The organism is Kitasatospora griseola (genome assembly GCF_044999035.1).
GTDB lineage: Bacteria > Actinomycetota > Actinomycetes > Streptomycetales > Streptomycetaceae > Kitasatospora > Kitasatospora griseola.
The window spans coordinates 4,946,539-5,001,716 of sequence record NZ_CP173360.1; the positions used below are offsets into that span (position 1 = coordinate 4,946,539).

Consider the following 55,178-nt stretch of genomic DNA (forward strand, 5'->3'; position numbering starts at 1 on the left):
CGAGGTGCAGGTGCTCGACTTCGAGGTCGGCGACTCGGTCACCGTCACCGACGGTCCGTTCGCCACCCTGCAGGCGACCATCAACGAGATCAACCCCGACTCGAAGAAGGTCAAGGGCCTGGTGGAGATCTTCGGCCGGGAGACCCCGGTCGAGCTCTCCTTCGACCAGATCCAGAAGAACTGACCCACAGGTCTCCGGTGCCGGGGCGGGGCGAGAGCCTCCGCCCCGGCACCGTTTTGGTCCAGCGCCGCCTCAGCGGTTAGCCTGGTCCGATGTGTGTCCTGGCACTCGGGTTTCGCCCCGGGGCCGGGTACCACCAGCACTCACCTCTCGGAAGGACCCGGAGAGACATGCCTCCCAAGAAGAAGAAGGTCACGGGGCTTATCAAGCTCCAGATCAACGCCGGTGCGGCCAACCCGGCCCCGCCGGTCGGCCCCGCGCTCGGCCAGCACGGCGTCAACATCATGGAATTCTGCAAGGCGTACAACGCGGCCACCGAGTCGCAGCGCGGCATGATCGTGCCGGTGGAGATCACGGTCTACGACGACCGTTCCTTCACCTTCGTCACGAAGACCCCGCCGGCTGCGCGCCTCATCCTGAAGGCCGCGGGCATCGACAAGGGCTCCAAGGAGCCGCACAAGACCAAGGTCGCCAAGCTGACCTCGGCCCAGGTGCGCGAGATCGCCACCACCAAGATGCCCGACCTGAACGCCAACGACCTGGACGCCGCGGAGAAGATCATCGCCGGCACCGCCCGGTCGATGGGCATCACCGTCGAGGGCTGAACAGCCCGTACGTCCACCGTGGTAGGGCCAGCGCGGCCCGTGACTACCACGAACTCCATTAGTTACTAGGAGCAGCAGTGAAGCGCAGCAAGGCTCTCAAGGCCGCGGACGCCCAGGTCGACCGCACCCGGATCTACGCCCCGCTCGAGGCGGTCCGCCTCGCCAAGGCGACCTCCACCACCAAGTTCGACGGCACCGTCGAGGTCGCCATGCGTCTGGGTGTCGACCCGCGCAAGGCCGACCAGATGGTCCGCAGCACCGTCATCCTCCCGCACGGCACCGGTAAGACCGCCCGGGTCCTGGTCTTCGCGAACGGTGAGCGTGCCGAGGCCGCGCGTGCCGCGGGTGCCGACATCGTCGGCTCGGACGAGCTGATCGACGAGGTCGCCAAGGGTCGTCTGGACTTCGACGCCGTCGTCGCCACCCCGGACCTGATGGGCAAGGTCGGCCGCCTGGGCCGCGTGCTCGGTCCCCGTGGCCTGATGCCGAACCCGAAGACCGGCACCGTGACCCCGGACGTCGCCAAGGCCGTCAACGAGATCAAGGGCGGCAAGATCGAGTTCCGCGTCGACAAGCACTCGAACCTGCACCTGATCATCGGCAAGTCCTCGTTCTCGGACGAGCAGCTGGTCGAGAACTACGCCGCGGCGCTGGACGAGGTCCTCCGGGCCAAGCCGTCCGCCGCCAAGGGCCGTTACATCAAGAAGATCGCGTTCTCGACCACCATGGGCCCCGGCATCCAGGTGGACCCGAACCGCACCCGCAACCTCCTCGTCGAGGAGGACCCGGCGGCGGTCTGACCCCAGGTCAGTTCCCCACGCGGTCAACTCACCGGGCCATCGGATAGAGTCCGAAAGTCTGTCGACATGTGAATCGCACAATAGGGGGACTCTCGTGCGCGCACTGCGTACCGTTGCCGTGGCCTGCCTGGTCACAGGACTGCTGACCGCCTGCGGCAGCTCCGGATCGGGGAGCACCGCCGCCGACGCCAAGCCGGGCGCGAGCGCCCCAGCGGGGAGCGGCGGCGGCCAGGGCGGCTCGAAGCTCGGCGCCAAGGAGGCGCTGCTCGCCTCCGCCGCGGTGATGGAGAAGGCCGGCAGCGCCAAGCTGTCCGTCAGCGGCGGCACCGAGGGCACCGGCGAGTTCGTCTGGAAGAGCCCGAAGTCCTTCCTGCTCACCACCAAGAGCGAGGGCAAGGAGAGCAAGATCCTGTTCGTCGGCGACGTGATGTACGTCGGGGCCGGTGCCGACGCGGCCGGGAAGGCCGGCGGCAAGACCTGGATGAAGATCGACCCGAAGGCCACCGCCCCGGGCGCCGGCAGCGCCGGCGGCTTCGCCTCCACCATGGAGCTGATGGACCCGGCCGTGCAGCTGGCCGTCGCCGCGCCGACCGCCACCCAGGCCGGCACCGAGACGGTGGCCGGCCAGGGCACCACCCACTACCGCAGCGACGTGCCGGTGGAGGAGCTGGTCGCCAAGATGCAGCTGGCTCCGGAGCTGAAGAGCCAGGTGCTGACCGAGCTGAAGAAGAAGGGCTCGACCATCACCACCGAGTTCTGGATCAACGCCAAGGGCGAGGTCGTCCAGCAGGCCAGCAACGGCCTGGCGACCGGCTCCGCGAAGATCCTCTACAGCGGCCTCGGCACCGTCCAGCCGACCAAGGCCCCGGCCGACTCCGAGGTCTTCTCGCTGGCCGATCTGCTGAAGCAGTGATCCCGGTCCCGTCCGGCCCGGGGTCGCCGCCGGGCCGGCCGGGACGCGTGACAAGGTGGGGGAACGGAACGGACGGCCGGAAGGAGGGACCGATGGCGGCACGCGCTCGTACGGCCGCGGCCCTGCTGGCGGCCGCCCTGCTGCTGGCCGCGGCGAGCGGCTGCACCGGCTCCGGGTCGGGCGGCGGCACCGAACGGCCGACCACCCCGTCCCCGTCCACCGTGCAGGCCACGCCCACCGACCGCTCCCCGCACGGGGTGCTGCTCTCCGCCCAGCTGGCGCTGCACGAGGCCCGGCGGTCCGAGTACCGGGCCACCCTGGGGGAGGACCGGGGCAAGGGCGCGCTGTTCTGGGCGCCCAAGGCGGTGCTGCAGTACCGGGGGGAGGCGGACACCCGGAAGCTGATGGTGCTGGACACCTCCGCGTACGTGGGCGGCGACCCGCAGACCGCCGCCCGGCTCGGCGGCCCGCACTGGGAGAAGTACACCGGCGGCCGCAACCCCTACGCCGCGCTGATCGACCGGATCAACCCGGTGGTCGCCACCAACGCCGCGGCCGCCGCCGACGACCCGGTGCTGGTCGGTGAGGAGAAGCTGCTGGACACCAGCGTCGAGCACTACCGGGTCACGCTGACCGCTGCCCAGTACGCCGCCGCGCAGACCCAGCTCGACCAGGGCCGGCGGCAGGCCCTGGAACACGCGCTCGGCCCCGGCGACGTGGTGCTCGACCTGTGGCTCAACGACCGCGACCAGCTGGTCCAGCTCCGCCGGGCCGCCGCCGAGGTGGACACCATCGGGTACAGCGAGTTCGGCAGCTCCGCGCTCTCGGTGCAGGCCCCCGCCGAGGCGGACATCGCCCCGGAGTCGGGCACCACGGCGCCGCCGTTCCCGTAAACCTCCGCGGTCGGGCCGATTTGGACAAATCCGCTGGGACCGTTAGGCTGGCCGAGCCAAAGACCGCTGGTTGTTGCCGCCCGCCCGAGAGGGGGGACGGTGCCGAAGGATCTGCTTCGTGCAGATCGCCCGCGCAGGTTGTGGAGCAGACAAGATCTCCGGGCCGTTTCACGGTTCGTCGAGGTCATGGCAAGCCCCGTGCGCCTGCGCGCCGGGGCTTTTTCGCTTCCCGGGGTCCGCGGCGTTGAATGGTCGACTTCTCGAAGGTCGGCCCGACTTCGACATCACGGAAGGAGGCGTAAGCCTATGGCCAGGCCCGACAAGGCTGCCGACGTCGCCGAGATCACGGACAAGTTCCGTGCTTCCAGCGCCGCCGTTCTGACCGAGTACCGCGGTCTCACGGTGAAGCAGCTCAAGACGCTGCGTCGCTCGCTCACCGGCAACGCCGATTACGCCGTGGTGAAGAACACGCTGACCAAGATCGCGGCCAATGAGGCCGGGATCTCCGAGCTGGACGACCTGTTCGCCGGCCCGACGGCTGTCGCCTTCGTCACCGGTGACCCGGTGGAGTCGGCGAAGGCTCTGCGTGACTTCGCCAAGGAGAACCCTGCTCTCATCATCAAGGGCGGTGTCCTTGACGGTAAGGCGCTGACCGCCGATGAGATCAAGAAGCTCGCGGACCTCGAGTCCCGCGAGGTGCTGCTCGCCAAGCTGGCGGGTGCGATGAAGGCCAAGCAGTCCCAGGCTGCCGCCGTCTTCCAGGCGCTCCCGTCCAAGCTCGTTCGCACCGTGGAAGCGCTGCGCGAGAAGGCCGAGCAGGGCGGTGCCGGTACTCCGGCTCCCGCCGAGGACGCGGAGTAACCACTTCCGTCCCAGCGGGCCCGTAAGCACGCCCGCCAATCCGTACATCCGGCACCTGCCGAATTAGTGGAAGGACGCCATCATGGCGAAGCTCAGCACCGAGGACCTGCTCGCGCAGTTCGAGGACATGACCCTGATCGACCTCGCTGCCTTCGTGAAGGCCTTCGAGGACAAGTTCGACGTCACCGCTGCCGCCCCGGTCGCCGTTGCCGCCGCCGGTGGCCCGGCCGCCGCCACCGAGGCTGTCGAGGAGCAGGACGAGTTCGACGTCATCCTCGACGGTGCCGGCGACAAGAAGATCCAGGTCATCAAGGAGGTGCGCGCCCTGACCTCCCTCGGCCTGAAGGAGGCCAAGGACCTCGTTGACACCGCTGGTGCCAAGGTCCTGGAGAAGGTTGCCAAGGACGTCGCCGAGAAGGCGAAGGCTCAGCTCGAGGGCGCTGGCGCCAAGGTCACCGTCAAGTGACTTTCTCCTCTCTCTGAGAGGTGCTCTTCCGGCCGGGCCGGCCACCCTTCGGGGTGGCCGGCCCGGCCTGCTTTCGTTCTGCTTCGTTCGGTTCCGTCCGGTCCACGGCGGACTCGGATCCTGTCGGTCGCCGGGGGTAGGGTGATCGCTGTCGTCGCCACCCCGTCACGGGGCGTGTGTAACGCCCGGAGCGGCTGCGACGATGGGCAGTACGAGGTCCGCACCCTGGTGGGGGCCTTGACGAACAGCACGCGGCGCGCGATTCTCGAGGCGCGTGCCCAAGCGGAACCGCCTCCGATGCATATTCGGCGGTGGCGCTGGGAAGGTTCCCGGTGACGCAGGAGTGGGTGCGACGGCCCGGCCGGTGAGGGATCACTGCCCGGGTTGTCGGTTGTACGGGAGGAGCGTCCGATTCGGTCTCCGAATCAGGGCTTGCTAGCAGTGTCGCCATTGGCTACACTGTCCCTTTGCGCTGCCTATTAGCTGCTCCGTGACTCGTCGCCCGGAGTGGCCCCTGTCCTGACCTGGGGTTTTCCGCCTCGGCCAAGGCCCGGACGGTATGCGCGTAGTGAGCTCCGAGCCCTCGGAAGGACCCCCCTCTTGGCCGCGCCGCGCAACGCCTCGAACAATTCCGCATCCACCGCCCCGCTCCGCGTCTCGTTCGCGAAGATCAAGGAGCCCCTCGAGGTCCCGAACCTCCTCGCCCTGCAGACCGAGAGCTTTGACTGGCTGCTCGGCAACGCGGCCTGGAAGTCCCGGGTCGAGGCAGCCCTGGAGAGCGGTCAGGACGTCCCCACCAAGTCCGGTCTGGAGGAGATCTTCGAAGAGATCTCCCCGATCGAGGACTTCAGCGGGTCGATGTCCCTGACCTTCCGGGACCACCGTTTCGAGCCGCCGAAGAACTCCATCGACGAGTGCAAGGACCGCGACTTCACCTTCGCGGCCCCGCTCTTCGTCACCGCGGAGTTCACCAACAACGAGACCGGTGAGATCAAGTCCCAGACCGTGTTCATGGGCGATTTCCCGCTCATGACCAACAAGGGCACGTTCATCATCAACGGCACCGAGCGTGTCGTCGTGTCCCAGCTGGTGCGCTCCCCGGGTGTGTACTTCGACTCCACCCTGGACAAGGTGTCCGACAAGGACATCTTCTCCGCGAAGATCATCCCCTCCCGCGGTGCCTGGCTGGAGATGGAGATCGACAAGCGTGACATGGTCGGTGTCCGCATCGACCGCAAGCGCAAGCAGTCGGTCACCGTGCTGCTGAAGGCCCTCGGCTGGACCAACGAGATGATTCTCGAGGAGTTCGGCGAGTACGAGTCGATGCGCGCCACCCTGGAGAAGGACCACACCCAGGGCCAGGACGACGCGCTCCTCGACATCTACCGCAAGCTGCGCCCGGGCGAGCCGCCCACGCGTGAGGCCGCGCAGACGCTGCTGGAGAACCTGTACTTCAACCCGAAGCGCTACGACCTGGCGAAGGTCGGCCGCTACAAGGTGAACCGCAAGCTCGGCAACGCCGAGTCGCTGGACTCCGGTGTGCTCACCGAGCCCGACATCATCAACACGATCAAGTACCTGGTCAAGCTGCACGCCGGCGAGACCGAGTGGCGTGATGACGAGGGCCGCGACATTGTCATCGAGGTCGACGACATCGACCACTTCGGCAACCGTCGCCTGCGCAACGTCGGCGAGCTGATCCAGAACCAGGTCCGCACCGGCCTCGCCCGCATGGAGCGAGTGGTCCGCGAGCGCATGACCACCCAGGACGTCGAGGCGATCACGCCGCAGACCCTGATCAACATCCGGCCGGTCGTCGCCTCCATCAAGGAGTTCTTCGGCACCAGCCAGCTGTCGCAGTTCATGGACCAGACGAACCCGCTGTCGGGCCTGACCCACAAGCGTCGTCTGTCCGCGCTCGGCCCCGGTGGTCTGTCCCGTGAGCGGGCCGGCTTCGAGGTCCGAGACGTGCACCCCTCGCACTACGGCCGCATGTGTCCGATCGAGACCCCCGAAGGCCCGAACATCGGTCTGATCGGCTCGCTGGCTTCGTACGGCCGGGTCAACGCGTTCGGTTTCATCGAGACCCCGTACCGCAAGGTCGTCGACGGTGTCGTCACCGAGGCCGTGGACTACCTGACCGCCGACGAGGAGGACCGCTTCGTCATCGCGCAGGCCAACGCCCCGCTGACCGCGGAGCTGACCTTCGCCGAGCCGCGTGTCCTGGTCCGCCGCCGTGGCGGCGAGATCGACTACATCCCCGGCACCGAGATCGACTACATGGACGTCTCGCCGCGCCAGATGGTGTCGGTCGCGACCGCCATGATCCCGTTCCTCGAGCACGACGACGCCAACCGCGCGCTCATGGGCTCGAACATGATGCGCCAGGCCGTCCCGCTGCTCCGCAGCGAGGCGCCGCTGGTCGGCACCGGCATGGAGTACCGCTGCGCCGTCGACGCCGCGGACGTCATCACCGCCGACAAGGCCGGTGTGGTGCAGGAGGTCTCGGCCGACTACGTCACCGTGGCCAACGACGACGGCACGTACAACACGTACCGCGCCGCCAAGTTCACCCGCTCCAACCAGGGCACCGCCTTCAACCAGAAGGTGCTCGTGGACGAGGGCGCCCGCGTCGAGGCCGGCCAGGTGCTGGCCGACGGCCCGTGCACCGACGAGGGCGAGATGGCCCTCGGCAAGAACCTCCTCGTGGCGTTCATGTCGTGGGAGGGCCACAACTACGAGGACGCGATCATCCTGTCGCAGCGCCTCGTGCAGGACGACGTCCTCTCCTCGATCCACATCGAGGAGCACGAGGTCGACGCCCGTGACACCAAGCTGGGCCCCGAGGAGATCACCCGGGACATCCCGAACGTCTCCGAGGAGGTCCTCGCCGACCTCGACGAGCGCGGCATCATCCGGATCGGTGCCGACGTCGTCACCGGCGACATCCTGGTCGGCAAGGTCACCCCGAAGGGTGAGACCGAGCTGACCCCGGAGGAGCGCCTGCTCCGCGCGATCTTCGGTGAGAAGGCCCGTGAGGTCCGCGACACCTCGCTGAAGGTGCCGCACGGTGAGTCCGGCAAGGTCATCGGCGTCCGCGTCTTCGACCGCGAGGAGGGCGACGAGCTGCCCCCCGGCGTGAACCAGCTGGTCCGCGTCTACGTCGCGCAGAAGCGCAAGATCACCAACGGTGACAAGCTGGCCGGCCGTCACGGCAACAAGGGTGTCATCTCCAAGATCCTGCCGGTCGAGGACATGCCGTTCCTGGAGGACGGCACCCCGGTCGACATCATCCTGAACCCGCTGGGCGTCCCGTCCCGAATGAACCCGGGACAGGTCCTGGAGATCCACCTCGGCTGGCTCGCCAAGCAGGGCTGGGACGTCTCCGGCCTCGCCGACGAGTGGGCCAAGCGCCTGCAGGCGATCGGCGCGGACACCGTCGAGGGCGGCACCAACCTCGCCACCCCGGTGTTCGACGGCGCCCGCGAGGACGAGATCACCGGCCTGCTGGACAACACCACCCTCACCCGTGACGGTGAGCGCCTGGTGAACTCCACCGGCAAGGCCCGGCTGTTCGACGGCCGCTCCGGCGAGCCGTTCCCGATGCCGGTCTCGGTCGGCTACATGTACATCCTCAAGCTGCACCACCTGGTCGACGACAAGCTGCACGCCCGTTCGACCGGTCCGTACTCGATGATCACCCAGCAGCCGCTCGGTGGTAAGGCGCAGTTCGGTGGTCAGCGCTTCGGTGAGATGGAGGTGTGGGCCCTTGAGGCATACGGCGCCGCTTACGCGCTGCAGGAGCTGCTCACCATCAAGTCCGACGACGTCCTCGGCCGTGTGAAGGTCTACGAGGCCATCGTCAAGGGCGAGAACATCCCCGAGCCCGGCATTCCCGAGTCCTTCAAGGTCCTCATCAAGGAAATGCAGTCGCTCTGCCTCAACGTGGAGGTGCTGTCCTCGGACGGCCAGTCCATCGAGATGCGGGACAGCGACGAGGACGTGTTCCGCGCCGCCGAGGAGCTCGGCATTGACCTGTCCCGGCGCGAGCCGAGCAGCGTCGAAGAGGTCTGACGGAGGTCGGGCCGGCTGCCCCTCACCGGGCAGCCGGTCCGCCCCCAGGCCCCCCTCAGACCAACAGACAGACTCTCGAATCACGAAAGAGGGCTTGACGACCAGTGCTTGACGTCAACTTCTTCGACGAGCTCCGCATCGGACTGGCCACCGCCGACGACATCCGCCAGTGGTCGCACGGCGAGGTGAAGAAGCCGGAGACCATCAACTACCGCACGCTGAAGCCGGAAAAGGACGGCCTTTTCTGCGAGAAGATCTTCGGTCCCACCCGGGACTGGGAGTGCTACTGCGGTAAGTACAAGCGCGTCCGCTTCAAGGGCATCATCTGTGAGCGCTGCGGCGTCGAGGTGACCCGCGCCAAGGTGCGCCGTGAGCGGATGGGCCACATCGAGCTGGCCGCCCCGGTCACCCACATCTGGTACTTCAAGGGCGTCCCGTCGCGCCTGGGCTACCTGCTCGACCTCGCGCCGAAGGACCTCGAGAAGGTCATCTACTTCGCCGCCTACATGATCACCTGGGTGGACGACGAGCGCCGTCAGCGCGACCTCCCCTCCCTGGAGGCGCACGTCTCGGTCGAGCGTCAGCAGATCGAGAACCGCCGCGACGCCGACCTCGAGGCCCGGGCCAAGAAGGCCGAGTCCGACCTGGCGGAGCTGGAGGCCGAGGGCGCCAAGGCCGACGTCCGCCGCAAGGTCCGCGAGGGCGCCGAGCGCGAGATGAAGCAGCTCCGCGACCGCACCCAGCGCGAGATCGACCGCCTGGACGAGGTGTGGGCCCGCTTCAAGAACCTCAAGGTCCAGGACCTCGAGGGCGACGAGCTGCTCTACCGCGAGCTGCGCGACCGCTTCGGCACCTACTTCTCCGGCTCGATGGGCGCGGCGGCCCTCAAGGACCGCCTGGAGTCCTTCGACCTGGGCGAGGAGGCCGAGCGCCTCCGCGAGATCATCCGCACCGGCAAGGGCCAGAAGAAGACCCGTGCGCTCAAGCGCCTCAAGGTCGTCTCCGCCTTCCTGCAGACCAGCAACAAGCCCAAGGGCATGGTGCTGGACTGCGTCCCGGTGATCCCGCCGGACCTGCGTCCGATGGTCCAGCTCGACGGTGGCCGGTTCGCCACCTCCGACCTGAACGACCTGTACCGCCGCGTCATCAACCGCAACAACCGCCTGAAGCGGCTTCTCGACCTCGGCGCGCCCGAGATCATCGTGAACAACGAGAAGCGCATGCTGCAGGAGGCCGTCGACGCGCTGTTCGACAACGGCCGTCGCGGCCGTCCGGTCACCGGCCCGGGCAACCGCCCGCTGAAGTCCCTCAGCGACATGCTGAAGGGCAAGCAGGGTCGTTTCCGTCAGAACCTGCTCGGCAAGCGAGTCGACTACTCGGCCCGTTCGGTCATCGTCGTCGGCCCGCAGCTCAAGCTGCACCAGTGCGGTCTGCCGAAGGCCATGGCGCTGGAGCTCTTCAAGCCGTTCGTGATGAAGCGCCTGGTCGACCTGAACCACGCGCAGAACATCAAGTCGGCGAAGCGCATGGTCGAGCGCGCCCGCCCCGTGGTGTGGGACGTCCTCGAAGAGGTCATCGCCGAGCACCCGGTGCTGCTGAACCGTGCGCCCACCCTGCACCGCCTCGGCATCCAGGCCTTCGAGCCGCAGCTGGTCGAGGGCAAGGCCATCCAGATCCACCCGCTCGTCTGCACCGCGTTCAACGCGGACTTCGACGGCGACCAGATGGCCGTGCACCTGCCGCTGTCCGCGGAGGCGCAGGCCGAGGCCCGCATCCTGATGCTGTCCTCGAACAACATCCTGAAGCCGGCCGACGGTCGCCCCGTCACCATGCCGACCCAGGACATGGTGCTGGGCCTGTTCTTCCTCACCTCGGACCGCGAGGAGGTCAAGGGCAAGGGTCGTTCCTTCTCCTCGACCGCCGAGGCGATCATGGCCTTCGACGCCCGCGACCTGGACGTCCAGGCCCCGATCGACCTGCGCATGCCGGCCGGCACCGTGCCGCCGCGCGGCTGGGCCGCTCCGGTGGACGAGGAGGGCCAGCCGACCTGGACCGAGGGTGAGCCGTTCCGGATCACCACCACCCTGGGTCGCGCGCTCTTCAACGAGCTGCTGCCCGAGGACTACCCGTTCGTCGACTACGAGGTCGGCAAGAAGCAGCTGTCGGCGATCGTCAACGACCTCGCCGAGCGCTACCCGAAGGTCGTCGTCGCCGCGACGCTCGACAACCTGAAGGCGGCCGGCTTCCACTGGTCGACCCGTTCCGGTGTCACCGTCTCGATCTCGGACGTCATCGTCCCGCCGAGCAAGCCCGCCATTCTGGAGGGCTACGAGGCGCAGGCGGAGAAGGTCCAGAAGCAGTACGAGCGCGGTCTGATCACCGACAACGAGCGCAAGTCCGAGCTGGTCGGCATCTGGACCCGGGCGACCAACGAGGTCGCCGACGCGATGGCCGCGAACTTCCCGAAGACGAACCCCATCTTCATGATGGTCGACTCGGGTGCTCGAGGAAACATGATGCAGATGCGTCAGATCGCCGGTATGCGTGGTCTGGTGTCGAACGCGAAGAACGAGACCATCGCGCGTCCCATCAAGGCCTCGTTCCGTGAGGGCCTGTCCGTGCTGGAGTACTTCATCTCCACCCACGGTGCCCGTAAGGGTCTGGCCGACACCGCGCTGCGTACCGCCGACTCGGGTTACCTGACCCGTCGTCTGGTGGACGTCTCGCAGGACGTGATCATCCGCGAGGAGGACTGCGGCACCGAGCGCGGCCTCAAGCTGGAGATCGGCCAGATCGGTGCGGACGGTGTGCTGCGCAAGGCCGACGACGTCGAGACCAGCGTGTACGCCCGCATGCTCGCCGAGGACATCACTGTCGACGGCAAGCTGATCGCGACCGCCAACACCGACCTCGGCGACGTCCTGATGGACGAGCTGATCCGGCACGGCGTCAGCGCGGTCAAGGTCCGCTCGATCCTGACCTGTGAGTCCGCGGTCGGCACCTGTGCCTTCTGCTACGGCCGTTCGCTGGCCACCGGCAAGCTGGTCGACATCGGTGAGGCGGTCGGCATCATCGCCGCCCAGTCCATCGGTGAGCCCGGTACCCAGCTGACCATGCGTACCTTCCACACCGGTGGTGTGGCCGGTGACGACATCACCCAGGGTCTGCCGCGTGTCGTCGAGCTCTTCGAGGCGCGCACCCCGAAGGGTGTCGCCCCGATCTCGGAGGCGCAGGGTCGGGTCCGGATCGAGGACACCGAGAAGACCCGCAAGGTCGTCGTCACGCCGGACGACGGCACCGACGAGATCGCGTACCCGGTCTCCAAGCGCGTCAAGCTGCTGGTCAGCGAGGGCGAGGCGGTCGAGGTCGGCCAGAAGCTGACCGTCGGCGCCACCAACCCGCACGACGTGCTGCGGATCATGGGCCAGCGTGCCGTCCAGATCCACCTGGTCGCCGAAGTCCAGAAGGTCTACAACTCGCAGGGTGTGTCGATCCACGACAAGCACATCGAGATCATCATCCGGCAGATGCTCCGCCGCGTGACGATCATCGAGTCGGGCGACGCCGAGCTGCTGCCGGGCGAGCTGGTCGAGCGCGGCCGCTTCGAGCAGGAGAACCGCCGCGTGGTGTCCGAGGGCGGCCACCCCGCCTCCGGCCGTCCGCAGCTGATGGGTATCACCAAGGCCTCGCTGGCCACCGAGTCCTGGCTGTCGGCCGCCTCCTTCCAGGAGACGACCCGGGTGCTCACCGACGCGGCGATCCACGCCAAGTCGGACCCGCTGCTGGGCCTCAAGGAGAACGTCATCCTCGGCAAGCTCATCCCGGCCGGTACGGGTCTGCCCCGCTACCGCAACATCCGGGTCGAGCCGACCGAAGAGGCCAAGGCCGCGATGTACTCGGCCGTCGGCTACGACGACTACGACCTGTCGCCGTTCGGCGCGGGCTCCGGTCAGGCCGTCCCGCTGGACGACTACGACTACGGTCCGTACACCGGCTGATCCTTCGGCTGAACCGCAGGGCGGTCACCCCACTCGGGGTGGCCGCCCTGCGGCGTCTGCGCCCCGCGTGTCACCTAGGGGATCCCCCTGGGGACGGAGGCGGCCGAACCACTCCGTGGAGGGAGGCGCCGCGGCCCCGGGGAGCGGGAGACTTGGGGACGTCGAAAGGAGGCCGCGGTGAAGCGGATCATGGGGGCGGCGGCGGTCGTGGGACTGCTGGTGGTCGGGGCGGTGGGCTGCGGGCCGTGGGACCAGCAGCGCAAGACGGTGTCGTACGAGGTGCCCGGGCAGGTCGACGAGCTGGTGGTCGACGGGACCAGCGGGGGGATCGACGTCCGGGTCGGCGACGGCCCGGTGCGGGTGGTGGAGAAGCGGGCCTGGAACGACGAGGAGCCGCAGGGCACCCACGAGCTCAAGGACGGGGTGCTGAAGCTGACCTACTCCTGCGACAACTGCGGGATCGGCTACGAGGTGCACGTCCCGGCCGGCACCAGGCTGAAGCTGTCGCAGACCAGCGGCGGCATCCAGTTGCACGACGTGGCGGGCGACGTGGACGCCAAGGTGACCTCCGGCGGGATCGAGGCGACCGGGCTGAAGTCCCGCAACGTGAAGATGTCGGTGACCTCCGGCGGGGTGAACGCCCGGTTCGTCGAGGCGCCGACCCGGGCGGAGCTGTCCACCGACTCCGGCGGCGTGCAGGTGCGGGTGCCGTCGGGGCAGCAGTACCAGGTGGAGGCGCACTCCGACAGCGGCGGCACCGAGGTGAAGGTGCCCTCCGTCGCCGGGGCGCCGCACATCCTGATCGCCCGGGCCACCAGCGGCGGTGTGCAGGTGGACAACAGCTGACCGGCCGCCGCAACTGTCGGTGGCAGGGCCTAGATTGAGGTGTGTCGGCAGGCGGCGAGGGCCCCGCCGACACCCCCCGAACCCTGTGCCCGAAAGGGGCGTCGGCCATGTCTGCCACCGTTTCCGCAGACCCGCAGGTGACCTACCTGGAACTCTCCGAGGACCAGGGCAGTGCCCACAAGTTCTACGAAGTCACCGTCACGGGCGCGGAGTTGACGATCCGGTACGGGCGGATCGGCGAGCCGGGCACGACGAAGACCACCGTCTGCGCCAGCGCGGAGAAGGCCGCCTCGGCGGCCGCCAAGAAGATCGGCGAGAAGGTCCGCAAGGGCTACGCCCCGGCGGTCCGGGGGGTGCGCCAGCGCCGGTCGGTGACGCGTCGACAGATCACCTCGACCCGCTCCAGCGCCCGCCAGGCGCCGCTGCTGTGGCGCTTCCGCTCCGGCTCGCCCGCGTTCGGGGTGTACGTCGGCGAGGAGCACGCCTGGGTCGGCAACGAGAGCGGCGACGTCTACACGCTGACCCGGGACGGCGAGGTCACCGGCCGGTTCGGTCTGCCCGACGGCGTCAAGTGCATCGTCGCCGACGACTGGTGGATCTACGCCGGCTGCGACGACGGCAAGGTGTACGACCTGGGCGGCAAGGTGCCGCGGGTGGCGTACGAGATCGCCCAGGACGTCGACATCTACTGGCTCGACATCCACGACGGCGTGCTCGGCGTCGCCGACGAGCGCGGCGGCCTGACCACCGTCGACCACGAGGACGAGTTCCAGTGGCGGCGCAACGCGCAGGGCTCGTCCGGCTGGATGGTGCGCTGCGACGCCGACTCCGTCTACCACGGCTACTCGGCGGGCGTCACCCGGTACGCGAAGCGCGGCGGCGACCAGCAGTGGCACACCCGCACCAAGGGCCAGGTGCTGTTCGGCTGGCAGGAGCGGGACGAGGTGTTCGCCGGTACCTCGCAGGGCTGGGTGCACCGGCTGCGCAAGTCCGACGGCGCCGAGGTCGTCGCGTACAAGTGCGACGCCTCGGTGTTCTCCTGCGCGGCCTCCCCGGACGGCGAGTACGTGTTCGCGGGCGACAACCACTCCTCGGTGTACTGCTTCGCCGCCGACGGCACCCGGCTGTGGAAGCTCAGCACCGGCTGCGGCTCCGCGTACAGCATGCAGTACCGCGACGGGCGGCTGTACGTCGTCACCACCGACGGCTCGCTGGCCTGCCTGGACGCCTCGCCGGGCGCCGTGCAGGCCGCCGAGCAGGGCACCCTGCCGACCACCGCCGAGGTCACCGGCCGCGACATCGCCCGGGTGGAGCCGTCCGCGGAGCTGGAGACCGTCAGCGTCACCGCGGCGGCCGGCACCGGGGTCGAGGTGGAGTGCGTCGCCGACGGCAGCCGGCTGCGGGTCCGGGTGGTCTCGCCGGGCTTCGACCCCGGCTGGCGGGTGCAGTTCCCCAAGGACGTCCGGGTGGCCGGCGCGCGCTACCTGGTGGCGGAGGTGCGGGAGTCCGCGTCCGGCGGGTTCTACCGGGCGCGCGGAGAGATCAAGCGGCTGCTGTGACGCCCCGGCATTGACGCATCGTCAGGGCGCTCCCGGTCGGGGGCGCCCTTCGGCGTTCCCGGGGAGGGACGCGGCGGCCGTCCGACGATGCGAGAGGATGCCCGGATGGGGAAGTGGACGGAAGGCCTGCTGGCCTGGGGGAGGGCCCGGCCGTGGGCGGTGGACGCGCCGCTGGTGGCGCTCGCCGTCTGGGTCTCGGTGTGGGGGGTGTACACCGACCCGCACGGCGCGGGCGGGAGGTGGTGGGCGTACACGCTGGCGATCGCCGGGTCGCTGCCGCTGTGGTGGCGGCGCCGCGCCCCGTGGGCGGTGATGGGGGCGTGCGGAGTGCCCACCGTGGCGCTGTCCGCGCTGGCGCACTCCGCGATGCCGCAGATCCAGGTCGCCATGGCGGTCGCCATCTACACCGTCGCCGACCGCGGCAAGGACTGGCAGCGCGCCGTGCTGCTGGCGATCTGCGTGGTCGGCAACGTGATCGGCACCCGCTCCTTCGACGGCATGCTGTTCAGCCTGCTGGTGTCCGTCGGCAGCTTCGTCGTCGGCTCCCTGGTCCGCGAACTGCGCCGACTGGCCGGCGTCGAGGCCGAACGCGCCCGGCAGGTCGGCCTGCGCGCCGCCAGCGACGCCGCCCGGGCCGTCGCCGAGGAACGCGGCCGGATCGCCCGCGAGATGCACGACATCCTGGCCCACGCCGTCTCCCTGATGGTCGTCCAGGCCGAGGCCGGGCCGCTGGTGGTGCACAGCAACCCTGACCGGGCGATCCGCGCCTTCGACGCCATCGCCGACTCCGGACGCGACGCGATGGTCCAACTCCGACGGGTGCTCGGCGTCCTCAAGGAGGACGGCGCCGCGCCCGCGCTCGCCCCGCAACCCCGACTGGCCGAGCTCGGCGGCGTCCTCGACCGGGTCCGCGAATCGGGCGTCGCCGTCGACGCCCGCATCGAGGAGGCCGGGCCCGCCGAAGTCCAGGCCGCGGCCTACCGGATCGTCCAGGAAGCCCTCACCAACGTGGTCAAGCACGCCCGGGCCGACCGGGTCGTGGTGCGGGTCGCCGTCCGCGGTGGCGCCGACCTGACCGTCTCGGTCGCCGACGACGGGACCGGGCCTGCGGCTCCGGCCGGCGCCGGCATCGACGGACGCTCCGGCGGACGCGGCCTGCTCTCCATCCGGGAACGGGCGGCCGCCTGCGGCGGCAGCGCCGAAACCGGCCCCCGAACCGACGGCCCGGGCTACCTGGTGGCTGCCGTGCTGCCGCTCAACGCCTGAGGAAGGAACCCGAGTTGACCGTACGAGTGGTGATCGCCGACGACCAGGAACTGGTCCGCGCCGGCTTCGGCATGATTCTCGACGCCCAACCCGACATCGAGGTCGTCGCCGAAGTCGGCGACGGGCAGCAGGCCATTGATGCCGTGCGCAGCTTCGATCCCGACGTGCTGCTGCTGGACGTCCGGATGCCCGTGATGGACGGGCTGGAGGCGGCGCGTCGGGTCTGCGCCGAGTTCCCGCGCTGCAAGGTGATCATGCTGACCACCTTCGACGTCGACGACTACGTCTTCGACGCGCTGTACGCCGGGGCGAGCGGCTTCCTGCTCAAGGACGTCCGCCGGGACGACCTCGCCCACGCCGTCCGTGTCGTCAACTCCGGCGAGGCCCTCCTCGCCCCCTCCGTGACCCGCCGCGTCATCGGCGAGGTCACCGCCCGCAAGGCCGGCGGGACGCTGGCCGTCTCCCGACCGCTGGGCCTCCTCCTGGGCTCCCTCACCGCCCGCGAGCTGGAGACCCTGCGACTGGTTGCCCGGGGCATGTCGAACGCCGAGATCGCCGCGGAGCTGGTGGTCAGCGAGCACACGGTCAAGACGCACGTCAGCAACCTGCTCCAGAAGCTGGGGCTGCGGGACCGGGTGCACGCGGTGGTCTTCGCGTACGAGGCGGGAGCCGTGACAGCAGGCGAATGAGATGGCAGGGGCGCGGGGAACTGCGCGCAGCGGAAGGCGCCCGTCCGCAAGATCGCGACGCAGGGCAATGACCTGCACTTGATCGCGACCTTGCGGACGGGCCGTGCGCTTGTCGCGCAGTTCTCCCCCAGCCCTGGCGGGCCGGGAGGTACCCCCACGCGCCCCCGGTGTCCCTCTGGCGGGGGGAGTCCCGCGTTTCACCGTCGCGGGGGAGTCGCGCCGCAGGCCGTCGCGGCAGGGTTGGGGGTGTCGAAAAGGGCACTCACGCAAAGGGGTTGGGCGATGGTCACGGGGCGTCGGGCGTTGGGATGGGCGGCGGGGCTGCTGGCGGTGTACGGGGCGGTGCGGCTGGTGCCGGGCTCGCGCGGGGTGGGGCCGGGGTGGACGATCGGGCACGTCGCGCTGTTCGCGGGGATGGTGCTGATGGGTCTCGGCATGGTGGAGCTGTGGCGTCTGGGCGGTGCGGGCGGTGTCTGGGGCCGGATCTGGTTGGGGGCGGGTCTCGCGGGGGTGCTGTCCGGGCTCGCGCAGAGCGGCATCGACCTGTACGCGAACGCGGTCTCGCAGGACTACGCGGCGCGTTCGGAGCTGTTCGATCGGGTGCAGTCGGTGCCGGGCGTGCTGCCGGTGGTGTACACGGTGGTGCCGATGATGCTGTACGTGGGCCTGCTGGCGCTGCTGGTGCGGCTGACGGTGCGCGGGGTGGTGCGCTGGTGGAGCCCGGTGCTGGTGCTGGTGGGCACGGTGCTGATGGGGGCGTCGCTGGACTTCATGCCGGTCGGTGCGGTGCTGTACCTGGCGGCGTTCCGGCCGGTGATAACGGGTGGTCAGAACCGGCTGCGGGCCGTACCGTCCGGGGCATGAGCGAGAAGCGTCCGCTGGTGGCGGTGTTGACGGGGGCGGGGATCTCCACGGACTCGGGGATTCCCGACTACCGTGGCCCGCAAGGGCTTTGGCAGCGTGATCCGAGTGCACAGGACCTGGTGACGATCGGCCCGTACCTGGCGAGCACCGAGGTGCGGCGCCGGTCCTGGCTGATGCGGCGGGATGCCGGCGCGATCGGGGCGAAGCCGAACGCGGGGCATCGGGCGCTGGTCGAGCTGGAGCGGGCGGGCGTGCCGATGCGGGTGCTGACGCAGAACGTGGACGGCCTGCACCAGGCGGCGGGGTTGCCCGCCCGGAAGGTGATCGAGCTGCATGGGACGGCCACCGAGGTGCAGTGCGTCGGGTGCCGGGCGGTCGGTCCGATGGCGGCGGCGCTGGAGCGGGTCGCGGCGGGGGAGGACGACCCGGCGTGTGCCGATTGCGGCGGGGTGCTGCGGCCGCGCACCGTGATGTTCGGCGAGGCGCTGGACGAACTGGTGCTGGTGAAGGCGGACGCGATCGCCAAGGGGTGCCAGGTGTTCCTGGCGGTGGGCAGTTCGCTCCAGGTGCATCCGGCGGCGCTGCTGCCGCGGATCGCGCTGGAGAACGACGCCCGGCTGATCGTCGTCAACGGCGAGCCCACGCCGTGGGACTGGGCGGCGCACGAGGTGGTCCGTGAGCCGATCTCGGCGGCGCTGCCGAAGCTGGTGCAGCGGCTGGTGAGCGGCGACCTGGCCCGGGGCTGAGGGTAAACCCGCAGGTCGGACGGCATACGATGGCGATCTGACGAGCAGGGAGAGAGCTCCATGGCGATCGATGCCTTCGACCCGTGGTCGGCCGAGTTCGTGGCCCACCCGTACCCGGCGTACGCGGCGCTGCGCGAGCAGTCGCCGGTCGTCCACTTCGAGCCGAGCGACCAGTGGCTGGTCTCCCGGTACGCGGACGTCAACGCGCTGCTGCGGGACCGGCGGTTGGGCCGTACGTTCACGCACCGCTTCAGCCACGAGGAGTTCGGGCAGCCCGTGCCGAACCCGGCGCACGAGCCGTTCCACACCCTGAACGACTACGGCCTGCTGGACCTGGAGGGCCCCGACCACACCCGGATCCGGCGCCTGGTGTCCAAGGCGTTCACCCCGCGGATGGTGGAGTCGCTGCGCCCGACCGTGCAGCGCCTCGCCGGCGAGCTGGTCGACGGGCTGCTCGCCGACGGCGGCGGCGACCTGATCGCGAAGGTCGCCGAGCCGCTGCCGGTCGCGGTGATCGCCGAGATGCTGGGCGTCCCGGAGTCGGACCGGCACCTGCTGCGGCCCTGGTCGTCCGACATCACCGGGATGTTCGAACTCAACCCGGACGAGGAGACGGCCCGCCGGGCGGTCACCGCCAGCCTCGAATTCTCCGCCTACCTGCGGGAGCTGATCCGCCGTCGGCGCGAGCAGCCCGGCGCCGACCTGATCAGCGCGCTGGCCCAGGCCGCCGAGGACGGGCAGGTGCTCAGCGAGCAGGAGATGATCTCCACCTGCGTGCTGCTGCTGAACGCCGGCCACGAGGCGACCGTCAACACCACCGGCAACGGCTGGTGGGCGCTGCTCCGCAACCCCGGCGAACTCGCCCGGCTGCGCGGCGCGGTGGACGAACTGCTGCCCACCGCCATCGAAGAGCTGATGCGCTACGACACCCCGCTGCAGATGTTCGAGCGCTGGGTGCTGGAGGACATCGAGGTCGGCGGCGTGCGGATCCCGCGCGGCGCGGAGGTGGCGCTGCTGTTCGGCTCCGCCAACCGCGACCCGGAGCGGTTCGCCGACCCCGACCGGCTCGACCTGGGCCGCGTCGACAACCCGCACATCACCTTCGGCGCCGGAATTCACTTCTGTCTCGGCGCTCCGCTTGCCAGACTCGAACTCACCGAGTCCTACGGCGCGCTGCTCCGCAAGGCCCCCGGGCTCACGCTGGTGCGCGAACCCGAGTGGAACCCCGGCTACGTGATCCGCGGGCTCAAGGAACTGCTGGTCGAGGTCTGAGAGGGGCACGGGTCATGGGGCGGGCGACGGGAGCGATGCTGGGGCTGGCGATCGGCGACGCTCTGGGAAAGCGCACTGAGTTCCTGAACCTGGACGAGATCGGGCTGCTCAGCCCCCAGTGGCGGCAGCTCCCGCTGCCGAAGAAGGCCCAGGTCACCGACGACACCCAGATGACGTTGGCGCTCGCCCGCGCCCTGCGCACCGGGCTCGCCGAGGGCCCGCTCGTCCCGCTGCGCCTCGAACTGCCGCTGCGCGAGGAGTTCGTGGACTGGTGGCGCTCCCCGGACAACAACCGGGCCCCCGGCATGACCTGCCTGCGGTCCTGCTTCCGGCTGTCCACCGGCCGGCCCTGGCAGGACGCGTCCGACATCGGCTCCAAGGGCTGCGGGGCCAACATGCGGGTCGCCCCGCTCGGCCTGGTCCGGGAGTTGACGGACCGACAGGTGTCCGGCGCGTCCCAGCTGCAGTCCGGCCTCACCCACGGCCACCCGACGGCGCTGGCCGCCAGCGAACTCACCGCGTTCACCGTCCGCTGGCTCGCCCAGGGCGTCGACCCGGCCGAGCTGCCCGCCCGGCTGCGCGCCCACGCCCACGAACAGCGCACCCGCTACGACGAGTTCTGGCTCGGCGACCTCGCCTCCCGGGACCACTTCGGCTCGCCCGAGCAGTTCATCGCCCGCGGCTGGGACGAGTGCCTGCTGGCCCTCGACCGGCTCGACGCCGCCCTCGCCGCCGGCGAGGTGGACGCCGACCCCTGCGAGCGGACGGGGGAGGGCTGGGTCGCCGAGGAGGCGTTCGCCACCGCGCTGCTCTGCTTCCTGCTGCTGCCCGACGACCCGGTCGCCGCCGTCCGCCGGGCCGCCGTCTCCTCCGGCGACTCCGACTCGCTGGCCTGCCTGGCCGGCGCGTTCGCCGGTGCCCGGCACGGCGAGGGCGCCTGGCCGGGCGAGTGGGTGGAGCGGATCGAGTACCGCAAGGAGCTGCTGGCGTTCGGCGCGCTCTGGGACTGACCCCGGCCCGTCAGTCCAGGCCCATGGCGGTCAGCCACTCCGGGAAGCCGGTCAGCAGCCGGTCGTACAGCTCGGCGTCGGCGAGCGCCCGCGGGTCGGCGCCGGCCGGGAAGAACCCCGCGTTGTCGACCGGGCGGCGGGCCGGGACGGGCAGTTCGTCGAGCCGGTGCAGGAAGGCGAACTCCTGGTCGGCGGGGTCGCCGAAGCCCACGAACTGCCAGTAGATCGGGAGTTCGGCGGCCAGGCAGAGCATGTCCCGGGCCGCCGCGCGGGAGGTCGGGCCGCCGTCGGTCTGGAACACCACCAGCGCCGGGTCGGTGGCCCCGGAGAGCTGGTAGTGCCGGATCACGGCCTTCATCGCCAGGTGGTAGTTGGTCCGGCCCAGGTGCCCCAGCGAGGAGTGCAGGCGGCCGATCCGGTCCCGGTGGTCGTCGAGCGAGATCTCGGCGACGCCGTCCACCTCGGTGGAGAAGAAGACCACCGGCACCCGCCCGTCGTCGTCCAGGTGCGCCGAGAGCGCCAGCACCTGCTCGGCGAAGTGCTGGACGGTCCCGGACCGGTAGTGCGGCCGCATCGAGCCGGACCGGTCGAGCACCAGGTAGACGGCGGCCCGGGCGTGCTGGAGTCCGCGCTTGGTCAGGCTGACCCGCGCGGACTTGTACAGGTCGACCAGCCCGGGCGCGGCGGCCGACACCTTCTCCAGACTCAGCGCCACCACGTCACCCGACCGGCAGCGGGTAGCGGTCGGCGAGCGCCGCCCGGTCGCCGTGGGCGAACGCCACCAGGTCGTCGGCCACCTGCAGCAGCACCTCCCGGCCCTCCACCAGCGCGCACCAGTCGGCGGGCAGGCCGGACAGGCCGTACATCGCGCCCACCAGGTTGCCGCAGACCGCGCCCGTGGAGTCGCTGTCGCCCGAGTGGTTCACGGCCAGCACCAGCGCCTCCCGGGCGTCCGCGCCGACCAGCGCCGCGTACACCGCGATCGCCAGGCACTCCTCGGCGACCCAGCCCAGGCCGACCCGTTCCACCGACTCCGCCGAACCCGGGCCCTCGTCGGCCACCCGCACCGCCCGGCGCAGCGCCTCCGTCGTCTCCGCGTTGTCCGGCACCGCCGCCAGCCTCGCCAGCGTCGAGGACACCGCCGCCCGCAGCGGCACCCCGGCCGCGACCCGCTCGACCAGCGCGGCGAACGCGCCCGCCGCCAGGTAGCCCGTCGGGTGACCGTGCGTCAGCTGCGCCGCCAGCGCGGCCTGCCGGAACGCCTCGTCCGCACCCAGGCCGACCAGGCCGAACGGCGCCGAGCGCATCACCGTCCCGCAGCCCTTCGAGTTCGGGTTCACCGGGCCGTCCTGCCCGAACGGGACGGGCTCCGTGCAGTCCAGCACCACACCCGTCATGCAGGCGTTGCCCGGCGCGCGGGAGGCGTACAGGAACTCCTGCCCGGCCAGCCAGCCGTCCGGGAAGCGCTCGGGGCCGGGCAGCCGCTGGGTCTGGAACCAGCGGCGGTACGCGGCGTGCAGGTCCTCGCGGCGGCCGCCGCGCAGCAGGCCCTCCGCGGTGAACAGGGTCATCTGGGTGTCGTCGGTGACCTGGCCGCCGCGGCCGGCGTCCGCCAGGTCGGTCAGGCCCGCCTCGCCGTGCAGCTCCCGGATGCGGTCCAGCCGCAGGAACTCGATCGGCCACCCCAGCGCGTCGCCCAGCGCACCGCCGACCAGCGATCCGCGCACCCGCTCCGCGAACTCCATGCCCACCCCCTGTCCGCCGACGTTCCGTCAGCGCTCGATCCGGCCCGAACCCCGGTGCAGCGTGGCCCGGTCGGCGGCGGCCCGGCCCTCGACCCAGCCCTCGCCGTCGCTCACCCGCACCCGCTGCGACACCAGCTTCGGGAACATCCTGCCAACCGCGTCGTCCACGGCCTCGGCCCGGGCCGCCAGCACCGGCAGCAGCCCGCCGTCCGGGGTCGGCACCGGCAGCGCCCCGCCGCCGTCCTCGACGCCGCCCGGCTCGCCCGGCTCGGCCGGTCGCCCGGCCGCCGCGTCCTCGGTGGCCCGCTCGGTGGCGTCCGCCAGCCGCTCCCGGATCCGCGCCGCGTACGCCACCAGGAACGACTGCCGGAACGCCTTCGTCCGGGCCGCCCCGTCCTTGTGCTTGCGGCTGCCCGCCCGCTGCATCGCCGACGTCGCCTGCACCAGCAGCGAGGTGTACAGCAGCTCGACGCAGTCCAGGTCGGCGTCGAAGCCGATCACCGTGCAGAACCCGAACTCCTTCGCCCACACCACCCGGCACCGGTTCGCCGCCGCCACCGCGTCCAGCAGCATCGTCTTCGGGCCCTCGTACGGGTTGTCCACGCCGATCCGCAGCGCCGCCGGCTGGTCCGCCGACGGCCCGCCCGCCGACAGCAGCGCCTCGTCGATCGAGTGACGCGCCATCAACTCCTGGGCCTTCGCGGTCAGCGCCTCCGCCTCGTCCGGGAAACCGGTCGACTCGGCCTTCGCCAGCAGCGCCCGGATCCGCCCCAGCATCCGCGGCTCCCCGCTGCGCGGCGCGCTCACCCGCGGCGCGGACTGCCCCGGCGCCGGGCCCACCGGCTGCACGGGAGGCAGCAGCGCCCACACCCGCAGCAGCTCCAGCGCCGCCGTGGCCAGCGCGAACCGGTCCATCCGGTGCCGGTCCGCGAACGCCTGCAGGTACGCCTCGTCGGACGCCCACCAGGGCTCCGCCTCCAACTCCCGCAGCTGCTCCTGCCAGCGCCGGTCCAGCGCGGCGGCCGGATGCCGGCGGCCCTCCGCGGCGATCAGGTCCACCGCCAGCGCCACCTGCACCGGGCCGAGCTCGCGCCGCGCCACCCGCACCAGGTCGGCCGGCCGCCAGCCCGCCGCCCAGCACCGGCCCACCGACCGGTCCGCGAAGCCCAGCAGCGCCCGGCTCACCAGCGGCCACCGGTCCGCGGACGCCGCCAGCGCCGAGGCCGCGCCGTCCACCACGAACTCCAGCCCGTCGGCCGGCGCGCCGACCACCCGGCCCACCGCCTCCGCCAGCAGCTCGTCCACGGGCTGATCGGTGCTGGTCACGGTGGTCCTGCTTCCTGGGGCACGGGGGAGGGGCGCTCCCCATGATGCCGGAGCAGGCGACCGGACCGCGCCGACCGCCGGGTCGGTCAGCCGCCCAGGGCCTCCCAGCCGCGGTCGATCTGCCGCTGCGCCGGGGTGCCGTCGGCGGTGAGCAGCGCCAGCAGCGCGGCCCCGTCGGCGGGGCGGTCGGCGAGGTCCTTGGCGAGGGCGCGCCCGACGGTGTCGGCCAGCTCCGGGTCGAGCGCGCGGACGGCGGCGACCGCCGCCGGGTCGGGGTCCTCGTTGACGATCCGGTGGTAGACGGCGTACGGGTTGGCGGTGGCGAACGGACTGTCGCCGTGCGCCGCGCAGATCAGGCAGCAGGCCCACGCCCAGACGTCGGCGGCCGGCCCGACCGGGCCCTCGGCCAGCTGCTCCGGGGCCATGAAGACGGGCGTGCCGACCATGCCGCCGGTCCGGGTCAGCCGGGTGTGGTCGACCATCAGCGAGATCCCGAAGTCCAGCAGCTTGGGGCCGTCGCTGGTCATCATGACGTTGGACGGCTTCAGGTCGCGGTGCACCAGCCTGCCGCGGTGCAGGGCGTCCAGGGCGACGGCCAGCGCCACCGCGAGCGCGCGCAGCGCGGCCGGGTCGGCCAGCGGGCCGCGCTCGCGCAGCAGGGCCTGCAGGGGGCGGCCGTCGAGCAGTTCCATGGCGATGAACGGGGTGCCGTCGGCGACGCCGGTGTCCAGCACCCGGGCGGTGTGCGCGGCGGGCGCCTGGGCCAGCACCTTCGCCTCGTTCGCGAACCGGCGGTGCAGCTCCTCGTCGTGCTCGGTGTCGGCGTGCAGGGTCTTCAGGGCGACCTGGGTGGCCGAGCCCTGACGGCGCGCCAGGTAGACGGTGCCGAACCCGCCGGAGCCGATCAGCCCGATCAGCCGGTACGCGCCGATCGCGGTCGGCGCCCCGCCCGGCAGCGGTTTGACGTCGACCGTCGGCAGGCCGTCGGGGCTCGGCGGCCCGTCCGGCCTGCGCACCGTCGCCACCGCGTCCGGGTCGCGCACCGTGCCGTCCACCGCCGTCGGCGCGGCCGGCGTGCCGACCACCGTGGGCTCAGCCGCGAACCGGGCCGCCGCGTCGGCGAGTTCGGCGTCCCGGGCGGCCCGCAGCGCCTCGGACTCGGCGAGCACCGCGCGGGCGGTCTCGGCGTCCCGGGCGGCGACCGCCGCCTCGTTCTGTGCGGCGGCGGCCCGCGCGGCGGCCTCCCGGGCACGGCGGGTGCGCTGCGCCTCGCGGGTCTCGCGGATCGACTGCAACCGGGCGGAGGCGGCCGCGCCGAGCGTGTCGACGGTGTCCCGGACCGCCCCGGCGGGCGCGTCGGCGGACGCGGCGACGCCCGTCAGCGGCGGGGCGGCGAGGGCCGTCGGCAGCAGGTTCAGGCGGCGGGTGGCGTACAGCGAGCACAGCTGCCACACCACCAGCGCGAGCAGCGTGCCGTTCGGCAGCACCAGCGGCATCAGCAGGAACTGGGCGGCCAGCACCGGCACCAGGTAGCGGCGCAGCCGGGAGTGCTCCCAGGTGCCGGACGGCATCCGGGTGCACAGCACCAGGAACCGGGTGCGGGCCCACAGCAGCTGCCACAGCGCGGTCAGCACCAGGCCGGTCAGCGCCGCGCCGAGCCCGCCCTCGCCGCCGAACAGCGCGAGCAGCCCGCGCGCCGCCAGCCACGGCGGGCTGGTGCGCACGGCCTCCTGATCGAGGGCGTCGTCCCCCTGGAACTGCCGGTGCACGGCGATCCACAGCAGCACGGTGAGCCCGGCGCCCACCAGCACGGGCAGCACGAGCTCCACCGCGGCGGCGATCCGCCGGGGCGGGTACGCGGTGCGCAGCGCCCGCAGTTCGAACTGGCGGCGGGAGGCGTCCCCGGCCAGCAGGGTGCGGATCTGGGTCCGCCGGGCGCGGCTGAGCAGCCGGGCCCGGTAGCCGTGCTGGCTGCGGCCGAGGGTGACGACGGTGACCAGCCGCAGCACCAGCAGCACCACGAGCATCGGCAGCACGGTCTGCTTCCAGAACGGACTGTCCGTCCAGCCGTAGTGCGTCAGGTGCGTCGCCGCGGCGATCGGCGTCCCCATGGTGTGTCCTCCCCGTGCACACGGGTCGGCCCCGGGCGCGCACGCATGATAGCGGCGGGCCCGGGGCCGGTCGGGGGGTCCGTCAGCGCTCGATCACCCGGGTGAGGATCTCCGGCAGCCGCTTGATCAGCCCGCCGGACGCGATCCGGACGCCCAGCAGGACCATCCCCGCGCCGTACAGCACACCGGCCGGCAGCACCGGCCAGACCGGCGAGTGGGAGATCAGCAGGACGCCGAGCGTGATGCCGAGCGGTGCGCAGCCCAGCGTGACGCCGAACATCGAGCCGAAGGCGTTGAGCATCACCACGCCGTTCTGCCCGGGCGCGGCGCTGCGCATCGGGTTGCCGTCGGCGGGCACCGCGTACGGGGCGTACACGCTGGTCATGCAGCCCAGACCGACGCCGGTGCCGAGCGCGGCGAGCGCCAGGCCGAGCGCGGGCGCGAGTTCCGCCCACTTGCCGGTGACGGCGGCGAGCACCGGTCCGACCAGCAGCAGCACGGCGACGCCGGACAGCAGGACGGCGAACACCCGGCCGCGCAGCTCGTCGCGGGCGTCCCGACGGGTGCTCAGGGTGGCGGCGACCATCCAGAACCCGGAGCCGTCCATGCCGAACAGGTTGCCGGACTGCAGACCGAGCATCAGCGCGCCGATCGCGATCACGTACACCGAGCTCCAGCCCTGGACCACCGACAGCGCCGCGATCACGCAGGTCATGCCGATGCCGGTGAAGAGCGCGACCTTCGCGCGGGGCTCGCGCCAGGTGTAGCGCAGGTGCCGCTGGGCGACCGTGCCGGCCCGGCCGGCGGGCAGCAGCCGCCAGAACCGGGAGCCCTTGCCGGAGTGCACCGAGGAGGTCTCCACCAGGGTGGAGGCGTCGCCGGAGACCATCAGGTCCTGCAGGCTGCGCAGCCACCAGCGCAGCAGGACGGCCAGCAGGCCGCCGGCGAGCGCGAGTTGCAGCGCCGCGACCAGGTAGGCGCCCTCGCCGGCCGAGCGCACCGCGTCGATCGCGGAGACCGGCGGGATCCAGCGCACCACCGCGGCGTACGGGTGCAGCACCGACAGGTCGAGGCCCTTGGGGTCCTGGAAGCCGCTCTGCATGCCCAGGTTGCCGAGCTGGATCAGCAGCGCGAACAGCAGGCCGCCGAAGATCGCGAAGTCCTTGCCGCGCCGGCTGGACAGCAGCCGGGCGTTGGCGGCGGCCACCGAGCGGGTCAGCGCGATCAGCAGCAGCAGGGTGAGCGGCACCGCGAGCACCGCGACGGCCGCGGAGGCCGCGCCCTGCCCGCCGGCCGCGGCGGCGCCGATCAGCAGCAGCAGGCCGACCAGCGGGCCGGGGCCGACCAGGCTGCCCAGCAGGGTGCCGCGCAGCAGGGCCCGCGGGCGCAGCGGCAGCATGGTGAGCCGGGTCGGGTCGGCGCTCTCGTCGCCGGCGAAGAAGAACAGCGGCAGGGCGGCCCAGGAGACGGCCAGTCCGGCGGTCAGCACCGCGGCGGCGTCGGCGGCGCCCGCGTGCCCGCGCAGCGCCACCATGCCGACGGCCGCGGACACGCCGAACAGCAGGCCGAGGCTGGTGCCGACCAGGAAGCCGGCGGCCCGTCCGGGGCTGCGCCGCAGCCCGTTGCGCAGCAGCCGGAGCTTGAGCGAGACCAGCGCTCGGACGACGGCCCGGTCGTCCGCGGCGGACACGTCGGGGGTTGCGGCAGCGGCCGTGGTGCTCACCGGTGGCCCCCACCGAGCCAGCCGAGCGCCTGCCCGTCGTCCTCGCGGACGCCGACCAGCCCGAGGAACGCCTGGTGCAGCGAGGTCTCGCCGCGCACCTGGTCGAGCGGCCCGGCGGCGACCACCCGGCCGGCGTTGACCACGGCGACCCAGTCGCACAGCGACTCGACGAGTTCCATGACGTGGCTGGAGAACACCACGGTGGAGCCGGAGGCGGCGTACCGGGTGAGCACGCCGCGGATGGTCTGCGCGGACACCGGGTCGACGCCCTCGAACGGCTCGTCCAGGAACAGCACGTCGGGGTTGTGCAGCAGCGCCGCGGCCAGGCCGATCTTCTTGCGCATGCCGGTGGAGTAGTCGGCGACCAGCTTGTCGGCGGAGCCGGTCAGGTCGAGCACGGCGAGCAGTTCCTCGGCGCGCCGGTCGGTCTCCGGGCCGGGCAGGCCGCGCAACCGGCCGTTGTACTGCAGCAGTTCGCGCCCGCTGAGACGCTCGAACATCCGCAGGCCCTCGGGCAGGATGCCGATCCGGGACTTGACCGCGACCGGGTCCTGCCAGACGTCGGCCCCGTGCACCAGCACGGTGCCCTGGTCGGGGCGGAGCAGGCCGGTGACCATCGACAGCGTGGTGGTCTTGCCGGCGCCGTTCGGGCCGACCAGTCCGATGAACGAACCGGCGGGCAGGTCGAGGTTCAGTCCGGCGACGGCGGTCTGCGCTCCGAAGCGCTTCCACAGGTCGCGGATCGAGACGGCGGGCGGCTTGGTGGTCGCCTCCATGGCGGGTGGTCTCCTTGTCGAGTCGGTCACTGTCGGTCCTGTCGGTCCTGGCCGGGCCACTCGACCTTATGATCATTTCTTTACCTTTCCATCCCCCATGTGGCGGTATTGGCCTCTTGGGGGCGGGTGGCCGATCGTCACCCGCCGCAGCCCGGCAACTACCCGGACGCCCCGTTCGTCCTGCATCCTGAGGAGCGCACGCGCAGTGCGGGGAACGGGAGGTGGCCGAGATGGCCGGTCAGTGGGGAACACCGGCGCCGTACGGGCAGCAGCCCTGGCAGCCGGCGACGACGCCGCAGTCCGCGATGCGCGCCGCGCACGCCGACCGCGAGCGCACCGTGGACGTGCTGAAGGCCGCCTACGCCGAGGGCCGGCTCACCGCCGCCGAGTACGAGCACCGGATGGCCTCCGCCCACCAGGCCGCCACCTACGGCCAGTTGTCCTCCCTGGTCGGCGACCTGCCGTCCGGACCGGTGGTCGCCCCGTTCGGCGCCGCCGTCCCGGCGACCTTCCTGCCGCAGCCGCCCCCGCTGCCCGTCGCGCCGAGCAACAACGGCCTGGCGGTGGCCTCGGCGATCCTCGGCGGCCTGACCCTATTCACCTTCGGCCTGACCGGCGTGCCCGCCGTGATCACCGGCCACATCGCCCGTTCGCAGATCCGCCGCACCCGGGAGGACGGCGACGGTCTGGCGATCTTCGGCCTGGTGTTCGGCTGGCTCTCACTCGCCGGTTGGGTGGCGTTCCTCCTCCTGGTGGTCCTGGCGGCCGGCAGCGGCTCGCCGCACTGAGCCGGGTTTCGGCAGGTCGGCGCGGGCCCGGGCGGCGGACGCCCCGGCGCGCCCCATTTGTTTTGACCGCCGCCTGTGCGCTAGGTACGCTCTGACCTTGTGCCTGGGGTGTGCCCGGGTCCTTGTGCGTGCCAGCAGATCGGCCGCCGTGGCGGAGACTCCACCCGCCCGGCCTGTGTCGTAGCCGCAGCTCAGCTCGGGATTCCGTGATTCTTCCCCCGAAGAAGGCCCAACACGCCCGACCGCGTGGGTCGGAGAGTGGGGGCCACACCGCAGGTTAGTTTCACCAAGCCTTGGCACACAGAAAACGGAGAAACGGTGCCTACGATCCAGCAGCTGGTCCGAAAGGGCCGGCAGGACAAGGTCGAGAAGAACAAGACGCCCGCACTGAAGGGTTCGCCCCAGCGTCGCGGCGTCTGCACGCGTGTGTACACGACCACCCCGAAGAAGCCGAACTCGGCTCTCCGTAAGGTCGCCCGTGTGCGCCTCACCAGCGGGATCGAGGTCACCGCTTACATCCCGGGCGAGGGCCACAACCTGCAGGAACACTCCATCGTGCTGGTCCGCGGTGGCCGTGTGAAGGACCTTCCTGGTGTCCGCTACAAGATCATCCGCGGCTCCCTCGACACCCAGGGTGTCAAGAACCGCAAGCAGGCTCGCAGCCGCTACGGCGCCAAGAAGGAGAAGTAAGAATGCCTCGTAAGGGCCCCGCCCCGAAGCGCCCGGTCATCATCGACCCGGTTTACGGCTCCCCGCTGGTGACCTCGCTGGTCAACAAGATCCTGCTGCACGGCAAGCGCTCCACCGCCGAGCGGATCGTCTACGGCGCCCTCGAGGGTGTCCGTGAGAAGACCGGCGCCGACCCGGTCGTCGCGCTGAAGCGCGCGCTGGAGAACGTCAAGCCGACCCTTGAGGTCAAGTCCCGCCGCGTCGGTGGCGCCACCTACCAGGTGCCGGTCGAGGTCCGCCCGGGCCGCGCCAACACCCTGGCGCTGCGCTGGCTGGTCGGTTACTCCCGCGCCCGTCGCGAGAAGACCATGACCGAGCGTCTGCTCAACGAGATCCTCGACGCCAGCAACGGTCTGGGCGCTTCCGTGAAGCGTCGCGAGGACACCCACAAGATGGCCGAGTCCAACAAGGCCTTCGCGCACTACCGCTGGTAGTCCGAACCCCGTCACTAGACAGAGAGAGAACGAGCCACCATGGCTGCAACCTCCCTTGACCTCGCCAAGGTCCGCAACATCGGGATCATGGCGCACATCGACGCGGGCAAGACCACCACCACCGAGCGGATCCTGTTCTACACCGGTGTCTCGTACAAGATCGGTGAGGTCCACGATGGCGCTGCCACCATGGACTGGATGGAGCAGGAGCAGGAGCGCGGCATCACCATCACGTCGGCCGCGACGACCTGCCACTGGACCCTCGACGGTGTCGAGAACACGATCAACATCATCGACACCCCGGGCCACGTCGACTTCACCGTCGAGGTGGAGCGCTCGCTGCGCGTCCTCGACGGTGGCGTGACGGTGTTCGACGGCGTCGCCGGTGTCGAGCCCCAGTCCGAGACCGTGTGGCGGCAGGCTGACCGCTACGGCGTCCCGCGCATCTGCTTCATCAACAAGCTGGACCGCACGGGCGCCAACTTCTTCTTCTGCGTGCAGACCATCGTGGACCGCCTCGGCGCCACCCCGCTGGTCATGCAGCTGCCGATCGGCGCCGAGGCCGACTTCACCGGTGTCGTCGACCTGGTGAAGATGAAGGCCCTGGTCTACTCGGCCGACGCCCCCAAGGGCGAGATGTACGACACCGTCGAGATCCCGGCCGACCTGGCCGAGCAGGCGGCGGAGTACCGCGAGGCCCTGATCGACACCGTGTCGAACATCAGCGACGAGGTGATGGAGCTCGCCCTGGAGGGCGAGGACATCCCCGAGGAGCTGCTGATCGCCGCGATCCGCAAGGGCACCCTGGACTCGTCCTTCACCCCGATCTTCTGCGGCTCCGCGTTCAAGAACAAGGGCGTCCAGCCCCTGCTCGACGCGGTCGTGAAGTACCTGCCGTCGCCGCTCGACATCGAGGGCATCGAGGGTACGAAGCCGGGCAACGACGAGGAGAAGATCGTCCGTCAGGCCTCTGACGACGAGCCGCTCGCCGCCCTCGCGTTCAAGATCATGTCTGACCCGCACCTGGGCAAGCTCACCTTCGTCCGCGTGTACTCCGGCCGCCTGGAGTCCGGCACCTCGGTGCTGAACTCCGTCAAGGGCAAGAAGGAGCGCATCGGCAAGATCTACCGCATGCACGCGAACAAGCGTGAGGAGATCGACTCGGTGGGCGCCGGCGACATCATCGCCGTCATGGGCCTGAAGCAGACCACCACCGGTGAGACGCTGTCCGACGAGAAGCAGCCGGTCATCCTGGAGTCCATGGACTTCCCGGCCCCGGTCATCCGCGTCGCGATCGAGCCCAAGTCCAAGGGCGACCAGGAGAAGCTGGGTGTCGCCATCCAGCGCCTGGCCGAGGAGGACCCGTCCTTCCAGGTCAACACGGACGAAGAGACCGGCCAGACCATCATCGCGGGTATGGGCGAGCTGCACCTCGAGGTGCTGGTCGACCGTATGCGCCGTGAGTTCAAGGTCGAGGCCAACGTCGGCAAGCCGCAGGTCGCGTACCGCGAGACGATCCGCAAGGCCGTCGAGCGCATCGACTACACGCACAAGAAGCAGACCGGTGGCTCCGGCCAGTTCGCGAAGATCCAGATCGCGATCGAGCCGCTCGAGTCCGGCGAGGGCTACGAGTTCGTCAACAAGGTCACCGGTGGCCGCGTCCCGCGGGAGTACATCCCCTCGGTCGACGCCGGTTGCCAGGAGGCCATGGAGTTCGGCGTGCTCGCCGGCTACCCGCTCCAGGGCGTTCGCGTGAGCCTGCTCGACGGTGCGTCGCACGACGTCGACTCGTCCGAGCTCGCGTTCAAGATCGCCGGTTCCATGGCGTTCAAGGAAGGTGCCAAGAAGGCGTCGCCGGCTCTGCTCGAGCCGATGATGGCCGTCGAGGTCACCACCCCCGAGGACTACATGGGCGACGTGATCGGCGACATCAACTCCCGCCGTGGCCAGATCCGGGCCATGGAGGAGCGTCACGGCGCCCGCGTCGTCAAGGCGCTGGTGCCGCTGTCCGAGATGTTCGGCTACGTCGGTGACCTGCGCAGCAAGACCTCTGGTCGCGCAAGCTACTCGATGCAGTTCGACTCGTACGCCGAGGTTCCGCGGAACGTGGCGGACGACATCATCGCCAAGGCCAAGGGCGAGTGACGTCCCGGTAATCGGGATGAATCAGACCCTTTAGGCTAGAAGGAGGGCACCCGGACGTCACCCGTCCGGGCTCCGCCCGGGAGCCCTCCGGCACCCCCACCCGCGGGACGGCATGGGGCGCAACCAGCGCCCCGTACCAATAACCCGATCCAGACCAACTGACGTCGTACGGCGTACAGAACTGTCCTCAGGAGGACTGCAGTGGCGAAGGCGAAGTTCGAGCGGACGAAGCCCCACGTCAACATCGGCACCATTGGTCACATCGACCACGGTAAGACCACGCTGACCGCGGCCATCACCAAGGTGCTGCACGACGCGTACCCGGACATCAACCCCTTCACGCCGTTCGACCAGATCGACAAGGCGCCGGAGGAGCGTCAGCGCGGTATCACCATCTCCATCGCGCACGTCGAGTACCAGACCGAGGCGCGTCACTACGCCCACGTCGACTGCCCGGGTCACGCGGACTACATCAAGAACATGATCACCGGTGCGGCCCAGATGGACGGTGCGATCCTCGTCGTCGCCGCCACCGACGGCCCGATGCCGCAGACCAAGGAGCACGTCCTCCTGGCCCGCCAGGTCGGCGTCCCCTACATCGTCGTCGCCCTGAACAAGGCCGACATGGTGGACGACGAGGAGATCCTGGAGCTCGTCGAGCTCGAGGTCCGTGAGCTCCTCTCCGAGTACGAGTTCCCGGGCGACGACCTGCCGGTCGTCCGCGTCTCCGCGCTGAAGGCGCTGGAGGGCGACAAGGAGTGGGGCGAGAAGCTCCTCGGCCTGATGCACGCGGTCGACGAGGCCATCCCGACCCCGGCTCGCCTCACCGACCAGCCGTTCCTGATGCCGATCGAGGACGTCTTCACGATCACCGGTCGTGGCACCGTCGTCACCGGTCGTATCGAGCGTGGCATCCTCAAGGTCAACGAGACCGTCGACATCATCGGCATCAAGACCACCAAGACCACCACCACGGTCACCGGTATCGAGATGTTCCGCAAGCTGCTCGACGAGGGCCAGGCCGGTGAGAACGTCGGTCTGCTGCTCCGTGGCATCAAGCGCGAGGACGTCGAGCGCGGCCAGGTCATCATCAAGCCGGGTTCGGTCACCCCGCACACCGACTTCGAGGCCCAGGCCTACATCCTGTCGAAGGACGAGGGTGGCCGTCACACCCCGTTCTTCAACAACTACCGCCCGCAGTTCTACTTCCGTACCACGGACGTGACCGGCGTCGTGACCCTCCCCGAGGGCACCGAGATGGTCATGCCGGGCGACAACACCGCCATGACCGTCGCGCTGATCCAGCCCGTCGCCATGGAGGAGGGCCTGAAGTTCGCCATCCGTGAGGGTGGCCGCACCGTCGGCGCCGGCCAGGTCACCAAGATCGTCAAGTAATTGACGCTCTGACCCGGTCTGTCGCAGGACAGGCTCACGCAGCGGGCCCGCTTCCCTTCGGGGGAGCGGGCCCGCTCGCTTTTTCTCCCGCGCGGGTGCAACGCGGGCGGCGGCCCGACGCACTGGAAGGGGTGGAGCCGCCCCGCCGGGGCGGTCCGGGAGGGGGGAACGGCGCCGGTGGATCCCGACCAGGTGCTGCACGAGTTCGTCGCCGCCCGCCGGACGGCGTTGTTCCGCAGCGCCTACCTGCTGTGCGGCGACCGCGACGAGGCCGACGACCTGGTCCAGGCGACGCTGGTCAAGGTGATCCTCGGCCGGCGCCGGCTGCGGCGGATCGACAACCTCGACGCCTACGCCCGGCGGACGCTGCTGAACACCTTCATCGCCGCCCGCCGCCGGTTCTGGCGGCGCGAGCAGGCCTACGGCGAGCTGCCCGAGCCCGCCGCGGCGCACCCCGAGCCCGAGCTCGGCGTCGCGGTGCGGGCCGCCCTGGCCGGGCTCCGGCCCAAGCAGCGGGCGGTGGTGGTGCTCCGCTACTGGGAGGACCTCGACGTCGCGGCCACCGCGGAACTGCTCGGCATGCCGGAGAGCACCGTCCGCAGCCACTCGGCCCGCGGCCTGGCCGCGCTGCGCGCCCTCGTCCCGCAGGACATCGACCAGTTGCAGGGGGACCGGCCATGACCGGGCACGCGCAGATCCGACAGCTCCTGGAGCACGCCCTGGCAGAGCCGCCCGCCGGCGCGGACGACCGGCCGCTGTTCGCCCGCGCCGCCCGGATCCGCCGTCGCCGCCGCACCGGGCTGGGCCTGGCGGCGGTCGGCCTGCTGGCCGTCGGGGCGATCGCCTCGGGCTGGAGCCCGCCGGACCGGCCGAGCGCCGCGGACCGGCCGGAGCGGCAGCAGGCGCAGCGGCTGCAGGCGCTGCTGCCGGCCGGCCTCGGCACGGTCGAGCGGGCCGCCCCGGTGCTCGGGCCGGGAGCCGACCACGGCGGTCCGCTGGACGGCGTCTACTGGCTCCGCCGGGACGGCCGGCTCGGGGTGATCCGGATCGAGACCGGCCTCGCCGGTTCCCCGTCGCTGAGCTGCACGCCCGAACTGCCCACCGTCGCCGCGCGCTCCTGCACGCTCCAGGCGGCGCTGCGGCGGGACGAGCTGACGGTCGACCAGCGGCCGGACCCCGAGGGCCGGGTCGAGCTGGCCTGGGGGAGGAGCGTCGACGCGGTCCTGCTGCTGCCGGGCGGGCGGGCGCTGTTCGTGGACGCGATCAGCGGCTACCTCGGGACCCGGGCGCCCGGCCCGGCGATGGACGCGCCGCCGCTGACCGCCGAACAGCTGCGTGACCTGGTACGGCGGCCCGAGCTGGTGCCGGTCGGCGGCGGCGGGGTGTGAGGAGCGTCGCAGGATCCACTGATTGGCGTCGCGGGCCCGCGTTGTGGCAGGATGTCTGAGTTGCTCGGTTGAGTACCGATGCTGCGCGCCTCCCGTCGGGAGGACTGGAAGCGAGTCCCATGTACTCGTCGTTCCCGTGAATGGCCGTTCATGTGCCCACGTGCTGTGTGTGGGTGCAGTGGTGTGTAAGCGACACCGCGGCAGCTGCGGGGCGAAAGTACGGGAATCTTCCGGGAAGCGTATGCGGGGTATCGGCCCGGCTCACCTCCCCCAGCAGTTCGAAACCGACGGATTTGTTCGCCGGTTTTTTGCAAGCGCGAGTGCGACACGCCCGAGCGCGGGGGTCGGAGGGGGTCGAGTAGCGACGTACGACACAAAGGACTACGGAGTAGCCATGGCGGGACAGAAGATCCGCATCCGGCTCAAGGCCTACGACCACGAGGTCATCGACTCCTCGGCGAAGAAGATCGTCGAGACGGTGATCCGCACTGGTGCGCAGGTCGCGGGCCCGGTGCCGCTGCCCACTGAGAAGAACGTTTACTGCGTCATCCGCTCGCCGCACAAGTACAAGGACTCGCGCGAGCACTTCGAGATGCGCACTCACAAGCGTCTGATCGACATCCTCGACCCCACGCCGAAGACGGTTGACTCGCTGATGCGTCTCGACCTGCCGGCGGGCGTCGACATCGAGATCAAGCTCTGAGAGGCGCACCGAAGATGGCTAAGCAGATGAAGGGCATCCTGGGCGAGAAGCTCGGCATGACCCAGGTCTGGGACGAGAACAACCGGGTTGTCCCGGTGACCGTCGTCAAGGCTGGGCCCAATGTCGTGACCCAGGTCCACACCGCCGACAGCCCGGCCGGCTACGACGCCGTCCAGATCGGCTTCGGCGAGATCGACCCCCGCAAGGTGAACAAGCCCCTCCAGGGCCACTTCGCCAAGGCCGGTGTCACCCCGCGCCGCCACCTGGTCGAGCTGCGTACCTCGGACGCGTCCGAGTACACCCTGGGCCAGGAGATCACCGCTGAGCTGTTCGAGGCGGGTGTCAAGGTCGACGTGACCGGCACCTCCAAGGGCAAGGGCTTCGCCGGTGTCATGAAGCGTCACAACTTCAAGGGCCTCGGCGCCGGTCACGGCACCCAGCGCAAGCACCGCTCGCCCGGCTCCATCGGTGGCTGCGCCACCCCGGGCCGTGTGTTCAAGGGCATGCGCATGGCGGGTCGGATGGGCCACGAGCGCGTGACCACCCAGAACCTGACCGTGCACGCGGTCGACGCGGAGAAGGGTCTGCTGCTCATCAAGGGCGCGATCCCGGGTCCGAACGGCGGCCTCGTCCTCGTCCGCACCGCGGCGAAGGGGCTGTGAAGGATATGAGCACCATTGACATTCTGTCGCCGGCCGGCGACAAGGCCGGCAGCCTCGAGCTGCCCGCCGAGATCTTCGACGCCAAGGTCAGCGTTCCGCTGATGCACCAGGTCGTCGTGGCGCAGCTCGCTGCGGCCCGTCAGGGCACTCACAAGGTCAAGCGTCGTGGCGAGGTCCGTGGTGGCGGCAGGAAGCCGTACCGCCAGAAGGGCACCGGTCGCGCCCGCCAGGGTTCGACCCGCGCGCCGCAGTTCGCCGGTGGTGGCGTCGTGCACGGTCCCGTGCCGCGTGACTACTCGCAGCGGACCCCGAAGAAGATGATCGCCGCCGCCCTGCGCAGCGCGCTCACCGACCGGGCCCGTCACGAGCGCATCCACGTCGTGACCGGCGTGACCGCGACCGAGGCGCCGTCGACCAAGGCCGCCAAGGCCCTGTTCGGCAAGATCTCCGAGCGCAAGAACCTCCTCCTGGTGGTCGAGCGCGAGGACGAGCTGGGCATCCTGTCCGCTCGCAACCTGGCGAACGTGCACATCCTGGACGCCGGCCAGCTGAACACCTACGACGTGCTCGTCTCCGACGATGTGGTCTTCACCCAGGCCGCCTTCGAGCGTTTCGTGGCCGGTCCGGCCGCGTCCGCCAAGGCCGTTGCTGCTGAGGGCGAGCTCGAAGGGACTGCCGCCTGATGAGCGAGATCACCTCCAAGACGTTCACGGACCCCCGTGACGTCCTGATCAAGCCGGTCATCTCGGAGAAGAGCTACTCGCTCCTCGACGAGAACAAGTACACGTTCGTCGTGGCGCCGGGTGCCAACAAGACCCAGATCAAGCAGGCCGTCGAGTCGGTCTTCTCGGTCAAGGTCGAGGCCGTGAACACGCTGAACCGCCAGGGCAAGCGCAAGCGCTCCCGCACCGGTTTCGGCAAGCGCAAGGACACCAAGCGCGCGATCGTGACGCTGGCCGAGGGCAACCGCATCGACATCTTCGGTGGTCCGGTCTCCTGACTTTTCGTCAGAGGCTGCGATCGTCGTAAAGGACGAGGACAGAAATGGGTATCCGCAAGTACAAGCCGACTACGCCGGGCCGTCGTGGCTCCAGCGTGGCCGACTTCGTCGAAATCACGCGGTCCACGCCGGAGAAGTCGCTGGTTCGCCCGCTGCACAGCAAGGGCGGCCGTAACAACGCCGGTCGTGTCACTGCTCGCCACCAGGGTGGCGGTCACAAGCGCGCCTACCGTCTGATCGACTTCCGTCGTCACGACAAGGACGGCGTGCCGGCCAAGGTCGCTCACATCGAGTACGACCCCAACCGCACCGCGCGCATCGCGCTCCTGCACTACGCGGACGGCGAGAAGCGCTACATCATCGCCCCCCGTGGCGTTGCGCAGGGTGACCGGATCGAGAACGGCGCTGGCGCCGACATCAAGCCGGGCAACAACCTGCCGCTCCGCAACATCCCGGTCGGTACCACCATCCACGCGGTGGAGCTCCGTCCCGGCGGTGGCGCCAAGCTGGCCCGTTCCGCGGGTTCCGGCATTCAGCTGCTCGCCCGTGAGGGTCGCATGGCGCACCTGCGCATGCCCTCCGGTGAGATCCGCCTGGTGGACGCGCGCTGCCGCGCGACCGTCGGCGAGGTCGGCAACGCCGAGCAGTCGAACATCAACTGGGGCAAGGCCGGCCGTATGCGCTGGAAGGGCGTCCGCCCGACCGTGCGTGGTGTGGCCATGAACCCGATCGACCACCCGCACGGTGGTGGTGAGGGTAAGACCTCCGGTGGTCGCCACCCGGTCTCGCCGTGGGGCAAGCCCGAGGGCCGCACCCGTCGCCCGAACAAGGCGTCGGACAAGCTCATCGTGCGCCGCCGCAAGACCAACAAGAAGCGCTAGGAGCAGGTCAGATGCCGCGCAGTCTCAAGAAGGGCCCCTTCATCGACGGCCACCTTCAGAAGAAGGTGGACGTGCAGAACGAGGCGGGCACGCAGAACGTCATCAAGACCTGGTCCCGTCGTTCCGTGATCTCCCCGGCCATGCTCGGCCACACGATCGCGGTTCACGATGGCCGCAAGCACGTCCCGGTGTTCGTCACCGAGTCGATGGTCGGCCACAAGCTCGGCGAGTTCGCTCCCACGCGCACCTTCAAGGGGCACGTGAAGGAAGACCGCAAGTCGAAGCGTCGCTAATCGCTTCCGAGCTGTAGCGCCAGAACGACAAAGTGACTTACTCCATTAAGGGGACAACCATGGAAGCCAGGGCCCAGGCGCGGTACATCCGCGTCACGCCCATGAAGGCCCGCCGCGTGGTGGACCTCATCCGTGGCCTGCCGGCCACGGAGGCCCAGGCGGTCCTGCGTTTCGCTCCGCAGGCTGCCACTGTGCCGGTCGGCAAGGTGCTGAACAGCGCCATCGCCAACGCCGCGCACAACTACAACCACTCCAACGTGGACGACCTCTACATCTCCGAGGCGTACGTTGACGAGGGTCCGACCCTGAAGCGGTTCCGTCCGCGCGCCCAGGGCCGTGCCTACCGGATCCGCAAGCGGACCAGCCACATCACCGTGGTCGTCAGCAGCAAGGAAGGGACCCGGTAATGGGCCAGAAGGTTAACCCGCACGGGTTCCGCCTCGGCATCAGCACGGACTTCAAGTCCCGCTGGTACGCCGACAAGCTGTACAAGGACTACGTCAAGGAAGACGTCGCCATCCGGCGTCTCATGACGCAGGGCATGGAGCGCGCCGGCATCTCGAAGGTTGAGATCGAGCGCACCCGTGACCGGGTCCGCGTGGACATCCACACCGCCCGCCCGGGCATCGTGATCGGCCGCCGTGGCACGGAGGCCGACAAGATCCGCGGCAAGCTGGAGAAGCTGACCGGCAAGCAGGTCCAGCTGAACATCCTCGAGGTCCGCAACCCCGAGATGGACGCCCAGCTCGTTGCGCAGGGCGTCGCGGAGCAGCTGTCCTCCCGCGTCTCCTTCCGTCGCGCCATGCGTAAGAGCATGCAGTCGACCATGAAGGCCGGCGCCAAGGGCATCAAGGTCCAGTGCTCCGGTCGTCTCGGCGGCGCCGAGATGAGCCGTTCGGAGTTCTACCGCGAGGGCCGTGTGCCGCTGCACACCCTGCGCGCGAACGTCGACTACGGCTTCTTCGAGGCCAAGACCACCTTCGGCCGCATCGGCGTGAAGGTCTGGATCTACAAGGGCGACGTCAAGAACATCGCCGAGGTCCGCGCTGAGAACGCCGCTGCCCGCTCCGGCAACCGCCCGGCCCGTCCCGAGGGCGGTCGTCCCGCCCGCGGTGGCGAGCGCGGTGGCCGTGGTGGCGAGCGCGGTGGCCGCGGCCGTCGTCCCGCCGCCGCTGCTTCCGAGGCCCAGGCCCCGGCTGCCGCGGTGGAGGCTCCGGCCGCCGCTGAGAACACCGGAACGGAGGCCTGACCCTCATGCTGATCCCCCGTCGGGTCAAGCACCGCAAGCAGCACCACCCGAAGCGCCGCGGCGCTGCCAAGGGTGGCACCGAGCTGGCGTTCGGCCAGTTCGGCATCCAGGCCGTGACCCCGGCCTACGTGACGAACCGTCAGATCGAGTCCGCTCGTATCGCGATCACCCGTCACATCCGTCGTGGCGGCAAGGTCTGGATCAACATCTACCCGGACCGCCCGCTCACCAAGAAGCCGGCCGAAACCCGCATGGGTTCCGGTAAGGGTTCGCCGGAGTGGTGGATCGCGAACGTGCACCCGGGTCGGGTCATGTTCGAACTGTCGTACCCGAACGAGAAGATTGCCCGCGAGGCGCTCACGCGCGCCGCGCACAAGCTTCCGATGAAGTGCCGGATCGTTCGGCGCGAGGACGGTGAGAGCTGATGTCGGCCGCTACCAAGGCTGCTGAGCTTCGCGAGCTGGACAACGAGGGCCTCGTTGCCAAGCTCCGTGAGGCCAAGGAGGAGCTGTTCAACCTCCGCTTCCAGGCGGCGACCGGGCAGCTCGACAACCACGGACGGCTCCGGCTGGTCCGTAAGGACATCGCGCGGATCTACACCCTGATGCGCGAGCGCGAGCTGGGCATCGAGACGGTGGAGAACGCCTGATGACTGAGAACACCAACGAGACGCGCGGCTTCCGCAAGACCCGTGAGGGTCTCGTCGTCAGCGACAAGATGGACAAGACCGTCGTCGTCGCCGTCGAGGACCGCGTCAAGCACGCGCTGTACGGCAAGGTCATCCGCCGTACCAACAAGCTGAAGGCGCACGACGAGCAGAACGCGTGCGGTGTCGGCGACCGTGTCCTCCTGATGGAGACCCGGCCGCTGTCCGCGACGAAGCGCTGGCGCGTCGTCGAGATCCTCGAGAAGGCCAAGTAACAAGGTTGTTCGCGGTACGGCCGTATGTGCACCAGGCCCCCAGGGGCGCGGGTGTGAGCAGCGGCCGGCCCGTCAACACTTGTTGACGATCAGGAGAATGCTGTGATCCAGCAGGAGTCGCGACTGCGCGTCGCCGACAACACGGGTGCGAAGGAAATTCTCTGCATCCGCGTTCTCGGTGGCTCCGGTCGCCGCTACGCCGGTATCGGCGACGTCATCGTCGCCACCGTCAAGGACGCGATCCCCGGCGGTTCGGTGAAGAAGGGCGACGTCGTGAAGTGCGTCGTCGTTCGCACCGTCAAGGAGCGCCGCCGTCCGGACGGCTCGTACATCCGTTTCGACGAGAACGCCGCTGTCGTTCTCAAGAACACCGATGGCGACCCCCGCGGTACCCGCATCTTCGGCCCGGTGGGCCGCGAGCTGCGCGACAAGAAGTTCATGAAGATCATCTCGCTGGCGCCGGAGGTGCTCTAACCCATGGCGAACAGCATGAAGATCAAGAAGGGTGACCTGGTCCAGGTCATCACCGGCAAGGACAAGGGCAAGCAGGGCAAGGTCATTCAGGCCATGCCGGCTGACAACAAGGTCCTGGTCGAGGGTGTCAACCGGGTCAAGAAGCACACCAAGCCGGGTCCCGGTACCCAGGGTGGCATCGTGACCGTCGAGGCCCCGGTGCACGTCTCCAACGTCCAGCTGGTCGTGGAGAAGGACGGCAAGAAGGTCGTTACCCGCGTCGGCTACCGCTTCGACGACCAGGGCAACAAGATCCGCGTTGCCAAGCGGACGGGTGAGGACATCTGATGTCTGAGACGACTGTTGAGAAGGTGGCCCCCCGCCTCAAGGAGAAGTACCTCTCCGAGGTCAAGGGCCAGCTGCACGAGGAGTTCTCGTACGAGAACGTCATGCTGATCCCCGGCCTGGTCAAGGTCGTGGTCAACATGGGTGTCGGCGAGGCTGCCCGTGACAGCAAGCTGATCGAGGGTGCCATCAAGGACCTGACCGCGATCACCGGTCAGAAGCCGGCCGTCACCAAGGCCCGCAAGTCCATCGCGCAGTTCAAGCTGCGCGAGGGTCAGCCGATCGGTGCCCACGTCACCCTCCGTGGTGACCGCATGTGGGAGTTCGTGGACCGTCTGGTGTCGCTGGCTCTGCCGCGTATCCGTGACTTCCGCGGCCTCTCCCCGAAGCAGTTCGACGGCCGTGGCAACTACACCTTCGGTCTGACCGAGCAGGTCATGTTCCACGAGATCGACCAGGACAAGGTCGACCGTCAGCGCGGTATGGACATCACCGTCGTGACCACCGCTCAGACCGACGATGAGGGCCGGGCGCTGCTGCGCGCTCTGGGCTTCCCGTTCAAGGAGGCGTGAGCCATGGCGAAGAAGGCCCTGATCGCTAAGTCCGAGCGCAAGCCGAAGTTCGGCGTCCGGGCGTACACCCGGTGCCAGCGCTGCGGCCGTCCGCACTCGGTGTACCGCAAGTTCGGCCTGTGCCGTGTGTGCCTCCGTGAGATGGCGCACCGCGGCGAGCTGCCGGGCGTGACCAAGAGCTCCTGGTAATCACTTACCAGCTGTTCTGACCAGCGAAGCAGTGTGCCCGACCCCGGCTTTTGGGTTCCGGAAGCGGATCCCGTAAGGTTGTGGGGTCGGGCCCCTGCCGCAGCGCCCTGTCCGGGCAGTCTGCGGCTCTCCGAGGAGGGCTCGCGCAACCCAGTCTTACTACGTCGTAGGTCCCCTGCGCTTGTGCCCCTTTCGCACTCTTTCGCGAGTGCGCGGAGGGGGACCTGGTGCGGAGAAACCACGGCGAGAGAGGCCTGAGGCCACCATGACCATGACCGACCCGATCGCAGACATGCTCACTCGTCTGCGTAACGCCAACTCGGCGTACCACGACTCCGTCGTGATGCCGTCGAGCAAGATCAAGGCGCACGTCGCCGAGATCCTGCAGCAGGAGGGTTACATCTCCTCCTACAAGGTTGAGGACCCCACCGAGAACGAGGTCGGCAAGAAGCTGACCATCGAGCTCAAGTTCGGTCCGAACCGTGAGCGCTCCATCGCCGGCATCAAGCGCATCAGCAAGCCGGGTCTGCGTGTTTACGCAAAGTCCACCAACCTGCCGAAGGTGCTCGGCGGCCTGGGCGTGGCGATCATCTCCACGTCCTCCGGCCTCCTGACCGACAAGCAGGCTGCCAAGAAGGGCGTAGGCGGAGAAGTTCTCGCCTACGTCTGGTAATTCGGGAAACGGAGGTACAGCAATGTCGCGCATTGGACGGCTGCCCATCCAGGTTCCCGCTGGTGTGGACGTCACCATCGACGGCCAGACGGTCACGGTGAAGGGCCCCAAGGGCACCCTCACCCACGTCGTCGCCGCGCCGATCGAAATCGGCAAGGGCGAGGACGGCTCTCTGGTCGTCACCCGCCCGAACGACGAGCGTCAGTCGAAGGCCCTGCACGGCCTGTCGCGCACGCTGGTGGCGAACATGATCACCGGCGTGACCGCGGGCTACCGCAAGTCGCTGGAGATCAGCGGTGTCGGCTACCGAGTCACGGCGAAGGGCTCCAACATGGAGTTCGCGCTGGGCTACAGCCACCCGATCCTGGTCGAGGCCCCGGAGGGCATCTCCTTCGTCGTCGACTCGCCCACCAAGTTCCACGTGGACGGCACCGACAAGCAGAAGGTCGGCGAGGTCGCCGCGAAGATCCGCAAGCTGCGCAAGCCCGACCCGTACAAGGCCAAGGGCGTCAAGTACGCGGGCGAGGTCATCCGCCGCAAGGTCGGAAAGAGTGGTAAGTAAGCGATGAGCGTCTCTGTCAAGATCGGCAAGGGCAACGCCTACAAGAACGCCGCCCGCAAGCGCCGCGCCATTCGCGTTCGCAAGCGCGTCGTCGGCACCGAGGTGCGTCCGCGCCTCGTCGTGACGCGTTCGAACCGCCACATGGTCGCCCAGGTCATCGACGACGCCAAGGGTCACACCCTGGCGTCGGCGTCCACCCTCGACGTGTCCATCAAGGGCACCGAGGGCGACAAGACCGAGCTGGCCAAGAAGGTCGGAAGCCTGGTCGCCGAGCGCGCCAAGGCTGCCGGCGTCGAGTCGGTCGTCTTCGACCGCGCGGGCAACCGGTACGCCGGCCGCATCGCCGCTCTGGCGGACGCGGCTCGCGAGGCCGGGCTCGACTTCTAAGCCGCTCGTCGACTCTGTCGGCGGACGTAAACGAGAGAGGTAATTCCAATGGCTGGACCCCAGCGCCGCGAAGGCGGCGCCGGTCGCGGCACGGGTGGCGAGCGGCGCGACCGTAAGCGTGACGAGCGGGGCGGCGCCCCGGTCGCCGAGAAGACTGCTTACGTCGAGCGCGTCGTCGCGATCAACCGTGTTGCCAAGGTTGTCAAGGGTGGTCGTCGTTTCAGCTTCACCGCGCTGGTCGTGGTGGGCGACGGTGACGGCACCGTGGGTGTCGGTTACGGCAAGGCGAAGGAGGTTCCGGCCGCCATCGCCAAGGGCGTTGAGGAGGCCAAGAAGAACTTCTTCAAGGTCCCCCGTATCCAGGGCACCATCCCGCACCCCATCCAGGGTGAGAAGGCCGCCGGCGTCGTGCTGCTGAAGCCGGCGTCCCCCGGTACCGGTGTTATCGCCGGTGGCCCGGTGCGTGCCGTCCTGGAGTGCGCCGGCGTCCACGACATCCTGTCGAAGTCGCTCGGCTCGGACAACGCGATCAACATCGTGCACGCCACCGTGGCCGCTCTGAAGGGCCTCGTGCGCCCCGAGGAGATCGCCGCCCGCCGTGGCCTGCCCCTGGAGGACGTGGCCCCGGCCGCGCTGCTCCGGGCCCGTGCGGCTGGGGTGAGCGCCTGATGGCTCGCCTGAAGGTCACCCAGACCAAGTCGTACATCGGTAGCAAGCAGAACCACCGTGACACCCTGCGTTCGCTCGGCCTGAAGCGGCTGAACGACACCGTGGTGAAGGAGGACCGCCCGGAGATCCGCGGCATGGTCCACACCGTTCGTCACCTCGTCACGGTCGAGGAGGTGGACTGAAATGGCGGACAACTCGCCGATCAAGATCCACAACCTGCGTCCGGCGCCCGGCGCCAAGACCGACAAGATCCGCGTCGGTCGTGGTGAGGGCTCCAAGGGTAAGACCGCAGGTCGTGGTACCAAGGGCACCAAGGCCCGTTACCAGGTTCCGGAGCGCTTCGAGGGTGGCCAGATGCCCCTCCACATGCGCCTCCCGAAGCTGAAGGGCTTCAAGAACCCGGCCCACAAGCAGTTCCAGGTCGTGAACCTGGACCGCCTGGCCGAGCTCTACCCGAACGGTGGCGAGGTCACCGTTGCCGACCTGGTCGCCAAGGGCGCCGTTCGCAAGAACGAGCTCGTCAAGGTTCTCGGCCAGGGCGAGATCTCGGTCGCGCTGCAGGTGACGGTCGACGCCGTCTCCGGCTCCGCCACCGAGAAGATCACCGCCGCCGGCGGCTCGGTCACCGAGCTGCTGTGACGTCGCTGATCTGACGCACGGACAGAAACCGGGCCCCGCACTCCTCTTGAGAGAGAGGAGGCGGGGCCCGGTTGCGTTTCCGACTCCGACACGCTTGAACGCCTGTGCTCGATTTGTGTGTCAAACCCGGGCAAGCCGTACCCCATGCGTGGGGGAGCGGCAGTGCGCGCTTCTGTCGAGCACCCGGGCACTGTTAGAGTCCGTGAAGTTCCCTTTCCCCACATCAGGACCGACCCTTCCGCCGACGACGCGCGGGAGGCGCAGGAGGCACCGTGCTCAGTGCGTTCGCGCGGGCGTTCCAGACGCCCGACCTGCGCAAGAAGCTGCTGTTCACGCTGGGCATCATGGTGCTGTTCCGGCTGGGCGCACACGTTCCGATGCCCGGGATCAACTTCGAGGCCGTGCACGCGTGCGTGAGCGGTCAGAAGGAAGGTCTGTTCGGGCTGGTCAACCTGTTCAGTGGAAACGCGCTGCTACAGCTGACCATCTTCGCGCTCGGCATCATGCCGTACATCACGGCCAGCATCATCCTGCAGTTGCTCACCGTGGTCATTCCGCGGCTGGAGGCCCTGAAGAAGGAGGGGCAGTCCGGCCAGGCGAAGATCACCCAGTACACCCGTTACCTGACCATCGCGCTCGCAGTGCTGCAGGGCACCGGCATCCTCGCGACCGCGTCCAGCGGCGCGCTGTTCTCCGGTTGCGCGCAGGGCGGGAACATCGTCCCGAACACGTCGATCTTCCGGATCGCCACCATGGTCATCATCATGACCGCCGGCACCACCGTGATCATGTGGCTGGGTGAGCTGATCACCGACCGCGGCATCGGCAACGGCATGTCGATCCTGATCTTCACCTCCATCGCGGCCGGCTTCCCCGGCTCGATGTGGGCCATCAAGGGTTCCGGCAAGCTGCTGGACGGCTGGGGCGAGTTCTCCGCCGTCATCCTGGTCGGCATCATCGTGGTCTGCCTGGTCATCTTCGTCGAGCAGGCCCAGCGCCGGATCCCGGTGCAGTACGCGAAGCGGATGGTCGGTCGGCGGTCGTTCGGCGGCACCTCGACGTACATCCCGCTGAAGGTCAACCAGGCCGGTGTGATCCCGGTCATCTTCGCCTCCTCGCTGCTGTACATCCCGGCGCTGGTGGTGCAGTTGACCAACTCGCAGGCGGGCTGGGCGATCTGGATCAAGAACCACTTCATCAAGGGTGACCACCCGATCTACATGGCCACCTACTTCGTGCTGATCGTGTTCTTCGCGTTCTTCTACGTCGCCATCTCCTTCAACCCCGAAGAAGTTGCCGACAATATGAAGAAGTATGGTGGGTTCATCCCGGGCATCCGGGCCGGCCGACCGACGGCCGAGTACCTGAACTACGTGCTCACCCGCATCACGTGGCCGGGTTCGCTGTACCTGGGCCTGATCGCGTTGATCCCGATGGTCGCCCTCGTCGCCTTCGGGCAGCAGACCAACTTCCCGTTCGGCGGCACCTCCGTGCTCATCGTCGTCGGCGTCGGACTCGAAACTGTGAAGCAGATCGAGAGCCAGCTCCAGCAGCGCAATTACGAAGGGTTCCTCCGCTGATGCGAATCGTCCTCGTCGGACCCCCCGGGGCCGGGAAGGGTACTCAGGCGCACGTTCTGGCCAAGACCCTGTCCATTCCCCACATCTCCACCGGTGACCTCTTCCGTGCCAACATCAGCCAGGGCACCCCGCTGGGCGTCGAGGCGAAGTCCTACATGGACGCCGGGCGCCTGGTGCCGGACGAGGTCACCATCGGGATGGCCAAGGACCGCATGCTCCAGGAGGACGCCGCCAACGGCTTCCTGCTGGACGGCTTCCCGCGCAACCTGGGTCAGGCCGAGGCGCTGGACGCCTTCCTGACCGAGCAGGGCATCGCGCTGGACGGCGTGCTGGACCTTGAGGTCTCCGAGGACGAGGTCGTCAAGCGGATCGCCGGTCGCCGGCTGTGCCGCAAGAACGGCGCCCACGTGTTCCACGTGGTGTACAACCCGCCGAAGACCGAGGGCGTCTGCGACGAGTGCGGCGGCGAGCTGTACCAGCGCTCGGACGACACCGAGGAAGCCGTCCGGGTCCGGCTGGAGGAGTACCACTCCAAGACGGAGCCGATCATCGGCTACTACCAGGAGCAGGGCCTGCTCGTCACCATCCCCGCCCTCGGCAAGGTGGACGAGGTGACCGAGCGCGCGGTCGCCGCCCTGGAGCAGAAGAAGAACGCCTGACCCCAAGGCATCGAGACGGCCGGGTAGCCCCGAAGCGGGCGGCCCGGCCGTCTCGGCGTCGTACGGTGGTAGGCAGTCCGACATCAGAACGTGGAAGGCGTGGACCAGATGGAGATCAAGACCCCCGAGCAGATCGCCAAGATGCGGGCGGCCGGGCTGGTCGTCGCCGAGGCGCTGAAGGCCTGCCGCGAGGCGGTCGCCCCGGGGGTGACCACCGGTGAGCTGAACGAGATCGCCGACCAGGTCATCACCAAGCACGGCGCCGCGTCCAACTTCCGCGCCGACCACGGCGGCCTGTGGTTCCCGGGCGTGATCTGCGCCTCGGTGAACGAGGAGGTCGTGCACGGCATCCCCGGCGACAAGGCGCTGAAGGCCGGCGACCTGATCTCGATCGACTGCGGCGCGATCCTGGACGGCTGGCACGGCGACGCGGCGATCACCGTCGCGGTCGGCGCGACCGCCGACGAGAACGTGATGCTGTCGAAGGTCACCGAGGGCTCGATGTGGGCCGGCATCGCCCAGATGAAGAAGGGCAACCGCCTGGTCGACGTGTCCCGGGCGATCGAGGGCTTCATCCGTCGCCAGCCGCTGCCCCCGAAGGGCAAGTGGGGCATCACCGAGGGCTACGGCGGCCACGGCATCGGCACCGCCATGCACATGGAGCCGCACGTGCTGAACTACGTGGCGGGCCGGGGCAAGGGCCCGAAGCTGGTGCCCGGCACGGTGCTGGCGATCGAGCCGATGGTGTCGCTCGGCACCCCGCACACCGCGATCCTGGACGACGACTGGACGGTGGTCACCACCGACGGCACCTGGGCCTCGCACTGGGAGCACTCGGTGGCCGTCACCGAGCAGGGTCCGCTGGTGCTGACCGCGTTCGACGGCGGCAAGGCGGAGCTGGCGAAGCTGGGCGTCACCGCGGCGCCGGACCCGCTGGGCTGATCCCTCCGGAGTGACGCGCGGGACGGCCGGCGGCTGAGGGACATGTCTCAAACCGGCGGATCGAGGCCCGGGGGTTTTGACCCCCGGGCCTCTTGTCCTATTTTCGTCAGCTGATACCCGTAGCTACCCCAGGAGAGACAGTGCTCAAGGGCTTCCGCGACTTCATGATGCGCGGCAACGTCATCGACATGGCCGTCGGTGTGGTCATCGGTGCCGCGTTCACCGGGGTCGTGACCGGCTTCGTGACCGCGTTCCTCACCCCCGTGCTGGGCGTGGTGGTCGGCGCGGCCGGCGACTTCAGCGCGTACAAGTTCACCGTCGCCGACGTCACCTTCCCGTACGGCCAGTTCCTGAACGTGCTGATCGCGTTCGTGCTGACCGCCGCGGTGCTGTACTTCTGCGTCGTGCTCCCGGTCTCCAAGGCGACCGCCCGGTACCTGCCGAAGAAGCCCGCCACCCCCAAGCGGCCCTGCCCCGAGTGCCTGACCGAGATCCCCCAGGCGGCCCGCCGCTGCTCGTCGTGCACCGCGGTGGTGGAGCCGGTGCTCCCCATCCAGGTGACGGCCAAGGGCTGAGAATTTCGCTCCGGCGTGGTGCTTGGTTTACGATGGTGCGTCGGCTCTCTCGTAGCGTGTTTCGGCACGCCCTCAGCCCAGGGGAGTACTCCCGGGCAGAGGTGAAGCCTGGTTCGCACGAGCGTTCCGCATACGGTAGCCGGACCCGAAGGGTGGATCTCGCAGTTCATGGCTAAGAAGCAAGGCGCCATTGAGATCGAGGGCACCGTGATCGAGTCTCTTCCGAACGCGATGTTCAAGGTCGAGCTGCAGAACGGTCACAAGGTCCTCGCGCACATCAGCGGCAAGATGCGCATGCACTACATCCGCATCCTCCCGGATGACCGGGTCGTGGTGGAGCTCAGCCCCTACGACCTGACCCGCGGCCGGATCGTCTACCGCTACAAGTAACAAAAGCCAGATCTAGACCCCGGAGAACCTGAATCATGAAGGTCAAGCCGAGCGTCAAGAAGATCTGCGACAAGTGCAAGGTGATCCGCCGCCACGGCCGGGTCATGGTGATCTGCGACAACCTGCGCCACAAGCAGCGCCAGGGCTGAGTCACCCCCCAGCATTTCTCGTAGTACCTTCGCGCGACGCGCATCAACGTCATACGCGGGCCGCCCGATCCGTCCGAACAGGACGGACTGCCACCCTCGGTCAGAGGCCGGGGCTCCCTGTCGAGAGACAGTGAGTAGGCGGCACGTCAGACCTCTGAAGAACCACAGGAGCCTTGAATGGCACGCCTCGCCGGCGTTGATCTCCCCCGCGAAAAGCGGATCGAGATCGCCCTCACCTACGTCTACGGCATCGGCCGTACCCGCGCCCAGCAGACGCTGGCCGAGACCGGTGTGAGCCCGGACGTCCGCGTCCGCGACATCACCGAGGACGACCTCGTCAAGCTGCAGAAGTTCATCGACGCGAACTTCGAGGTCGAGGGTGACCTCCGCCGCGCCGTCGCCGCCGACATCCGCCGCAAGGTCGAGATCGGCTGCTACGAGGGCCTGCGCCACCGCCGTGGCCTGCCGGTCCGCGGCCAGCGCACCCACACCAACGCGCGTACCCGCAAGGGCCCGCGTCGCGCGATCGCCGGTAAGAAGAAGCCGGGCAAGAAGTAGTCCGTCCCGTCAACCGGACATCCCTCCGGCCCGCGGGATAGCGGACCGACCACCTCAGTAGGAGAACAGACTTATGCCCCCCAAGGGTCGTCAGGCTGCCGGCGCGAAGAAGATCCGCCGCAAGGAAAAGAAGAACGTCGCTCACGGGCACGCCCACATCAAGAGCACGTTCAACAACACCATCGTTTCGATCACCGACCCCGCGGGCAACGTGATCTCCTGGGCCTCCGCCGGCCACGTCGGCTTCAAGGGCTCGCGCAAGTCCACCCCGTTCGCCGCGCAGATGGCCGCCGAGGCCGCTGCCCGTCGCGCGCAGGAGCACGGCATGCGCAAGGTCGACGTCTTCGTCAAGGGTCCGGGCTCCGGCCGCGAGACCGCGATCCGTTCGCTCCAGGCCACCGGCCTGGAGGTCGGCTCGATCCAGGACGTCACCCCCACCCCGCACAACGGCTGCCGTCCGCCGAAGCGTCGCCGCGTTTGATCCGGCGCCTTCACAGGCACTGCGGGTAGCGTTTTAAACCTGGTACGGGGTCCCGTTCTGAACGGGACCCCGTACGCTTGAGTTCTATCGGCATCAAATAGTGGGTGCCGAAGACAACTGGAGGATCCAGAACATGCTGATCGCTCAGCGTCCTTCGCTGACCGAAGAGGTTGTCGACGAGTTCCGCTCGCGGTTCGTCATCGAGCCGCTGGAGCCGGGCTTCGGCTACACCCTCGGCAACTCGCTCCGTCGCACGCTCCTCTCCTCGATCCCGGGTGCCGCTGTCACCAGCATCCGCATCGACGGTGTCCTGCACGAGTTCACCACCGTGCCGGGCGTCAAGGAGGACGTCACCGACCTCATCCTGAACATCAAGCAGCTGGTCGTCTCCTCGGAGCACGACGAGCCGGTCGTGATGTACCTGCGCAAGCAGGGCCCGGGTGTGGTCACCGCCGCCGACATCGCGCCCCCGGCCGGTGTCGAGGTGCACAACCCCGAGCTGGTCCTCGCCACGCTGAACGGCAAGGGCAAGCTGGAGATGGAGCTGACCGTCGAGCGCGGTCGCGGCTACGTCTCCGCCGTGCAGAACAAGGCTTCCGGCCAGGAGATCGGCCGCATCCCGGTCGACTCGATCTACAGCCCCGTGCTGAAGGTCACCTACAAGGTCGAGGCCACCCGTGTCGAGCAGCGCACCGACTTCGACAAGCTGATCGTCGACGTCGAGACCAAGCCCGCCATGCGTCCGCGCGACGCGATGGCGTCGGCCGGCAAGACCCTGGTCGAGCTGTTCGGCCTGGCCCGCGAGCTGAACGTCGACGCCGAAGGCATCGACATGGGCCCGTCCCCGACGGACGCCGCCCTGGCCGCGGACCTGGCGCTGCCGATCGAGGAGCTGGAGCTCACGGTCCGCTCCTACAACTGCCTCAAGCGCGAGGGCATCCACACCGTGGGTGAGCTCGTCGCCCGCTCGGAGGCCGACCTGCTCGACATCCGCAACTTCGGTGCGAAGTCGATCGACGAGGTCAAGGCGAAGCTGGCCGGCATGGGCCTGGCCCTCAAGGACAGCCCGCCCGGGTTCGACCCGACCGCTGCCGCCGACGCCTTCGGCGCCGACGACCTGGACGACCAGGGCTACGCGGAGACCGAGCAGTACTGATTTTTGGCACCGGGGGCGGTTCCTCGCGAACCGCCCCCGGCACCATGAAAGTCGTGCGGACACGGTGTCCGTACGCCCGCTGCGGTACCTGGTACGGCCGTAGTCGGAGATTCGAGGAGTAACCATGCCCCGTCCCACCAAGGGTGCCCGCCTCGGCGGCGGTCCGTCCCACGAGCCGCTGCTGCTGGCCGGCCTGGCCCGCGAGCTGTTCCAGTACGGCCGCATCACCACCACCGAGGCCAAGGCTCGTCGCCTGCGCCCGCTGGCGGAGAAGCTGATCACCAAGGCGAAGAAGGGCGACATCCACAACCGTCGCCTGGTGCGCAAGACCATCACCGACGTGTCGGTGCTGCACACCCTCTTCACCGAGATCGCCCCGCGGTTCGAGAACCGCCCCGGCGGTTACACCCGCATCACCAAGATCGGCAGCCGTCGTGGCGACAACGCCCCGATGGCCGTGATCGAGCTGGTCGAGGGCGAGATCGCCACCAAGGCGACCGTCGCCGAGGCCGAGGCCGCTGCCAAGCGCGCCGTCAAGGAGGCCGAGCAGGCCGCCGAGGCCAAGGCCGACGAGGCCGAGACCACCGAGGCCTGAACCTCATAGGTCCGTGACCGGGCCCGCTCTCCCGTGCCGGGGGAGCGGGCCCGTTCGCATCTCAGCTGCGAGACAGGGGAGTTGGAGTGGTGAACGACTGCGCGGAGCAGCCGCCGGTGAAGGACGGCCCGGCCGACGGGCACACCCGGATCAGGCTCGATCTGGCGTACCACGGCGCGGAGTTCTCCGGCTGGGCCCGGCAGCGCGGGCGGCGCACCGTGCAGGGCGAGCTGGAGGACGCGCTGCGGATCGTGCTGCGGAGCGAGGACAACTTCCCGCTGACCGTGGCCGGCCGCACCGACGCCGGGGTGCACGCGCGCGGGCAGGTGGCGCACGTCGACCTGCCGGACGAGCTGTGGGCGCAGCACGGCGAGAAACTGCTGCGCCGACTGGCCGGGCGGCTGCCGGCGGACGTCCGGGTGTACCGGCTGTCCGAGGCGCCGCACGGGTTCGACGCCCGGTTCGCGGCGATCTGGCGGCGCTACGCGTACCGGGTCGCCGACCACCAGGGCGGCGTCGACCCGATGCTGCGCGGGCACGTGCTGTGGCACGACCGGCCGCTCGACCTGGAGAAGATGAACGCGGCCGCCGCGCTGCTGGTGGGCGAGCACGACTTCGCCGCGTACTGCAAGAAGCGCGAGGGCGCCACCACCATCCGCACCCTGCTGGAGGTGCACTGGGACCGGACCCCGATCGACCCGTACGCGGCCCAGGAGGGCTCGCTGGCGGTCGCGACGGTCCGGGCGGACGCGTTCTGCCACAACATGGTGCGCTCGCTGGTCGGCGCGATGCTGCTGGTCGGCGACGGACACCGGCCGGTGGAGTTCCCGGGCGAGGTGTTGGCGGGCGGCGTACGGAACTCGGCGGTCAACGTGATCCGGCCGCACGGGCTGACGCTGGAGGAGGTCGGCTACCCGGAGGACGCGCTGCTGGCGGAGCGGAACCGGGTCTCGCGGCGGCTTCGTACGTTGGGGGAGCCCGCCGAGGGCGCGGCCGGCTCCGCGCCGGGCGGATCCGGCTGAGAGCGCCGTCAGTTCCCCGCGCCCCTGGTGGGGCGCGGGGGTGCGGTCTGCCGGCAGGTGCTCGGGTGCTCGGGTGGGGCGGGTAATCCGTTTTGTCGTGCGGTTGCCGCTTGGCACAATTCGGTGGCATGGGACATGTCGAGATCTCGCACCTGGAGTACTACCTGCCGGACGGGCGGGTGCTGTTCGACGACGCGTCCTTCCGCGTCGGCGAGGGCGCGGCCGTCGCGCTGGTCGGCGCGAACGGGGCCGGGAAGACCACGCTGCTGCGCATGATCGCGGGGGACGTGCAGCCGCACGGCGGTTCGGTGACGGTGAGCGGCGGGCTGGGCGTGATGCGCCAGTTCGTCGGCACCACCGGCCGGGAGGACGCGAAGGACACCCCGGGCGCGCTGGCCGCCGACGCCTCGGTGCGGGACCTGCTGGTCTCCGTCGCGCCGAAGCGGATCGCGGACGCGGCCCGCAAGGTGGACGCCGCCGAGCTGGCGATGATCGCGCAGGACGACGAGAAGTCGCAGATGGCGTACGCGCAGGCGCTCTCCGACTGGGCGGACGCCGGCGGCTACGAGTACGAGGCCGACTGGGACATCTGCACGATGGCCGCCCTGGGCATGCCGTTCGACCGCGCCCAGTGGCGGGGCCTGAACACGCTGTCCGGCGGCGAGCAGAAGCGGCTGGTGCTGGAGGCGCTGCTGCGCGGCCCGGACGAGGTGCTGCTGCTGGACGAGCCGGACAACTACCTGGACGTGCCGGGCAAGCGCTGGCTGGAGGAGGCCATCCGGGCCACCAACAAGACGGTGCTGTACATCTCGCACGACCGGGAGCTGCTCTCCCGTACCGCCGAGAAGATCATCGCGGTGGAGTCCGGCGCGGCCGGTTCCAGCGTGTGGGTGCACGGCGGCGGGTTCGACAACTTCCACGAGGCGCGCAAGGCCCGGTTCGAGCGGTTCGAGGAGCTGCGCCGCCGGTGGGACGAGGAGCACGCCAAGCTGAAGAAGCTGGTGGTGACGCTGCGGCAGGCGGCGGCGGTCAGCCACGAGATGGCGTCCCGGTACGCGGCCGCGCAGACCAGGCTGAAGAAGTTCGAGGACGCGGGCCCGCCGGAGGCGCCGCCGCGCGAGCAGTCCATCACCATGCGGCTGAAGGGCGGCCGCACCGGTGTGCGGGCGTTCACCATGCAGGGCCTGGAGCTGACCGGGCTGATGCAGCCGTTCGACCTGGAGGTCTACTACGGCGAGCGGGTCGGGGTGCTGGGCTCGAACGGCTCCGG

63 protein-coding genes (2 of these 63 only partly in view) are annotated in these 55,178 nt (G+C 69.7%); 57 read left to right on the forward strand and 6 right to left on the reverse strand.

The window, feature by feature from the left end; translation table 11 throughout:
- The 17 genes from nusG to ACI1MP_RS22605 form a co-directional block, all read left to right on the forward strand.
- Positions 1-184 carry the final stretch of a transcription termination/antitermination protein NusG gene (gene nusG, locus ACI1MP_RS22525; RefSeq protein WP_380334445.1) on the forward strand. 686 nt of this gene lie to the left of the window's left edge, so 184 of the gene's 870 nt are visible here — the last part of the coding sequence; the start codon falls outside the window, past its left edge; the stop codon is at positions 182-184.
- A 167-nt stretch (positions 185-351) separates the two neighbouring features.
- Positions 352-786: a 50S ribosomal protein L11 gene (rplK, locus tag ACI1MP_RS22530; protein WP_030457453.1), complete on the forward strand. Its 435-nt coding sequence runs from the start codon at positions 352-354 to the stop codon at positions 784-786.
- 77 nt (positions 787-863) lie between these two features.
- Entirely contained in the window at positions 864-1,586 is a 723-nt protein-coding gene (gene rplA / locus ACI1MP_RS22535) for a 50S ribosomal protein L1 (protein WP_043914633.1), read from the forward strand.
- A gap of 94 nt (positions 1,587-1,680) precedes the next feature.
- The gene (locus ACI1MP_RS22540) at positions 1,681-2,499 is read left to right on the forward strand and encodes a hypothetical protein (RefSeq protein ID WP_404869353.1); all 819 of its coding nucleotides are present in this window, start codon (positions 1,681-1,683) and stop codon (positions 2,497-2,499) included.
- Positions 2,500-2,591: 92 nt separating this feature from the next.
- The gene (locus tag ACI1MP_RS22545) at positions 2,592-3,392 is read left to right on the forward strand and encodes a hypothetical protein (RefSeq protein ID WP_380334452.1); all 801 of its coding nucleotides are present in this window, start codon (positions 2,592-2,594) and stop codon (positions 3,390-3,392) included.
- A gap of 306 nt (positions 3,393-3,698) precedes the next feature.
- Positions 3,699-4,253, forward strand: coding sequence for a 50S ribosomal protein L10 (rplJ, locus tag ACI1MP_RS22550; protein ID WP_043914630.1), 555 nt, complete (start codon positions 3,699-3,701; stop codon positions 4,251-4,253).
- Positions 4,254-4,335: 82 nt separating this feature from the next.
- Positions 4,336-4,719, forward strand: coding sequence for a 50S ribosomal protein L7/L12 (gene rplL / locus ACI1MP_RS22555; RefSeq protein ID WP_404869354.1), 384 nt, complete (start codon positions 4,336-4,338; stop codon positions 4,717-4,719).
- A gap of 600 nt (positions 4,720-5,319) precedes the next feature.
- Positions 5,320-8,793, forward strand: a complete 3,474-nt coding sequence (gene rpoB / locus ACI1MP_RS22560) for a DNA-directed RNA polymerase subunit beta (RefSeq protein ID WP_043914627.1) — start codon at positions 5,320-5,322, stop codon at positions 8,791-8,793.
- 104 nt (positions 8,794-8,897) lie between these two features.
- Positions 8,898-12,791: a DNA-directed RNA polymerase subunit beta' gene (locus ACI1MP_RS22565; RefSeq protein WP_100587159.1), complete on the forward strand. Its 3,894-nt coding sequence runs from the start codon at positions 8,898-8,900 to the stop codon at positions 12,789-12,791.
- A gap of 177 nt (positions 12,792-12,968) precedes the next feature.
- Positions 12,969-13,637, forward strand: a complete 669-nt coding sequence (locus tag ACI1MP_RS22570; protein ID WP_380334457.1) for a DUF4097 family beta strand repeat-containing protein — start codon at positions 12,969-12,971, stop codon at positions 13,635-13,637.
- A gap of 107 nt (positions 13,638-13,744) precedes the next feature.
- Positions 13,745-15,196, forward strand: a complete 1,452-nt coding sequence (locus tag ACI1MP_RS22575; protein WP_404869355.1) for a WGR domain-containing protein — start codon at positions 13,745-13,747, stop codon at positions 15,194-15,196.
- Positions 15,197-15,301: 105 nt separating this feature from the next.
- Entirely contained in the window at positions 15,302-16,462 is a 1,161-nt protein-coding gene (locus ACI1MP_RS22580) for a sensor histidine kinase (RefSeq protein WP_404869356.1), read from the forward strand.
- Positions 16,463-16,476: 14 nt separating this feature from the next.
- Entirely contained in the window at positions 16,477-17,151 is a 675-nt protein-coding gene (locus ACI1MP_RS22585) for a response regulator transcription factor (RefSeq protein WP_043914619.1), read from the forward strand.
- 282 nt (positions 17,152-17,433) lie between these two features.
- Positions 17,434-18,015: a hypothetical protein gene (locus ACI1MP_RS22590; protein WP_380334464.1), complete on the forward strand. Its 582-nt coding sequence runs from the start codon at positions 17,434-17,436 to the stop codon at positions 18,013-18,015.
- On the forward strand, positions 18,012-18,761 hold the full coding sequence (locus tag ACI1MP_RS22595; RefSeq protein WP_404869357.1) for an SIR2 family NAD-dependent protein deacylase: 750 nt from the start codon (positions 18,012-18,014) through the stop codon (positions 18,759-18,761). The genes ACI1MP_RS22590 and ACI1MP_RS22595 overlap by 4 nt, the downstream gene beginning before the upstream one ends.
- A gap of 60 nt (positions 18,762-18,821) precedes the next feature.
- Positions 18,822-20,033, forward strand: coding sequence for a cytochrome P450 (locus ACI1MP_RS22600; protein WP_404869358.1), 1,212 nt, complete (start codon positions 18,822-18,824; stop codon positions 20,031-20,033).
- Between the two features lie 14 nt (positions 20,034-20,047).
- The gene (locus ACI1MP_RS22605; RefSeq protein WP_404869359.1) at positions 20,048-21,043 is read left to right on the forward strand and encodes an ADP-ribosylglycohydrolase family protein; all 996 of its coding nucleotides are present in this window, start codon (positions 20,048-20,050) and stop codon (positions 21,041-21,043) included.
- A gap of 10 nt (positions 21,044-21,053) precedes the next feature.
- Here ACI1MP_RS22605 and ACI1MP_RS22610 read toward each other — a convergent pair whose 3' ends face one another.
- From ACI1MP_RS22610 to ACI1MP_RS22635, 6 genes are all read right to left on the reverse strand, one after another.
- On the reverse strand, positions 21,054-21,761 hold the full coding sequence (locus ACI1MP_RS22610; RefSeq protein WP_404869360.1) for a VWA domain-containing protein: 708 nt from the start codon (positions 21,759-21,761) through the stop codon (positions 21,054-21,056).
- A gap of 1 nt (position 21,762) precedes the next feature.
- On the reverse strand, positions 21,763-22,788 hold the full coding sequence (locus ACI1MP_RS22615; RefSeq protein ID WP_404869361.1) for an ADP-ribosylglycohydrolase family protein: 1,026 nt from the start codon (positions 22,786-22,788) through the stop codon (positions 21,763-21,765).
- 27 nt (positions 22,789-22,815) lie between these two features.
- Positions 22,816-24,114, reverse strand: coding sequence for a DUF2786 domain-containing protein (locus ACI1MP_RS22620; protein ID WP_380334478.1), 1,299 nt, complete (start codon positions 24,112-24,114; stop codon positions 22,816-22,818).
- 86 nt (positions 24,115-24,200) lie between these two features.
- A complete protein-coding gene (locus ACI1MP_RS22625; protein WP_404869362.1) occupies positions 24,201-26,225 on the reverse strand; it encodes a serine/threonine-protein kinase in 2,025 nt (674 codons plus the stop codon).
- Positions 26,226-26,307: 82 nt separating this feature from the next.
- Complete coding sequence (locus tag ACI1MP_RS22630) at positions 26,308-27,948, reverse strand: transporter (protein ID WP_404869363.1); 1,641 nt, start codon at positions 27,946-27,948, stop codon at positions 26,308-26,310.
- On the reverse strand, positions 27,945-28,724 hold the full coding sequence (locus ACI1MP_RS22635; protein ID WP_404869364.1) for an ABC transporter ATP-binding protein: 780 nt from the start codon (positions 28,722-28,724) through the stop codon (positions 27,945-27,947). The genes ACI1MP_RS22630 and ACI1MP_RS22635 overlap by 4 nt, the downstream gene beginning before the upstream one ends.
- 230 nt (positions 28,725-28,954) lie before the next feature.
- On the opposite strand from ACI1MP_RS22635, the gene ACI1MP_RS22640 reads away from it, so the two are divergent.
- The 40 genes from ACI1MP_RS22640 to ACI1MP_RS22835 all read left to right on the forward strand — a co-directional run.
- On the forward strand, positions 28,955-29,512 hold the full coding sequence (locus ACI1MP_RS22640; protein ID WP_308431015.1) for a DUF1707 and DUF4190 domain-containing protein: 558 nt from the start codon (positions 28,955-28,957) through the stop codon (positions 29,510-29,512).
- 318 nt (positions 29,513-29,830) lie between these two features.
- Positions 29,831-30,202, forward strand: a complete 372-nt coding sequence (rpsL, locus tag ACI1MP_RS22645; protein ID WP_014144289.1) for a 30S ribosomal protein S12 — start codon at positions 29,831-29,833, stop codon at positions 30,200-30,202.
- Between the two features lie 2 nt (positions 30,203-30,204).
- Complete coding sequence (gene rpsG, locus ACI1MP_RS22650) at positions 30,205-30,675, forward strand: 30S ribosomal protein S7 (protein ID WP_030457432.1); 471 nt, start codon at positions 30,205-30,207, stop codon at positions 30,673-30,675.
- 39 nt (positions 30,676-30,714) lie between these two features.
- Positions 30,715-32,820, forward strand: coding sequence for an elongation factor G (fusA, locus tag ACI1MP_RS22655; protein ID WP_100587172.1), 2,106 nt, complete (start codon positions 30,715-30,717; stop codon positions 32,818-32,820).
- 201 nt (positions 32,821-33,021) lie between these two features.
- Positions 33,022-34,215, forward strand: coding sequence for an elongation factor Tu (gene tuf, locus ACI1MP_RS22660; protein WP_030457430.1), 1,194 nt, complete (start codon positions 33,022-33,024; stop codon positions 34,213-34,215).
- A gap of 177 nt (positions 34,216-34,392) precedes the next feature.
- Complete coding sequence (locus ACI1MP_RS22665; RefSeq protein ID WP_380334488.1) at positions 34,393-34,896, forward strand: SigE family RNA polymerase sigma factor; 504 nt, start codon at positions 34,393-34,395, stop codon at positions 34,894-34,896.
- Positions 34,893-35,603, forward strand: a complete 711-nt coding sequence (locus ACI1MP_RS22670; RefSeq protein WP_404869365.1) for a hypothetical protein — start codon at positions 34,893-34,895, stop codon at positions 35,601-35,603. Before ACI1MP_RS22665 ends, ACI1MP_RS22670 begins: the two co-directional genes overlap by 4 nt.
- A 394-nt stretch (positions 35,604-35,997) precedes the next feature.
- Complete coding sequence (gene rpsJ, locus ACI1MP_RS22675) at positions 35,998-36,306, forward strand: 30S ribosomal protein S10 (protein ID WP_012785157.1); 309 nt, start codon at positions 35,998-36,000, stop codon at positions 36,304-36,306.
- 14 nt (positions 36,307-36,320) lie between these two features.
- Positions 36,321-36,968 carry a 50S ribosomal protein L3 gene (gene rplC, locus ACI1MP_RS22680; RefSeq protein ID WP_100587175.1) on the forward strand — a complete coding sequence of 216 codons (648 nt, stop codon included), beginning with the start codon at positions 36,321-36,323 and terminating at the stop codon, positions 36,966-36,968.
- A gap of 5 nt (positions 36,969-36,973) precedes the next feature.
- Positions 36,974-37,651: a 50S ribosomal protein L4 gene (gene rplD / locus ACI1MP_RS22685; protein ID WP_100587176.1), complete on the forward strand. Its 678-nt coding sequence runs from the start codon at positions 36,974-36,976 to the stop codon at positions 37,649-37,651.
- A complete protein-coding gene (gene rplW, locus ACI1MP_RS22690) occupies positions 37,651-37,968 on the forward strand; it encodes a 50S ribosomal protein L23 (RefSeq protein ID WP_043914590.1) in 318 nt (105 codons plus the stop codon). The genes rplD and rplW overlap by 1 nt, the downstream gene beginning before the upstream one ends.
- A gap of 44 nt (positions 37,969-38,012) precedes the next feature.
- A complete protein-coding gene (rplB, locus tag ACI1MP_RS22695; RefSeq protein WP_043914588.1) occupies positions 38,013-38,849 on the forward strand; it encodes a 50S ribosomal protein L2 in 837 nt (278 codons plus the stop codon).
- An 11-nt stretch (positions 38,850-38,860) separates the two neighbouring features.
- On the forward strand, positions 38,861-39,142 hold the full coding sequence (gene rpsS / locus ACI1MP_RS22700; RefSeq protein WP_043914586.1) for a 30S ribosomal protein S19: 282 nt from the start codon (positions 38,861-38,863) through the stop codon (positions 39,140-39,142).
- A gap of 59 nt (positions 39,143-39,201) precedes the next feature.
- Entirely contained in the window at positions 39,202-39,549 is a 348-nt protein-coding gene (gene rplV, locus ACI1MP_RS22705; protein WP_014136282.1) for a 50S ribosomal protein L22, read from the forward strand.
- A complete protein-coding gene (gene rpsC, locus ACI1MP_RS22710; RefSeq protein ID WP_100587178.1) occupies positions 39,549-40,391 on the forward strand; it encodes a 30S ribosomal protein S3 in 843 nt (280 codons plus the stop codon). The genes rplV and rpsC overlap by 1 nt, the downstream gene beginning before the upstream one ends.
- A gap of 5 nt (positions 40,392-40,396) precedes the next feature.
- Entirely contained in the window at positions 40,397-40,816 is a 420-nt protein-coding gene (rplP, locus tag ACI1MP_RS22715) for a 50S ribosomal protein L16 (RefSeq protein WP_030457415.1), read from the forward strand.
- Positions 40,816-41,040, forward strand: a complete 225-nt coding sequence (gene rpmC, locus ACI1MP_RS22720; RefSeq protein ID WP_014136279.1) for a 50S ribosomal protein L29 — start codon at positions 40,816-40,818, stop codon at positions 41,038-41,040. Before rplP ends, rpmC begins: the two co-directional genes overlap by 1 nt.
- The gene (gene rpsQ, locus ACI1MP_RS22725; protein ID WP_014136278.1) at positions 41,040-41,312 is read left to right on the forward strand and encodes a 30S ribosomal protein S17; all 273 of its coding nucleotides are present in this window, start codon (positions 41,040-41,042) and stop codon (positions 41,310-41,312) included. The genes rpmC and rpsQ overlap by 1 nt, the downstream gene beginning before the upstream one ends.
- A 102-nt stretch (positions 41,313-41,414) precedes the next feature.
- Positions 41,415-41,786 (forward strand): 50S ribosomal protein L14, encoded by a 372-nt coding sequence (gene rplN / locus ACI1MP_RS22730; RefSeq protein WP_030300391.1) that lies wholly within the window; start codon positions 41,415-41,417, stop codon positions 41,784-41,786.
- A gap of 15 nt (positions 41,787-41,801) precedes the next feature.
- Entirely contained in the window at positions 41,802-42,113 is a 312-nt protein-coding gene (gene rplX, locus ACI1MP_RS22735) for a 50S ribosomal protein L24 (RefSeq protein ID WP_035872243.1), read from the forward strand.
- On the forward strand, positions 42,113-42,682 hold the full coding sequence (gene rplE / locus ACI1MP_RS22740) for a 50S ribosomal protein L5 (protein ID WP_073807936.1): 570 nt from the start codon (positions 42,113-42,115) through the stop codon (positions 42,680-42,682). The genes rplX and rplE overlap by 1 nt, the downstream gene beginning before the upstream one ends.
- A gap of 3 nt (positions 42,683-42,685) precedes the next feature.
- Positions 42,686-42,871 carry a type Z 30S ribosomal protein S14 gene (locus ACI1MP_RS22745; protein WP_008747480.1) on the forward strand — a complete coding sequence of 62 codons (186 nt, stop codon included), beginning with the start codon at positions 42,686-42,688 and terminating at the stop codon, positions 42,869-42,871.
- Between the two features lie 265 nt (positions 42,872-43,136).
- Positions 43,137-43,544, forward strand: coding sequence for a 30S ribosomal protein S8 (gene rpsH, locus ACI1MP_RS22750; RefSeq protein WP_043914570.1), 408 nt, complete (start codon positions 43,137-43,139; stop codon positions 43,542-43,544).
- A gap of 22 nt (positions 43,545-43,566) precedes the next feature.
- A complete protein-coding gene (gene rplF / locus ACI1MP_RS22755) occupies positions 43,567-44,106 on the forward strand; it encodes a 50S ribosomal protein L6 (protein WP_100587179.1) in 540 nt (179 codons plus the stop codon).
- A 3-nt stretch (positions 44,107-44,109) separates the two neighbouring features.
- On the forward strand, positions 44,110-44,493 hold the full coding sequence (rplR, locus tag ACI1MP_RS22760; protein WP_035863513.1) for a 50S ribosomal protein L18: 384 nt from the start codon (positions 44,110-44,112) through the stop codon (positions 44,491-44,493).
- Positions 44,494-44,541: 48 nt separating this feature from the next.
- Positions 44,542-45,162, forward strand: a complete 621-nt coding sequence (rpsE, locus tag ACI1MP_RS22765) for a 30S ribosomal protein S5 (protein ID WP_043914567.1) — start codon at positions 44,542-44,544, stop codon at positions 45,160-45,162.
- The gene (gene rpmD, locus ACI1MP_RS22770; protein WP_014136270.1) at positions 45,162-45,344 is read left to right on the forward strand and encodes a 50S ribosomal protein L30; all 183 of its coding nucleotides are present in this window, start codon (positions 45,162-45,164) and stop codon (positions 45,342-45,344) included. Before rpsE ends, rpmD begins: the two co-directional genes overlap by 1 nt.
- 1 nt (position 45,345) lies before the next feature.
- Entirely contained in the window at positions 45,346-45,801 is a 456-nt protein-coding gene (rplO, locus tag ACI1MP_RS22775) for a 50S ribosomal protein L15 (RefSeq protein ID WP_043914565.1), read from the forward strand.
- Between the two features lie 272 nt (positions 45,802-46,073).
- The gene (gene secY / locus ACI1MP_RS22780) at positions 46,074-47,381 is read left to right on the forward strand and encodes a preprotein translocase subunit SecY (RefSeq protein ID WP_043914563.1); all 1,308 of its coding nucleotides are present in this window, start codon (positions 46,074-46,076) and stop codon (positions 47,379-47,381) included.
- Positions 47,381-48,040, forward strand: coding sequence for an adenylate kinase (locus ACI1MP_RS22785; RefSeq protein WP_043914561.1), 660 nt, complete (start codon positions 47,381-47,383; stop codon positions 48,038-48,040). The genes secY and ACI1MP_RS22785 overlap by 1 nt, the downstream gene beginning before the upstream one ends.
- Positions 48,041-48,148: 108 nt before the next feature.
- Complete coding sequence (gene map / locus ACI1MP_RS22790; protein ID WP_404870819.1) at positions 48,149-48,982, forward strand: type I methionyl aminopeptidase; 834 nt, start codon at positions 48,149-48,151, stop codon at positions 48,980-48,982.
- A gap of 140 nt (positions 48,983-49,122) precedes the next feature.
- The gene (mscL, locus tag ACI1MP_RS22795) at positions 49,123-49,557 is read left to right on the forward strand and encodes a large conductance mechanosensitive channel protein MscL (RefSeq protein WP_043914559.1); all 435 of its coding nucleotides are present in this window, start codon (positions 49,123-49,125) and stop codon (positions 49,555-49,557) included.
- A 168-nt stretch (positions 49,558-49,725) separates the two neighbouring features.
- Complete coding sequence (infA, locus tag ACI1MP_RS22800) at positions 49,726-49,947, forward strand: translation initiation factor IF-1 (protein ID WP_003956442.1); 222 nt, start codon at positions 49,726-49,728, stop codon at positions 49,945-49,947.
- Between the two features lie 35 nt (positions 49,948-49,982).
- On the forward strand, positions 49,983-50,096 hold the full coding sequence (rpmJ, locus tag ACI1MP_RS22805; protein WP_003956441.1) for a 50S ribosomal protein L36: 114 nt from the start codon (positions 49,983-49,985) through the stop codon (positions 50,094-50,096).
- 177 nt (positions 50,097-50,273) lie between these two features.
- Entirely contained in the window at positions 50,274-50,654 is a 381-nt protein-coding gene (rpsM, locus tag ACI1MP_RS22810) for a 30S ribosomal protein S13 (protein ID WP_035863501.1), read from the forward strand.
- 73 nt (positions 50,655-50,727) lie between these two features.
- Positions 50,728-51,135 carry a 30S ribosomal protein S11 gene (gene rpsK / locus ACI1MP_RS22815; protein WP_030232513.1) on the forward strand — a complete coding sequence of 136 codons (408 nt, stop codon included), beginning with the start codon at positions 50,728-50,730 and terminating at the stop codon, positions 51,133-51,135.
- A 133-nt stretch (positions 51,136-51,268) separates the two neighbouring features.
- Positions 51,269-52,291 (forward strand): DNA-directed RNA polymerase subunit alpha, encoded by a 1,023-nt coding sequence (locus ACI1MP_RS22820; RefSeq protein WP_030457404.1) that lies wholly within the window; start codon positions 51,269-51,271, stop codon positions 52,289-52,291.
- Positions 52,292-52,415: 124 nt separating this feature from the next.
- Positions 52,416-52,886, forward strand: a complete 471-nt coding sequence (rplQ, locus tag ACI1MP_RS22825; RefSeq protein WP_035863499.1) for a 50S ribosomal protein L17 — start codon at positions 52,416-52,418, stop codon at positions 52,884-52,886.
- A gap of 116 nt (positions 52,887-53,002) precedes the next feature.
- Positions 53,003-53,908 (forward strand): tRNA pseudouridine(38-40) synthase TruA, encoded by a 906-nt coding sequence (truA, locus tag ACI1MP_RS22830; RefSeq protein WP_404870820.1) that lies wholly within the window; start codon positions 53,003-53,005, stop codon positions 53,906-53,908.
- Positions 53,909-54,036: 128 nt separating this feature from the next.
- Positions 54,037-55,178: the 5' portion of an ABC-F family ATP-binding cassette domain-containing protein gene (locus ACI1MP_RS22835; protein ID WP_404869366.1), read on the forward strand. The gene runs 517 nt beyond the window's last position; only the first 1,142 of its 1,659 coding nucleotides appear in the window; it begins with the start codon at positions 54,037-54,039; the stop codon falls past the right edge of the window.

Excerpts from the sequence above, each read along its gene's own strand:
- rplK (WP_030457453.1), top strand. The coding sequence starts at position 352 with ATGCCTCCCAAGAAGAAGAAGGTCACGGGGCTTATCAAGCTCCAGATC.
- ACI1MP_RS22545 (WP_380334452.1), top strand. The coding sequence starts at position 2,592 with ATGGCGGCACGCGCTCGTACGGCCGCGGCCCTGCTGGCGGCCGCCCTG.
- rplJ (WP_043914630.1), top strand. The coding sequence starts at position 3,699 with ATGGCCAGGCCCGACAAGGCTGCCGACGTCGCCGAGATCACGGACAAG.
- rplL (WP_404869354.1), top strand. The coding sequence starts at position 4,336 with ATGGCGAAGCTCAGCACCGAGGACCTGCTCGCGCAGTTCGAGGACATG.
- ACI1MP_RS22575 (WP_404869355.1), top strand. The coding sequence starts at position 13,745 with ATGTCTGCCACCGTTTCCGCAGACCCGCAGGTGACCTACCTGGAACTC.
- ACI1MP_RS22580 (WP_404869356.1), top strand. The coding sequence starts at position 15,302 with ATGGGGAAGTGGACGGAAGGCCTGCTGGCCTGGGGGAGGGCCCGGCCG.
- ACI1MP_RS22590 (WP_380334464.1), top strand. The coding sequence starts at position 17,434 with ATGGTCACGGGGCGTCGGGCGTTGGGATGGGCGGCGGGGCTGCTGGCG.
- ACI1MP_RS22595 (WP_404869357.1), top strand. The coding sequence starts at position 18,012 with ATGAGCGAGAAGCGTCCGCTGGTGGCGGTGTTGACGGGGGCGGGGATC.
- ACI1MP_RS22600 (WP_404869358.1), top strand. The coding sequence starts at position 18,822 with ATGGCGATCGATGCCTTCGACCCGTGGTCGGCCGAGTTCGTGGCCCAC.
- ACI1MP_RS22605 (WP_404869359.1), top strand. The coding sequence starts at position 20,048 with ATGGGGCGGGCGACGGGAGCGATGCTGGGGCTGGCGATCGGCGACGCT.
- ACI1MP_RS22615 (WP_404869361.1), bottom strand. The coding sequence starts at position 22,788 with ATGGAGTTCGCGGAGCGGGTGCGCGGATCGCTGGTCGGCGGTGCGCTG.
- ACI1MP_RS22625 (WP_404869362.1), bottom strand. The coding sequence starts at position 26,225 with ATGGGGACGCCGATCGCCGCGGCGACGCACCTGACGCACTACGGCTGG.
- ACI1MP_RS22635 (WP_404869364.1), bottom strand. The coding sequence starts at position 28,724 with ATGGAGGCGACCACCAAGCCGCCCGCCGTCTCGATCCGCGACCTGTGG.
- ACI1MP_RS22640 (WP_308431015.1), top strand. The coding sequence starts at position 28,955 with ATGGCCGGTCAGTGGGGAACACCGGCGCCGTACGGGCAGCAGCCCTGG.
- rpsG (WP_030457432.1), top strand. The coding sequence starts at position 30,205 with ATGCCTCGTAAGGGCCCCGCCCCGAAGCGCCCGGTCATCATCGACCCG.
- fusA (WP_100587172.1), top strand. The coding sequence starts at position 30,715 with ATGGCTGCAACCTCCCTTGACCTCGCCAAGGTCCGCAACATCGGGATC.
- ACI1MP_RS22670 (WP_404869365.1), top strand. The coding sequence starts at position 34,893 with ATGACCGGGCACGCGCAGATCCGACAGCTCCTGGAGCACGCCCTGGCA.
- rpsJ (WP_012785157.1), top strand. The coding sequence starts at position 35,998 with ATGGCGGGACAGAAGATCCGCATCCGGCTCAAGGCCTACGACCACGAG.
- rplC (WP_100587175.1), top strand. The coding sequence starts at position 36,321 with ATGGCTAAGCAGATGAAGGGCATCCTGGGCGAGAAGCTCGGCATGACC.
- rplD (WP_100587176.1), top strand. The coding sequence starts at position 36,974 with ATGAGCACCATTGACATTCTGTCGCCGGCCGGCGACAAGGCCGGCAGC.
- rplW (WP_043914590.1), top strand. The coding sequence starts at position 37,651 with ATGAGCGAGATCACCTCCAAGACGTTCACGGACCCCCGTGACGTCCTG.
- rplB (WP_043914588.1), top strand. The coding sequence starts at position 38,013 with ATGGGTATCCGCAAGTACAAGCCGACTACGCCGGGCCGTCGTGGCTCC.
- rpsS (WP_043914586.1), top strand. The coding sequence starts at position 38,861 with ATGCCGCGCAGTCTCAAGAAGGGCCCCTTCATCGACGGCCACCTTCAG.
- rplV (WP_014136282.1), top strand. The coding sequence starts at position 39,202 with ATGGAAGCCAGGGCCCAGGCGCGGTACATCCGCGTCACGCCCATGAAG.
- rpsC (WP_100587178.1), top strand. The coding sequence starts at position 39,549 with ATGGGCCAGAAGGTTAACCCGCACGGGTTCCGCCTCGGCATCAGCACG.
- rplP (WP_030457415.1), top strand. The coding sequence starts at position 40,397 with ATGCTGATCCCCCGTCGGGTCAAGCACCGCAAGCAGCACCACCCGAAG.
- rpmC (WP_014136279.1), top strand. The coding sequence starts at position 40,816 with ATGTCGGCCGCTACCAAGGCTGCTGAGCTTCGCGAGCTGGACAACGAG.
- rpsQ (WP_014136278.1), top strand. The coding sequence starts at position 41,040 with ATGACTGAGAACACCAACGAGACGCGCGGCTTCCGCAAGACCCGTGAG.
- rplX (WP_035872243.1), top strand. The coding sequence starts at position 41,802 with ATGAAGATCAAGAAGGGTGACCTGGTCCAGGTCATCACCGGCAAGGAC.
- rplE (WP_073807936.1), top strand. The coding sequence starts at position 42,113 with ATGTCTGAGACGACTGTTGAGAAGGTGGCCCCCCGCCTCAAGGAGAAG.
- ACI1MP_RS22745 (WP_008747480.1), top strand. The coding sequence starts at position 42,686 with ATGGCGAAGAAGGCCCTGATCGCTAAGTCCGAGCGCAAGCCGAAGTTC.
- rpsH (WP_043914570.1), top strand. The coding sequence starts at position 43,137 with ATGACCATGACCGACCCGATCGCAGACATGCTCACTCGTCTGCGTAAC.
- rplF (WP_100587179.1), top strand. The coding sequence starts at position 43,567 with ATGTCGCGCATTGGACGGCTGCCCATCCAGGTTCCCGCTGGTGTGGAC.
- rplR (WP_035863513.1), top strand. The coding sequence starts at position 44,110 with ATGAGCGTCTCTGTCAAGATCGGCAAGGGCAACGCCTACAAGAACGCC.
- rpsE (WP_043914567.1), top strand. The coding sequence starts at position 44,542 with ATGGCTGGACCCCAGCGCCGCGAAGGCGGCGCCGGTCGCGGCACGGGT.
- rpmD (WP_014136270.1), top strand. The coding sequence starts at position 45,162 with ATGGCTCGCCTGAAGGTCACCCAGACCAAGTCGTACATCGGTAGCAAG.
- rplO (WP_043914565.1), top strand. The coding sequence starts at position 45,346 with ATGGCGGACAACTCGCCGATCAAGATCCACAACCTGCGTCCGGCGCCC.
- ACI1MP_RS22785 (WP_043914561.1), top strand. The coding sequence starts at position 47,381 with ATGCGAATCGTCCTCGTCGGACCCCCCGGGGCCGGGAAGGGTACTCAG.
- map (WP_404870819.1), top strand. The coding sequence starts at position 48,149 with ATGGAGATCAAGACCCCCGAGCAGATCGCCAAGATGCGGGCGGCCGGG.
- infA (WP_003956442.1), top strand. The coding sequence starts at position 49,726 with ATGGCTAAGAAGCAAGGCGCCATTGAGATCGAGGGCACCGTGATCGAG.
- rpmJ (WP_003956441.1), top strand. The coding sequence starts at position 49,983 with ATGAAGGTCAAGCCGAGCGTCAAGAAGATCTGCGACAAGTGCAAGGTG.
- rpsM (WP_035863501.1), top strand. The coding sequence starts at position 50,274 with ATGGCACGCCTCGCCGGCGTTGATCTCCCCCGCGAAAAGCGGATCGAG.
- rpsK (WP_030232513.1), top strand. The coding sequence starts at position 50,728 with ATGCCCCCCAAGGGTCGTCAGGCTGCCGGCGCGAAGAAGATCCGCCGC.
- ACI1MP_RS22820 (WP_030457404.1), top strand. The coding sequence starts at position 51,269 with ATGCTGATCGCTCAGCGTCCTTCGCTGACCGAAGAGGTTGTCGACGAG.
- rplQ (WP_035863499.1), top strand. The coding sequence starts at position 52,416 with ATGCCCCGTCCCACCAAGGGTGCCCGCCTCGGCGGCGGTCCGTCCCAC.